The organism is Sphingobium sp. RS1 (assembly GCF_056156825.1).
Genome location: NZ_JBLZXE010000002.1, coordinates 2,455,001 through 2,511,218, shown reverse-complemented (window position 1 = coordinate 2,511,218; position 56,218 = coordinate 2,455,001). Strand labels below are relative to the sequence as shown.

Annotated in this window: 52 protein-coding genes (2 of these 52 cut by a window edge); 22 read left to right on the top strand and 30 right to left on the bottom strand. The window is 64.8% G+C overall.

Annotated features, from left to right (window positions below; all coding sequences use genetic code 11):
* Positions 1–1,594, top strand: partial view of a TonB-dependent receptor gene (locus ACNHGR_RS13925; protein WP_475286843.1) — the 3' portion only. The gene continues 1,208 nt to the left of window position 1, outside the view; 1,594 of the gene's 2,802 nt are visible here — the last part of the coding sequence; its start codon lies off the left edge, out of view; the stop codon is at positions 1,592–1,594.
* A 139-nt stretch (positions 1,595–1,733) separates the two neighbouring features.
* Here the strand turns inward: ACNHGR_RS13925 and ACNHGR_RS13920 are convergent, their stop codons facing one another.
* Positions 1,734–2,468 carry a YggS family pyridoxal phosphate-dependent enzyme gene (locus ACNHGR_RS13920; protein ID WP_184268499.1) on the bottom strand — a complete coding sequence of 245 codons (735 nt, stop codon included), beginning with the start codon at positions 2,466–2,468 and terminating at the stop codon, positions 1,734–1,736.
* A 22-nt stretch (positions 2,469–2,490) separates the two neighbouring features.
* Between ACNHGR_RS13920 and ACNHGR_RS13915 the strand changes: the two genes are divergently transcribed.
* Positions 2,491–3,036: a thiamine phosphate synthase gene (locus tag ACNHGR_RS13915; protein ID WP_475286842.1), complete on the top strand. Its 546-nt coding sequence runs from the start codon at positions 2,491–2,493 to the stop codon at positions 3,034–3,036.
* A gap of 79 nt (positions 3,037–3,115) precedes the next feature.
* On the opposite strand, the gene ACNHGR_RS13910 is transcribed toward ACNHGR_RS13915, so the two are convergent.
* Entirely contained in the window at positions 3,116–3,793 is a 678-nt protein-coding gene (locus ACNHGR_RS13910) for an HAD family hydrolase (RefSeq protein WP_475286840.1), read from the bottom strand.
* 98 nt (positions 3,794–3,891) lie between these two features.
* On the opposite strand from ACNHGR_RS13910, the gene ACNHGR_RS13905 reads away from it, so the two are divergent.
* The 4 genes from ACNHGR_RS13905 to ACNHGR_RS13890 are packed head-to-tail and all read left to right on the top strand — an operon-like array spanning position 3,892 to position 7,480.
* A complete protein-coding gene (locus tag ACNHGR_RS13905; RefSeq protein ID WP_475286838.1) occupies positions 3,892–5,001 on the top strand; it encodes an ABC transporter permease in 1,110 nt (369 codons plus the stop codon).
* On the top strand, positions 5,001–5,888 hold the full coding sequence (locus ACNHGR_RS13900; protein ID WP_184268493.1) for an ABC transporter ATP-binding protein: 888 nt from the start codon (positions 5,001–5,003) through the stop codon (positions 5,886–5,888). Before ACNHGR_RS13905 ends, ACNHGR_RS13900 begins: the two co-directional genes overlap by 1 nt.
* A 3-nt stretch (positions 5,889–5,891) precedes the next feature.
* Complete coding sequence (locus ACNHGR_RS13895) at positions 5,892–6,854, top strand: MlaD family protein (RefSeq protein WP_184268491.1); 963 nt, start codon at positions 5,892–5,894, stop codon at positions 6,852–6,854.
* A 14-nt stretch (positions 6,855–6,868) separates the two neighbouring features.
* A complete protein-coding gene (locus tag ACNHGR_RS13890) occupies positions 6,869–7,480 on the top strand; it encodes an ABC-type transport auxiliary lipoprotein family protein (protein ID WP_475286835.1) in 612 nt (203 codons plus the stop codon).
* Positions 7,481–7,583: 103 nt separating this feature from the next.
* On the opposite strand, the gene pepN is transcribed toward ACNHGR_RS13890, so the two are convergent.
* The 7 genes from pepN to ACNHGR_RS13855 form a co-directional block, all read right to left on the bottom strand.
* Positions 7,584–10,184 (bottom strand): aminopeptidase N, encoded by a 2,601-nt coding sequence (gene pepN, locus ACNHGR_RS13885; RefSeq protein ID WP_475286833.1) that lies wholly within the window; start codon positions 10,182–10,184, stop codon positions 7,584–7,586.
* Between the two features lie 214 nt (positions 10,185–10,398).
* Positions 10,399–11,334: a ParB/RepB/Spo0J family partition protein gene (locus ACNHGR_RS13880; RefSeq protein WP_184268485.1), complete on the bottom strand. Its 936-nt coding sequence runs from the start codon at positions 11,332–11,334 to the stop codon at positions 10,399–10,401.
* On the bottom strand, positions 11,331–12,113 hold the full coding sequence (locus tag ACNHGR_RS13875) for a ParA family protein (RefSeq protein ID WP_184268483.1): 783 nt from the start codon (positions 12,111–12,113) through the stop codon (positions 11,331–11,333). The genes ACNHGR_RS13880 and ACNHGR_RS13875 overlap by 4 nt, the downstream gene beginning before the upstream one ends.
* Positions 12,110–12,754, bottom strand: a complete 645-nt coding sequence (gene rsmG / locus ACNHGR_RS13870) for a 16S rRNA (guanine(527)-N(7))-methyltransferase RsmG (RefSeq protein WP_475286830.1) — start codon at positions 12,752–12,754, stop codon at positions 12,110–12,112. Before rsmG ends, ACNHGR_RS13875 begins: the two co-directional genes overlap by 4 nt.
* Positions 12,751–14,601 carry a tRNA uridine-5-carboxymethylaminomethyl(34) synthesis enzyme MnmG gene (gene mnmG / locus ACNHGR_RS13865; RefSeq protein WP_475286828.1) on the bottom strand — a complete coding sequence of 617 codons (1,851 nt, stop codon included), beginning with the start codon at positions 14,599–14,601 and terminating at the stop codon, positions 12,751–12,753. Before mnmG ends, rsmG begins: the two co-directional genes overlap by 4 nt.
* Positions 14,602–14,669: 68 nt before the next feature.
* The gene (mnmE, locus tag ACNHGR_RS13860; RefSeq protein WP_475286826.1) at positions 14,670–15,962 is read right to left on the bottom strand and encodes a tRNA uridine-5-carboxymethylaminomethyl(34) synthesis GTPase MnmE; all 1,293 of its coding nucleotides are present in this window, start codon (positions 15,960–15,962) and stop codon (positions 14,670–14,672) included.
* Positions 15,963–15,967: 5 nt separating this feature from the next.
* Positions 15,968–16,219, bottom strand: a complete 252-nt coding sequence (locus ACNHGR_RS13855; RefSeq protein WP_184268474.1) for a DUF6489 family protein — start codon at positions 16,217–16,219, stop codon at positions 15,968–15,970.
* Positions 16,220–16,371: 152 nt separating this feature from the next.
* Here ACNHGR_RS13855 and ACNHGR_RS13850 point away from each other — a divergent pair, with 152 nt between their 5' ends.
* Both ACNHGR_RS13850 and ACNHGR_RS13845 read left to right on the top strand, forming a co-directional pair.
* Entirely contained in the window at positions 16,372–17,067 is a 696-nt protein-coding gene (locus tag ACNHGR_RS13850) for a dienelactone hydrolase family protein (protein ID WP_475288426.1), read from the top strand.
* Positions 17,067–18,035, top strand: a complete 969-nt coding sequence (locus ACNHGR_RS13845) for a quinone oxidoreductase family protein (RefSeq protein ID WP_475286824.1) — start codon at positions 17,067–17,069, stop codon at positions 18,033–18,035. Before ACNHGR_RS13850 ends, ACNHGR_RS13845 begins: the two co-directional genes overlap by 1 nt.
* A gap of 70 nt (positions 18,036–18,105) precedes the next feature.
* On the opposite strand, the gene ACNHGR_RS13840 is transcribed toward ACNHGR_RS13845, so the two are convergent.
* Entirely contained in the window at positions 18,106–18,828 is a 723-nt protein-coding gene (locus ACNHGR_RS13840; RefSeq protein WP_184268472.1) for a YjbE family putative metal transport protein, read from the bottom strand.
* 121 nt (positions 18,829–18,949) lie between these two features.
* Positions 18,950–20,206, bottom strand: coding sequence for a transcription termination factor Rho (gene rho, locus ACNHGR_RS13835; protein WP_184268470.1), 1,257 nt, complete (start codon positions 20,204–20,206; stop codon positions 18,950–18,952).
* A 266-nt stretch (positions 20,207–20,472) separates the two neighbouring features.
* Between rho and ACNHGR_RS13830 the strand changes: the two genes are divergently transcribed.
* Together ACNHGR_RS13830 and ACNHGR_RS13825 are read left to right on the top strand one after the other, a co-directional pair.
* On the top strand, positions 20,473–21,477 hold the full coding sequence (locus tag ACNHGR_RS13830) for an aspartyl protease family protein (RefSeq protein ID WP_475286821.1): 1,005 nt from the start codon (positions 20,473–20,475) through the stop codon (positions 21,475–21,477).
* 214 nt (positions 21,478–21,691) lie between these two features.
* Complete coding sequence (locus tag ACNHGR_RS13825) at positions 21,692–21,955, top strand: hypothetical protein (protein WP_475286819.1); 264 nt, start codon at positions 21,692–21,694, stop codon at positions 21,953–21,955.
* Positions 21,956–22,010: 55 nt separating this feature from the next.
* Here ACNHGR_RS13825 and ACNHGR_RS13820 read toward each other — a convergent pair whose 3' ends face one another.
* The 6 genes from ACNHGR_RS13820 to ACNHGR_RS13795 all read right to left on the bottom strand — a co-directional run bounded on the left by ACNHGR_RS13820 (position 22,011) and on the right by ACNHGR_RS13795 (position 29,467).
* Positions 22,011–24,128, bottom strand: a complete 2,118-nt coding sequence (locus ACNHGR_RS13820; RefSeq protein WP_475286817.1) for a transglycosylase domain-containing protein — start codon at positions 24,126–24,128, stop codon at positions 22,011–22,013.
* Between the two features lie 185 nt (positions 24,129–24,313).
* Positions 24,314–24,715 (bottom strand): peptide-methionine (R)-S-oxide reductase MsrB, encoded by a 402-nt coding sequence (msrB, locus tag ACNHGR_RS13815; RefSeq protein WP_475286815.1) that lies wholly within the window; start codon positions 24,713–24,715, stop codon positions 24,314–24,316.
* Between the two features lie 43 nt (positions 24,716–24,758).
* Positions 24,759–25,799 carry a DNA polymerase III subunit delta gene (holA, locus tag ACNHGR_RS13810; protein WP_475286813.1) on the bottom strand — a complete coding sequence of 347 codons (1,041 nt, stop codon included), beginning with the start codon at positions 25,797–25,799 and terminating at the stop codon, positions 24,759–24,761.
* Positions 25,796–26,296, bottom strand: a complete 501-nt coding sequence (gene lptE / locus ACNHGR_RS13805; protein WP_475286811.1) for an LPS assembly lipoprotein LptE — start codon at positions 26,294–26,296, stop codon at positions 25,796–25,798. The genes holA and lptE overlap by 4 nt, the downstream gene beginning before the upstream one ends.
* Positions 26,297–26,391: 95 nt before the next feature.
* Positions 26,392–28,920, bottom strand: coding sequence for a leucine--tRNA ligase (leuS, locus tag ACNHGR_RS13800; protein WP_475286809.1), 2,529 nt, complete (start codon positions 28,918–28,920; stop codon positions 26,392–26,394).
* A gap of 100 nt (positions 28,921–29,020) precedes the next feature.
* A complete protein-coding gene (locus ACNHGR_RS13795) occupies positions 29,021–29,467 on the bottom strand; it encodes a DUF3576 domain-containing protein (RefSeq protein ID WP_184268454.1) in 447 nt (148 codons plus the stop codon).
* A 244-nt stretch (positions 29,468–29,711) separates the two neighbouring features.
* Here ACNHGR_RS13795 and ACNHGR_RS13790 point away from each other — a divergent pair, with 244 nt between their 5' ends.
* A complete protein-coding gene (locus ACNHGR_RS13790; protein WP_184268452.1) occupies positions 29,712–30,437 on the top strand; it encodes a hypothetical protein in 726 nt (241 codons plus the stop codon).
* A gap of 210 nt (positions 30,438–30,647) precedes the next feature.
* Here ACNHGR_RS13790 and ACNHGR_RS13785 read toward each other — a convergent pair whose 3' ends face one another.
* The 3 genes from ACNHGR_RS13785 to ACNHGR_RS13775 all read right to left on the bottom strand — a co-directional run bounded on the left by ACNHGR_RS13785 (position 30,648) and on the right by ACNHGR_RS13775 (position 33,262).
* Positions 30,648–31,583, bottom strand: a complete 936-nt coding sequence (locus ACNHGR_RS13785; RefSeq protein ID WP_475286806.1) for a 2-hydroxyacid dehydrogenase — start codon at positions 31,581–31,583, stop codon at positions 30,648–30,650.
* On the bottom strand, positions 31,580–32,830 hold the full coding sequence (locus ACNHGR_RS13780; protein ID WP_475286804.1) for a cystathionine gamma-synthase family protein: 1,251 nt from the start codon (positions 32,828–32,830) through the stop codon (positions 31,580–31,582). Before ACNHGR_RS13780 ends, ACNHGR_RS13785 begins: the two co-directional genes overlap by 4 nt.
* A 234-nt stretch (positions 32,831–33,064) precedes the next feature.
* Complete coding sequence (locus tag ACNHGR_RS13775) at positions 33,065–33,262, bottom strand: hypothetical protein (RefSeq protein ID WP_184268446.1); 198 nt, start codon at positions 33,260–33,262, stop codon at positions 33,065–33,067.
* A gap of 157 nt (positions 33,263–33,419) precedes the next feature.
* On the opposite strand from ACNHGR_RS13775, the gene ACNHGR_RS13770 reads away from it, so the two are divergent.
* Together ACNHGR_RS13770 and ACNHGR_RS13765 are read left to right on the top strand one after the other, a co-directional pair.
* On the top strand, positions 33,420–35,831 hold the full coding sequence (locus tag ACNHGR_RS13770; protein WP_475286802.1) for a ligase-associated DNA damage response DEXH box helicase: 2,412 nt from the start codon (positions 33,420–33,422) through the stop codon (positions 35,829–35,831).
* Between the two features lie 43 nt (positions 35,832–35,874).
* Positions 35,875–36,405, top strand: a complete 531-nt coding sequence (locus tag ACNHGR_RS13765; protein ID WP_475286800.1) for a hypothetical protein — start codon at positions 35,875–35,877, stop codon at positions 36,403–36,405.
* 5 nt (positions 36,406–36,410) lie between these two features.
* On the opposite strand, the gene ACNHGR_RS13760 is transcribed toward ACNHGR_RS13765, so the two are convergent.
* From ACNHGR_RS13760 to gyrB, 3 genes are read right to left on the bottom strand one after another with little or no spacing between them, the layout of a single operon-like run.
* Entirely contained in the window at positions 36,411–36,926 is a 516-nt protein-coding gene (locus tag ACNHGR_RS13760) for a COG3650 family protein (protein ID WP_475286798.1), read from the bottom strand.
* Positions 36,923–37,495 (bottom strand): DNA-3-methyladenine glycosylase I, encoded by a 573-nt coding sequence (locus ACNHGR_RS13755; RefSeq protein ID WP_475286796.1) that lies wholly within the window; start codon positions 37,493–37,495, stop codon positions 36,923–36,925. The genes ACNHGR_RS13760 and ACNHGR_RS13755 overlap by 4 nt, the downstream gene beginning before the upstream one ends.
* A 3-nt stretch (positions 37,496–37,498) precedes the next feature.
* Positions 37,499–40,003 carry a DNA topoisomerase (ATP-hydrolyzing) subunit B gene (gene gyrB / locus ACNHGR_RS13750; protein ID WP_475286794.1) on the bottom strand — a complete coding sequence of 835 codons (2,505 nt, stop codon included), beginning with the start codon at positions 40,001–40,003 and terminating at the stop codon, positions 37,499–37,501.
* An 86-nt stretch (positions 40,004–40,089) separates the two neighbouring features.
* Here gyrB and ACNHGR_RS13745 point away from each other — a divergent pair, with 86 nt between their 5' ends.
* Positions 40,090–40,590 (top strand): hypothetical protein, encoded by a 501-nt coding sequence (locus ACNHGR_RS13745; protein ID WP_475286792.1) that lies wholly within the window; start codon positions 40,090–40,092, stop codon positions 40,588–40,590.
* A gap of 80 nt (positions 40,591–40,670) precedes the next feature.
* Here ACNHGR_RS13745 and ACNHGR_RS13740 read toward each other — a convergent pair whose 3' ends face one another.
* Positions 40,671–41,864: an NHL repeat-containing protein gene (locus ACNHGR_RS13740; RefSeq protein ID WP_475286790.1), complete on the bottom strand. Its 1,194-nt coding sequence runs from the start codon at positions 41,862–41,864 to the stop codon at positions 40,671–40,673.
* A gap of 138 nt (positions 41,865–42,002) precedes the next feature.
* The gene (yczE, locus tag ACNHGR_RS13735; RefSeq protein ID WP_475286788.1) at positions 42,003–42,614 is read right to left on the bottom strand and encodes a membrane protein YczE; all 612 of its coding nucleotides are present in this window, start codon (positions 42,612–42,614) and stop codon (positions 42,003–42,005) included.
* A gap of 90 nt (positions 42,615–42,704) precedes the next feature.
* Here yczE and yczR point away from each other — a divergent pair, with 90 nt between their 5' ends.
* Positions 42,705–44,171, top strand: a complete 1,467-nt coding sequence (gene yczR, locus ACNHGR_RS13730; protein WP_184268430.1) for a MocR-like transcription factor YczR — start codon at positions 42,705–42,707, stop codon at positions 44,169–44,171.
* A gap of 165 nt (positions 44,172–44,336) precedes the next feature.
* Here the strand turns inward: yczR and ppa are convergent, their stop codons facing one another.
* Together ppa and ACNHGR_RS13720 are read right to left on the bottom strand one after the other, a co-directional pair.
* Positions 44,337–44,885 (bottom strand): inorganic diphosphatase, encoded by a 549-nt coding sequence (gene ppa / locus ACNHGR_RS13725; protein WP_184268428.1) that lies wholly within the window; start codon positions 44,883–44,885, stop codon positions 44,337–44,339.
* A 37-nt stretch (positions 44,886–44,922) separates the two neighbouring features.
* Positions 44,923–46,842, bottom strand: coding sequence for a M61 family metallopeptidase (locus tag ACNHGR_RS13720; RefSeq protein WP_475286785.1), 1,920 nt, complete (start codon positions 46,840–46,842; stop codon positions 44,923–44,925).
* 143 nt (positions 46,843–46,985) lie between these two features.
* Between ACNHGR_RS13720 and hisS the strand changes: the two genes are divergently transcribed.
* The 6 genes from hisS to ACNHGR_RS13690 all read left to right on the top strand — a co-directional run bounded on the left by hisS (position 46,986) and on the right by ACNHGR_RS13690 (position 54,740).
* Positions 46,986–48,308: a histidine--tRNA ligase gene (gene hisS, locus ACNHGR_RS13715; protein ID WP_475286783.1), complete on the top strand. Its 1,323-nt coding sequence runs from the start codon at positions 46,986–46,988 to the stop codon at positions 48,306–48,308.
* On the top strand, positions 48,308–49,402 hold the full coding sequence (gene prfA / locus ACNHGR_RS13710; RefSeq protein ID WP_475286781.1) for a peptide chain release factor 1: 1,095 nt from the start codon (positions 48,308–48,310) through the stop codon (positions 49,400–49,402). Before hisS ends, prfA begins: the two co-directional genes overlap by 1 nt.
* A 106-nt stretch (positions 49,403–49,508) precedes the next feature.
* Positions 49,509–50,339 (top strand): peptide chain release factor N(5)-glutamine methyltransferase, encoded by an 831-nt coding sequence (prmC, locus tag ACNHGR_RS13705; RefSeq protein WP_475286779.1) that lies wholly within the window; start codon positions 49,509–49,511, stop codon positions 50,337–50,339.
* Between the two features lie 310 nt (positions 50,340–50,649).
* The gene (locus ACNHGR_RS13700; protein WP_184268420.1) at positions 50,650–51,576 is read left to right on the top strand and encodes a DUF4167 domain-containing protein; all 927 of its coding nucleotides are present in this window, start codon (positions 50,650–50,652) and stop codon (positions 51,574–51,576) included.
* A 154-nt stretch (positions 51,577–51,730) separates the two neighbouring features.
* Positions 51,731–53,167 carry a DUF4139 domain-containing protein gene (locus tag ACNHGR_RS13695; RefSeq protein ID WP_475286777.1) on the top strand — a complete coding sequence of 479 codons (1,437 nt, stop codon included), beginning with the start codon at positions 51,731–51,733 and terminating at the stop codon, positions 53,165–53,167.
* Positions 53,168–53,183: 16 nt separating this feature from the next.
* Entirely contained in the window at positions 53,184–54,740 is a 1,557-nt protein-coding gene (locus ACNHGR_RS13690) for a DUF4139 domain-containing protein (protein WP_475286775.1), read from the top strand.
* A 128-nt stretch (positions 54,741–54,868) separates the two neighbouring features.
* On the opposite strand, the gene ACNHGR_RS13685 is transcribed toward ACNHGR_RS13690, so the two are convergent.
* Together ACNHGR_RS13685 and ACNHGR_RS13680 are read right to left on the bottom strand one after the other, a co-directional pair.
* Positions 54,869–55,258, bottom strand: coding sequence for a hotdog domain-containing protein (locus ACNHGR_RS13685; RefSeq protein ID WP_184272206.1), 390 nt, complete (start codon positions 55,256–55,258; stop codon positions 54,869–54,871).
* The gene (locus tag ACNHGR_RS13680; protein ID WP_475286773.1) at positions 55,254–55,553 is read right to left on the bottom strand and encodes a hypothetical protein; all 300 of its coding nucleotides are present in this window, start codon (positions 55,551–55,553) and stop codon (positions 55,254–55,256) included. The genes ACNHGR_RS13685 and ACNHGR_RS13680 overlap by 5 nt, the downstream gene beginning before the upstream one ends.
* Before the next feature lie 72 nt (positions 55,554–55,625).
* Between ACNHGR_RS13680 and ACNHGR_RS13675 the strand changes: the two genes are divergently transcribed.
* Positions 55,626–56,051, top strand: coding sequence for a CBS domain-containing protein (locus tag ACNHGR_RS13675; protein ID WP_184268411.1), 426 nt, complete (start codon positions 55,626–55,628; stop codon positions 56,049–56,051).
* A gap of 123 nt (positions 56,052–56,174) precedes the next feature.
* On the opposite strand, the gene ACNHGR_RS13670 is transcribed toward ACNHGR_RS13675, so the two are convergent.
* Positions 56,175–56,218 carry the end of a lipopolysaccharide biosynthesis protein gene (locus ACNHGR_RS13670; protein WP_475286771.1) on the bottom strand. The gene runs 1,444 nt beyond the window's last position, so the window shows 44 of its 1,488 coding nt (coding positions 1,445–1,488); its start codon lies beyond the right edge, outside the window; its stop codon occupies positions 56,175–56,177.

Genomic DNA, 56,218 nt, shown 5'->3' with positions numbered 1-56,218 from the left:
CAATGAACGGCTGACCTTGCAGGATAATATCCGCTTTGGCGCGGATTATGGCCGGTTCGCGGCCTGCCGCCTGATGGCGGGCGCGGGCGTCAACAGCAACCTGACGGCCGGGCAACTGGCCGCCTGCGGCAGCGGCCTTGCCACCCAGCCGCTCATCACGGGCACGCAGGCGAACCTCAATGCCGGCCTGACCGCCGCGCTGATCGCGCGCGGCGTGCCGGCGCCGATCGCGGCAGCGCAGGCCGGGGCGATCTCCACCGGCCTCGGCAATGGCCTGCGCGCGCTGGCGGCGATTCCGGAAGGGACCGGCGACGTCGCCTCCCTCTATCGGCAGAAGAGCGAGAATTGGGCGCTGTTCACCCATAATATCGTCCACATCACCAACCGGCTCGATCTGACTCTGGGCCTGCGCTACACCCATGAAAGCAAGCGCTTCTCCGCCGATTTCAACAATAATAACGCGACCTGCGCAGCGTTGCAGGCGTCCGGCCTACCGGGCATCGCCACCAATCCGGCGCTGGGCAGCGCGGCGACGCTGGCCGGCGGTATCCTGACGCTGGGGTGCCTGGGCAATGGATCGACCGGCCTCAACGCGCTCGACCTGAATGACAGGATCAGCGATGGCGAATTTTCCGGCACGGCGGTGCTGTCCTGGAAACCGATCGACGAACTGCTGCTCTATGGCAGCTATTCGAAAGGCTATAAGGCGGGCGGCTATAATCTGGATCGCTTCCAGCTGGGATCGACCGGCCTCAACGCCATTCCCGCCGTCTTCTCGCCCCGCACCAATGCGGACGTGACCAGCCTGCGCTTTGCTGCGGAAAAGGTCGACAGCTTTGAAATCGGCCTGAAATATGTGCAGCCGAAATGGAGCGTGAACGTCGCCGCCTTCCGGCAGGAGTTCAAGAATTTCCAGCTGAACACCTTCAACGGCACCAGCTTCGTCGTGCAGAATATCAATGGCTGCGACAGCGAACTGAGCGCGGCGCGGACCTGTGACAGCGGCGATGTCGGGCCGGGCCTCATCAGCCAGGGCGTAGAACTGGAATGGTCGGTCAGCCCGGCGCGCAATTTCCGCGTGGCGGGCGGCGCAACCTATGCCCGGGCCAAGTTTGCCAACCGGCTGGTGGGCAGTGGCGACGGCAGCGTGCCGCTCGACCCCGCCCTGTTCCTGCTGCCCGGATCGATCAACAGCAATGCGCCCAAGATGGTGACGACCGCCAGCATGGCCTGGACGCCCGACATCGGGTCATCGGGTCTGTCGGCGCTCTTCTATGTCGACGGGCGCATGACCAGCGACTTCAACACCGGCTCCGACCTGTTCCCCGAAAAGCGGCAGGACGGATTTGCGGTGGTGAACGCCCGTGTCGGCATTCGCGGGCCGGAGCAGCGTTGGTCGGTGGAATTCTGGGGCCAGAATATCTTCAACCAGAATTATACCCAGGTCGCCTTCTCCAGCCCGCTCCAGTCGAGCAGCCCCGGCACGTCGACCACCGGCCAGTTCGCGGCCGGCGCGCCGATGGCGAACCAGCTCATCTCCGCCTATCTGGCGGAGCCGCGCACCTACGGCATCACTTTGCGCGGGAGTTTCTAGGACGGTCGCCATTTAGTTCTGGCGGCCTGCAACTGGCGACTTGCCGCGCTTCCGGTGCTCACGACCTTAAAGGTCGCTGTGCTCCGGGTCGCGACAAGTCACCATTTTCGTCACGCCATCTCCTGAATGGCAATCCGTCCTAGTGCGACGAATTGCGGACCATGCCTCTCCCGCTCGTCGGTACGGGGCGAGCGGGAGATGGCCTTTCTCCAAACAGGGCGGTGCCGACGCGGATGTCGGTCGCGCCCAGCATGATGGCGGTTTCATAATCGCCCGACATGCCCATCGACAGGCGCGGGAGGCCTTCTTCCCGCGCCATTTTTGCGAGCAGGGCGAAGAAGGGCGCGGCCTCGATATCGGCCGGGGGCACGCACATCAGGCCCAGGATCGGAATGTCGGCATCGCGCGCGGCGGCGATCAGGGCTGGCGTGTCGGCGATGGCACAGCCGCCCTTCTGCTCCTCCGCGCCGATATTGACCTGAATGAAGCAGGGGACGCGCTTGCCGGCCGCGTCCATTGCCCTGGCGAGCGCAGCCAGCAGCGACGGACGATCGAGGCTGTGGATCACATCGAACAGTGCCACGGCATCGGCCGCCTTGTTGGATTGCAACTGGCCGACCAGATGCAGCGCCACGCCGGTAAACTCCTCGCGCAGCGCCGGCCATTTTTCCTGCGCTTCCTGCACCCGATTTTCGCCGAAGACGCGCTGCCCGGCATGAAGCAGCGGGCGAATGGCGTCAGCATCATGGGTCTTCGACACGGCGATCAGGTTGATGGCGTCGCCGCTGCGGTCGGTCAGGCGGGCGGCGCGGTCGATCTGTTCGCGCATGGTGGCCAGGCGTTCCGCGGCTTCGATGAGGCTGTCTGTGGTCATGCGGGCTGCTATAGGCAGGGCCATGCAGCGCCGCCACCGCAAAAAGCCGCCAACCCTCTGGCTGATGACCGACGAGCGGGTCGATGATGCGGCATTGCTGGCGGCGGCGACCCGCCTGCCAAGAGGGCGAGCCGGCATCGTGTTTCGCCATTATCGCACGGCGCCGGTGGCGCGGCGCGCGCTGTTCGAGGCGCTGCGGGCGATCGCACGGCGGCGGCGCTTGCTGCTGCTGCTGGCGGGCGATGCGCGGCTGGCGGCGGCGTGGCGGGCGGATGGCGTGCATGACGATGGGCGACGGATGGCGTGGCCGCTCTTGTGGAGCAGAGCCGTGCATGATCGTCAGCAAGCCGTCGCTGCAAGAGGGGCCGACCTCTGCTTCGTCTCCCCCCTCTTCGCGACCCGCTCGCATCCGGGCGCAGGTGCGCTGGGGCGGGTGCGCTTCGCGGCGCTGGCGCGGCAGGTGGAAGCGCCGGTCATGGCATTGGGCGGTGTGACGGGTGAGGATCGGCGCATGCTGCGCAGCCTGGGCGCGGCCGGTTGGGCGGCGATCGACGGGCTGATCTGCTAAACTGAGCTCGTTCGGTTCGAGCCTGTCGAGAACTTGGTCCATGGTTCTCGACAGGCTCGAACAGAACGGACGTGGGAGGTCAGTTCCAGTCTACCCGCGTCCATCCCCGCGCGGTCGCCATTTTCGCCAGTGGCTTGTGCGGGTTGCTGGCGAAGGGGATGTCGGCAAATTCCAGCATCGGCGCGTCCGACACATGGTCGGAATAGGCGCGGATATGGGCCTGGCTGCGGTCGATCGCCTCGGCCGCCATCCAGGCCTTGATCATGCGCAGCTTGCCGGTGTCGTAGCAATTTTCGCCGGCGATCTTCGCGCGGACATAGCGCAGGTCCTGGCTCAGATGGTCGGTGGCGATCACCGCGTCGAAGCCCAGCCGCCGCGCGATCGGCTCGACATAGAGGCGGTAGGAGGCGGTGGCGAGCACCAGCCGATAGCCGTCCGCCCGGTCCTTCGCGATCTGCGTGACCGCGTCGGCGCGCAGATTGGTCGCGACCACCTTGTCGGCGTAGCTTTCGATATGCGGCATCAATTTTTCGCGCTCGACATTATAGCCGATCATCAGCGCCTGATTGAGTTCCTTGAGCCGCTGGCGGCTGATGAGTTTCAGCACATAGGCCAGCATAGCCAAGATGACGCAGGGGAAAAGCACCAGCCGCCATGGCGCCATGTGCCGCGCGACATGGATCAGGAAGCCGGTATAGGTGCCGCTGAACGTCACCGTGCGGTCCATGTCGTAAATGGCCAGCCTGTATGTTGTCATGCCGTTTCCGAAACTTTTCTGTCCGCCCTTCGTTCTGGCTTGCGGATGGGCCGTTTCGGCTTGCCGTGCAACCGATAATGGACCAGTAATCCCATCGCATGAACAAAGCCGCCGATCTTGCAGAGGAAAATCGCGACGGCAGCACGGTGATCCAGCTTTCGGGATCGCTTGCCATCGCTTGCCTGGGTGACCTGCCCGACCGGCTGGATGCCGTGCAGGGGCCGGTATCCGCCATCGACCTGTCCGGGGTCGATCATATGGACACGATCGGCGCCTGGACCATCCATCGCGCCGTCAAACGCCTGAACTGCCAGATCAGCGGGGCCAGCGAGGACGCCGGTCGGCTGATCCATGCCGTTGGCGAACTGGACGAGCCGGTGCCGATCCGGCCCGACCATGTCCACCCGATGCGCCGTGTCGTCGGCCAGATTGGCGAGGCGGTCTGCGCGTCGGGTACGACGCTGATGGGCCTGCTCGGTTTCTTTGGCGCGACCCTGGTCGCGACATGGAGCGTCATTCGCCATCCCCATCGCTTCCGCCTCAATGCCGTGGTGCAGCGGTTCGAGGTGGTCGGCGTGTCGGCGCTGGGCATTATCGGCCTGATGAGTTTCCTGATTGGCATCGTCATCGCGCAGCAGGGGTCGGTGCAGTTGCGCCAGTTCGGCATGGAGATGCTGACGATCAATCTGGTCGGTCGCCTCACCTTTCGCGAACTGGGCGTGCTGATGACCGCGATCATGGTCGCGGGCCGATCCGGCTCCGCCTTCGCCGCGCAATTGGGCACGATGAAGCTGACCGAGGAGGTCGATGCCATGCGCACCATCGGCGTGTCGCCGATGGAGGCGCTGGTGTTGCCGCGCACGCTGGCGGTCGTGGTGATGATGCCGCTGTTGGGCTTCTATTCCTCGGTCGTGGCGGTCGTCGGCGGCGGCTTCCTCTGCGCGGTCGCGCTGGAAATCCCGCCCATCACCTTCATCCAGCGGCTGCGCGAAGTGGTGCCGATCACCGACCTGTGGGTGGGCCTTATCAAGGCGCCGGTCTTCGGCATCATCATCGCCCTGTCGGGCTGTTTCCAGGGTATGCAGGTCAAGGGCAATGCCGAGGAAGTCGGCCTGCGCACCACGGCCGCCGTGGTGCAGGCGATCTTCCTGGTCATCGTCATCGACGCCTTCTTCGCGGTCTTCTTCACCTGGGTGGGCTGGAACTGATGAGCGAGGAAGAGATCATCCGGGCCGAGGAACGGCGCGTCGACGAAGCCGTCGAAAGCAGCGACATCGCCATTTCGGTGCGCGGGCTGCGCAACAGTTTCGGCGATCAGGTCATCCATGACGGGCTCGACCTCGACGTGCGCAAGGGCGAGATATTGGGCGTGGTCGGCGGGTCCGGTACCGGCAAGTCGGTACTGATGCGCACGATCATCGGCCTGCAGACCCCCGATGAAGGCGAGATTCAGGTCTTCGGCGAATCCATGGTCGGCCGGTCGGATGACGAGGCGCTGGCGATCCGCAAGCGGTGGGGCGTGCTGTTCCAGGGCGGCGCGCTCTTCTCGACCCTGACGGTGGCCGAAAATGTCGAGGTGCCGATCCGGGAATATTATCCCAATATCGGGCCGCAGCTGCGTGATGAGATCGCCGCCTACAAGATCCGCATGACCGGGCTGCCGACCGAGGCCGGCCCCAAATATCCGTCCGAACTGTCGGGCGGCATGAAGAAGCGCGCCGGTCTGGCCCGGGCGCTGGCGCTGGACCCGGACCTGCTGTTTCTGGACGAGCCGACCGCGGGCCTCGACCCGATCGGTGCGGCGGCGTTCGACGACCAGACCCGCAAGTTGCAGCAGACGCTGGGGCTCACCGTCTTCCTCATCACCCATGATCTCGATACGCTTTATTCCATCTGTGACCGGGTGGCGGTGCTGGCGGACCGGAAGGTGACGGCAGTGGGGACGATCGACGAGTTGCTGGCGACCGATCACCCCTGGATTCAGGAATATTTCAACGGTCCGCGCGGCCGGGCCGCCACGGCGGCGGTATCGCGCGAAAAGGACCGGGACCAGATAAAGCAGGCGGCAGACGGTCCGCCGGACGGAAGGCGATAGGATATGGAAACCCGCTCCAATCATGTGCTGGTGGGCGCAGTCACGCTATTGCTGCTGGCCGCGATCATGGCCGCTGCCTTCTGGTTCTCGCGCCTGTCGGACGGCGAGAACAAGGAATATGACATCTTCTTCAAACAGTCGGTCAACGGGCTGGCGAAGGGATCGAGCGTCAATTATTCGGGCGTCCCGTCCGGCAAGGTCGAGAAGATCGAGCTATGGGAGCGTGATCCCAGCTTCGTGAAGGTTCGTATTTCGGTGAAGGACGGTACGCCGGTGTTGCAGGGCACGACCGCGACCATTGCCGGCGTGGGCTTTACCGGGGTCAGCGAGATCGTGCTGGACGGCGCGGTCAAGGGCGCCCCGCCGATCGCCTGCCCGGCTGACAATGTGCTGGCCGCCTGCCCCGATGGCGTGCCGGTGATCCCGACCAAGCCGGGTGCGCTGGGCGAACTGCTCAACAATGCGCCGCAGCTGCTGGAGCGCCTGTCGACCCTTACCGAGCGGCTGACCGAGTTGCTGAACGACAAGAATCAGCAGTCGATCGCCGGCATCCTGGCCAATGTCGAACGCGTTTCGGGCGCCCTGGCCGATCGCAGCCCCGAAATCGCTGCTACACTGGCCGAGGCGCGGATTGCGGTGCAGCGTACTGGTGTCGCCGTCGAGCAGATCGGCAAGCTGGCCGCGACCACCGACACGATGCTGAACGAGGAAGGCCGGCCGCTGATGGGCGATCTGCGCAAGAGCGTGCAGGCGGCCACCCGCAGCATCGAGACGCTCGACAAGACCATCGGTGAGGCGCAGCCGGGCGTGAAGGCGTTCAGCACCCAGACCATGCCGGAGGTCAACCAGCTGGTGCATGACCTGCGCGAAATGTCGCGCTCCTTCCGCGGCGTTGCGGAAAAGCTGGACCAGCAGGGCGCCGGATCGCTGGTCGGATCGCCCAAGCTGCCCGATTACAAGAATTGAGAGAGGTGCGGACGATGTTCCATGTGAAACATAAGGGTGCGCTGGCCGCACTGACAGCCGGCCTGCTGTTGTCGGGTTGCGTCTCCTTTGGTGCCAAGCCGCCGGCGCAACTGCTCACGCTGGATGCCGCGCAGAAGGTGCCGGCGGGCGCCGGGCGCGTGGCCGGTGGTGGGCGGACGCTGATCGTGTCCGACCCGGACGCGCCCAAAATGCTGGATACGGTCCGTATCCCGGTGCAGATGGGGCCGACATCGGTGGCCTATGTGACCGATGTGCAATGGGCGGATACCCCGCGCCACCTGTTCCGTCGCCTGCTGGCGGAAACCATTTCCGCGACCACCGATCGGGTGGTGCTGGATGCCGGGCAGTTTTCCGGTGATGGCGGGCAGCGGCTGAGCGGCGAACTGGTTGCCTTCACGGTGGACGAGGCAAGCCATAGTGCGATCGTCACTTATGATGCGGTGCTGACCACCCCCAATGGCGTGGCGCTGGCCCGTCAGCGCTTCACCGCCAGCGCGCCGGTGGGCGGCAAGATCGGGGCGACCACGGTTGGCGCTCCACTCAATGCCGCAGCGAACAAGGTAGCGGCGGACGTTGCTACCTGGGCCGCTGCGGTCAAGGATTGAGCTAATCATTTTCCGTTCGGGCTGAGCCTGTCGCCCCCCTCTTCTGTCATCGACGGAAAAAGGGAGGCCCTTCGACAGGCTCAGGGCGAACGGCTGTCTGTCATCATTCCAGGCTCTTGCCCGCCTGCTCCATCACATCCTTGGACAGGCCGGGCTGGGCGAGGATGCGTTGCAGTTCCGCGCGCATCAGGGCGGCGCGGCCTTCCTCGAAGCGTTTCCAGCGGCCAAGCGGCGGCACCAGCCGCGCGGCTGTCTGTGGATTGAGTTTGTCCAGCGCGATGATGCAGTCGGCCAGCAGGCGATAGCCCTTGCCCGACACATGGTGGAACGCCCATTGGTTTGCCGCAAAGGCGCCGAACAGCGACCGCACCCGGTTGGGATTGGCCAGGGTGAAATCCTTGTGCTCGCCCAGCTGCGCGACCAGTTCCACCGTGTCGGGATGGAAGGCGAAGGCCTGAGTCTGGAACCATTTGTCCAGCGTCAGGGCGTCGTCGCGATAGCGATTATAGAAGATGTCGAGCGCGGCTTCCCGTTCCGCGCTGGTGCCGTTGGCGAGAGTGCCGAGCGCGGCCTGCCGTTCGGTCATGTTGTCGGCGCTGTCGAACTGGGCGAAGGCGATGGCGGGTCCGTCGCTCGCCCCGGACGCCGCGAGATAATGGAGGGCGACATTGCGCAGCTTGCGCGCGCCCTTGGCCGATGGCGACAGGGCAAAGGCATTGGCCTTCGTCCTGGCGTGGATATCGCGCCAGAGCGGTTCCAGCTCCGCGCCGATCTTCTGTTGCAGGGCATCGCGCGCAGCATGGATCGCATCGGGATCGACGACGCGCATCTGATCGCCCAGATAGGCTTCGCTCGGCAGGCGGATGGCCTCGGCGATAAAGGCGGGGTCGAGCGCGGCATCGGTGATGGTGTTGCGGACGGCCTCGATGACCGGCCCGTCGTCCACCCCCTGCCCGGCGATGCGGCCGACCAGCACATTGACCATCAATTGCTGCATCGCCTCATAGCGAGCGAAGGGATCGTCATCATGCGCCGACAGGAAGGCGAGATCGGCCTGGCTGCGGTTGGTTTCCACGATCACCGGGGCAGAGAAGCCGCGGTTGATCGACAGGATCGGCGCGCTGGGGAAGCCGGTAAAGGTGAAGCTCTGCTTCGCCTGCGTCAGCATCAGCAGTTCGTCGCCGCCATGCATACCCGTAATGGGGTCGAACAGCGCGGTGCGCAGCGGGATCGCCATGACCCGCTTGTCGCTCTGGCCCGGTGTCGGCGGGATGCTCTGCTCCAGCGTCAGTTCGACGCTCTGGCTGATCGGATCATGGCTGAGGAGCGCGCGGACATGGGGCGTGCCGGCCTGTTCATACCAGCGGCGGAACTGGCCGAGGTCGATTGCCCCGCCCTCCTCCATCGCCAGTACGAAATCCTCGCAGGTGGCGGCTTGCCCGTCATGGCGGTCGAAATAGAGGTCGGTGCCGGCGCGGAACCGCTCCGGTCCCATCATCAGCGCCATCATGCGGATCAGTTCGGCACCCTTATTATATATGGTGGCCGTGTAGAAGTTGCTGATTTCCATATAGGATTCGGGGCGCACCGGATGAGCGAGCGGGCCTGAATCCTCCTGGAACTGACCAGCACGCAGGATACGGACATCCTCGATCCGCTTGACCGCATGGCTGCCCATGTCGGCCGAGAAATTCTGGTCGCGGAAGACGGTGAAGCCTTCCTTCAGGCTGAGCTGAAACCAGTCGCGGCAGGTGACACGGTTGCCCGACCAGTTGTGGAAATATTCATGCGCGACCACGCCCTCCACGCCATCATAGTCGATGTCGGTCGCGGTTTCGGGATCGGCCAATATGTAGCGCGAATTGAAGATGTTGAGGCCCTTATTCTCCATCGCGCCGAAGTTGAAATCGGCCACGGCGACGATGTTGAATACGTCCAGATCATATTCGCGGCCGTAGATGCGCTCGTCCCAGGCCATGCTGTTCTTGAGCGCCTGCATCGCATGGTCGGTGCGCGGCAGGTCGGCGTCCTTGACCCAGATGCCGAGCGCCACCTCGCGCTCGCTCATCGTCACGAAGCTGTCGGCGTTGCAGGACAGGTCGCCGGCGACCAGCGCGAAGAGATAGCAGGGCTTGGGGAAAGGATCGTTCCAGCGCGCCCAGTGGCGGCCATCGGCCAGTTCGCCCTGCTCGATCGGGTCGCCATTGGCGAGCAGTACCGGGAAGCGCGCCTTGTCCGCCTCCATGTGAACGCTGTAGCGGGACAGTATATCGGGCCGGTCGGGGAAGAAGGTGATGCGGCGGAAACCCTCCGCTTCGCACTGGGTGCAGAGCAGGCCGCCGCTGGCATAGAGGCCCATCAGCTTGCTATTGCCCTCCGGCGCCAGCTCTACCAGCGTTTCGACCTTGTGGGCGGCGTCAGGCAGCGGGACGATGAGCGCACCGGCCTCCAGATGCCATTCCTCCTGCGTCAGCTGGCGCCCGTCGACGCAGACCGCGAGCGGCACGATGCCGTCGCCGTCCAACCGCAGCGGCCGATCATGATCGCCATTGCGCGTGACCGACAGGGCCGTGCGAACGATCGTACGAGCGGGATCGAGATCGAAGTCGAGCGCGATGTCGGGGACCAGCCAGTCGGGCGGACGATAGTCCTGACGGCGGATGACGGTGGGCGCTGCGGCGGTGGTGGAAAGCATGTCGGCCATGCCCCCAAGCTAGGGAGCAAGGGGGCAAAAGACCAGTGGTAGTTATGGCCAGCGGGTTCCTAAAAACCCGCCTGCATTCGATCATGTCAGGTCGGATCACCGTCTCCGTTCGTTTCGAGCGTAGTCGAGAAACGCGGGAGAAGCGGCGTTCACCGAAGCCAAAGGCCGGCACGTTGCTAGCCGCTTCTCGCCCAGGCTCGACGCAAACGGATCTTTAGATACGCTCGCCCGACAGGCGCTGGCACAGCATGTCCAACTGGTCGAGGTTGGAATAACGCAGCGACAGATGGCCGCCGGCCGATCCGCCTTCATGCGCGATGTCCACCTTCAGGCCCAATATATCGGCCAGATGCTGTTCCAGTGCTGCGATGTCCGGGTCCTTGTCCCCCACGACGCCGGTGCTGCCGCTGCGCTTCGCCGCCGGGGCATCCGCGCCGGTCTTGACGCGGCGGACCATCTGTTCGGTGTCTCGGACCGACAGGCCCTTTTCCTCGACCTGGCGGGCCAGCTTCTCGCAATCGGGCAGGCCGATCAGGGCGCGGGCATGGCCCATGCTGATCCGGCTTTCCATCACCTGCTGCTGCACCGTCTTGGGGAGTTCCAGCAGGCGCATCAGATTGGCGACATGGCTGCGCGACTTGCCGACGATCCGCCCCAGCGCTTCCTGGCTATGATGAAATTCTGCGATCAGCTTGCGATAGGCTTCTGCCTCTTCGATCGGGTTCAAATCCTCGCGCTGGATATTCTCGATCAGCGCGATTTCGAGCGTTTCCTGCTCGTCAAAGTCACGGACGATCGCAGGGATACGGTGCAGTTGCGCGCGCTGCGACGCGCGCCAGCGGCGTTCGCCGGCGATGATCTGGAACCCGCCACCATGGGGACGGACGATGATCGGCTGGATCACGCCGCGCTTGGCGATGCTGTCGGCCAGTTCCTGCAACGCGCCTTCATCGAAATGGCGACGCGGCTGTTCGGGGTGCGGCTGGATCAGCGCAACCTCTATGCTTTGCACGGCCTTGCCATTGGCGGGCGGATTAGTGGGGGCAACCGGTTCTTCGCGTGTCGCATCGCCCAGCAGGGCGGAAAGGCCACGGCCGAGGCCATGGGGACGCTTGGCAATCTTGGGCTTGTCGGTCGTTTCGTCGCTCAAGCGGCAACCTCCTGTCGGGGCAGGCGCGCGATCAGTTCACGCGCCAGACGCATATAGGCTTCCGATCCCGAACAGCGGAAGTCATAGATAAGGGCGGGCACGCCATGGCTGGGTGCTTCGGACAGGCGCACATTGCGCGGAATGACGGTAGAGAAGACGAGGTCGCCGAGGCAGGCGCGCACGTCGTCCGCCACCTGGTCGGTCAGGCGGTTTCGGCGATCATACATGGTGAGCGCCACGCCCATGATCGACAGGCCGGGGTTGAAACGGCCGCGGATGCGCTCGACCGTTTGGAGCAATTGGGACAACCCCTCCAAGGCGAAAAATTCGCATTGCAGCGGGACGAGCAGCGACTGCGCGGCGACCATGGCATTGATCGTCAGCAGGCCGAGCGAGGGCGGGCAGTCGATCAGGCAGATGTCCCAGCGACCCGGCTGCGCCTCATCCAGTACGCGGGCGAGCCGATGGGTGCGCTCTTCATATTCGATCAGTTCGATCTCCGCGCCGGACAAGTCCTGGGTTGCAGGGACGAGGTCGAGCTTTGGCACGCGGGTGGTGACGATCGTGTCATCCAGCGCGCAATTGCCGACCAGCAGGTCATAGCTGGACTGGGCGCGTTCGGCCTGCCCGATGCCCAGACCTGTCGATGCATTGCCCTGTGGATCGAGATCGACCAGCAGCACCCGAAGCCCGGTGGCGGCCAGACCCGTCGCGAGGTTGATCGCGGTCGTGGTCTTGCCCACCCCACCCTTCTGGTTGGCGATGGCGATACGGATCATGGGCGACCTTTCTTCTTGCCAGCGGGTGTCAGGCCCCGAGCAATGATGAGGGCGCTATCGGCGTCCGTTACGCTCGGTTCCACGTGAAACACACCTTGCCATGCCGGACGCGCCGCCTCCAGTTCATTTTGCGCATTTCGTCCTTTTGGCAGCACCCAGACGGTCTTTTTATCGGACAGGTGCAGCGCGGAGGCGAGCAGCTTGGGCAAAGGCGCATAAGCGCGGGCACTGATGACGGCGGCCTTGGTCGCGGGCACGCTTTCCACCCGACCGCCAAAGACACGGGCGTTGCCGAGGCCGAGATCGGCGATGACGTCGTTGAGGAAGTCGATCCGCTTGCGGCGGGATTCGACCATCATCAACGGTCGGTCCACCAGACAGGCGATGACGATACCGGGCAGGCCAGCGCCCGAACCCAGGTCGATCCAGTCGCGCCCATCATCGTCACCAGCATGGTTCAGCAGTTGGGCCGAGTCCACGATATGCCGCGCCCAGATATGGGCCTTGGTCGATTCCGCGATCAGATTCTGCTCGTCGGCTGCCGCCAGCAGAATCGCCACATAGCGCTCCAGCAGATTCCATGTTTCACGTGAAACATCGAATTGCGCCTGCAACCAGCCTCGCGCTTCGTCTTCGGTCACGCGGCCACCCGGCGGACATGGACGAGGATCGCGGCAAGGGCAGCGGGCGTGATGCCACGGATGCGGCCGGCGGCGGCCAGCGTGTCCGGACGGGCGGCGTCGAGGCGTTCGATCATTTCGGTGGAAAGACCCCCAATGGTCTGAAAATTAAAATCGGCAGGAATGGCGACCCGCTCGTTGCGGCGCAGTTCAGCGATCTCCGCGTCCTGCCTCTGGAGATAAGGCGCATAATGCGCGTCCTCCAATATTTCATCGCGCAGGTCGGCGGGCGCGTCCTGCAGAGCCGGCGCGAGCGCGCAGATCAAGGTGCGATCGACTTCTGGGAAGCGCGCCCATTCGAACAGACTCCGGCGTGCGCCATCCTGTCGCACGGCGGCACCGGCACGCGCCATTTCGCTGGCGGTCATGGCCTTGGCCAGTTCAGCTTCGATCAGGCTGCGCAGGGCCTGTCGCTCTGCCAGTCGCGCGGCGCGACCCGTGCCGATGACGCCATGCGCCAAGCCAATCGGGCCGAGCCGCGTTTCGGCATTGTCGGCGCGCAGGCGCAGGCGATATTCGGCGCGGGCGGTGAGCATGCGATAGGGTTCGGTCACACCCTGAAGGACGAGGTCGTCGATCATCACGCCGATATAGGAGCTGGCCCGGTCGAGGATCAGCGGCGCTTCGCAGCGAGCGCTGGCGGCGGCGTTGATGCCGGCGATCAGGCCCTGTGCGGCCGCTTCCTCATAACCGGTGGTGCCGTTGATCTGGCCAGCGCAGAACAGGCCGGGCAGTTGCCGCACCTCCAGCGTGGAATCAAGCGCGCGCGGATCGACATGGTCATATTCGACGGCATAGCCGGGCACGGCAATTTCGACCTGCGCCAGTCCGGGCATGGAGCGCACCATGGCGATCTGTACATCAGTGGGCAGCGATGTGCTGATGCCGTTGGGATAGACGAGCGGATCGTCCAGCCCTTCGGGCTCCAGAAAAATCTGATGCCCGTCGCGATCGCCGAAGCGCAGCACCTTATCCTCGATCGACGGGCAATATCGCGGCCCCCTTCCCTCGATCGCCCCACTGAACAAGGGCGAGCGGCCAAGCCCGTCGCGGATGATCGCATGGGTCGCGTCATTGGTCCGGGTGATGGCGCAATCGAGCTGCGGCAGGATGCGCCCGTCGGAGAGCGGGGACATGGTCCATAGCTCGCCATCGGACGGCTGGGTTTCAAGCGCCGCCCAGTCGATCGTGCGGCCATCAAGGCGCGGGGGCGTGCCGGTCTTGAGCCGGGCGATCGGCAGGCCGAGGTCACGCAACTGGATACCCAGCGCGCTGGCGGCGCGTTCACCGATGCGACCGCCCGTCTCGCGCTCGTCGCCGCGGAAGAGCTTGCCGCCGAGGAAGGTGCCGGTCGCCAGCACAACGGCCGGCGCTTGCAGCGTGCGGCCATCGGCCAACCCGATGCCGGCCACCCTGCCCTGCTCGACCAGCAGATGATCCGCTTCGCCCTCGACAATCGCCAACCCGACCTGCGCATCGAGCATCTGGTGGATGGCGGCGCGATAGCGCTTGCGATCGGCCTGCACGCGCGGCCCCTGCACGGCGGCGCCCTTGCTGCTGTTGAGCATGCGATAATGGATCGCGGCAGCATCGGCGGCGCGGGCGATCAGGCCGTCCAGCGCATCGACCTCGCGCACCAGATGGCCCTTGCCCAGCCCGCCGATGGCGGGGTTGCAGGACATGGCGCCGACCGTATCGCGCGCGAAGGTGAGCAGTGCGACCGCCGCGCCCTTGCGCGCCGCCGCTGCAGCGGCCTCACAGCCGGCATGGCCGCCACCGACCACGATCACATCATAGCTTGTTCGCATGCGCCGCCCTTATCAGATTAGGGGCGGCAGGTTAAGGGGGCAGGGTCACGTTCCACGTGGAACAATGTCTATTTGCCGATGCAGAAGCCCGAGAAGAGACGGTCCAGCATATCCTCCGTGCTGGCCTGCCCGGTCAGCGCGTCGATGCTGTTGCGCGCGAGACGCAAATCCTCGGCAATGATGAGCAGGTCATGGGTCGCGCCGGCGGCGTGAAGATGTGCGATCAACTGTCCAACTCGCTGTCTCTGCCGCGCATGCAGGGCATAGTCGCCCTCCCCCGGCAGCAGCGTTGCAGCGCGCGTGCGCAGCAGTGCGACCAGCGCTTCCACGCCTTCCCCGGTGCGCGCGGACAGGGCGAGGCCGGAGCGCTGCGTTTCGACGCGGTCGCTCTGGGCCGCGATCAGAATGGCATCGTGACGCGGCAGATCGGCGGGATCGCCTAGCCACAAGATGATGTCGGCCGCATCGAGCGCAGCGCGGGCGCGATCAATGCCGATTGCCTCAATCGCGTCGCCCGTCTCCTCCCGCAGCCCGGCCGTATCGGTGAAGAGGAAGGCAGTGCCACCGATCGCGGCGGGCACTTCGATCCGGTCGCGGGTGGTGCCGGCGATATCGGACACGATCGCCGCCTCGCGCCCGACCAGCGCGTTGAGCAGGGTGGACTTGCCGGCATTGGGCGGCCCGGCCAGCACGACGCGGACACCATCGCGCAGCCGCTCCGCCGATGGTGCTGTCAGGATGGTGGCGACGTCGTCGGCCAGTTCAGCAATCCCCTCACCGATCCGCTGCTCGATCGCGGCATCGGGCACATCATCCTCATCGGAGAAATCGAGCGCGGCTTCGGCCATGGCAGAAAGGTCGAGCAGGCTGCGGCGCCAGCCGTCGATCCGGCGGGAGAAATGTCCTTCCGCCATCAACAACGCGGCCCGACGCTGCCCCTGCGTTTCGGCGGCGAGCAGGTCGGACAGGCCCTCCACCGCGTTCAGGTCCATGCGGCCATGGGCGAAGGCGCGGCGGGTGAACTCGCCCGCTTCGGCGCGGCGCAGGCCGGACATGGCACCCAGGGCATCCTCGACGGCGGCGACGACGGCGCGGCCGCCATGGCAATGGAGTTCGGCCATATCCTCGCCCGTAACCGTGGCGGGGCCGGGGAGCCAGAGCAGCAGCGCGCGATCGAGCGGGGCGTCGTCGCGCGGATCTTTCAGCAGGGCAAGGCTGGCGGTGCGCGGCGCAGGCAGGCGGCGCGCCAGCGCCTGCAAGGCGGCGCCGGCCTGCGAACCGCTTATTCGGATGACCGCAATCCCCGCCGGCGGCGCGCCGCTCGACAGGGCGAAGATGGTGTCGCCGTCGCGCGCAGACATGGGGCTTATTTCTTGTCGCTGCTACCCGACATGCCTGCCAGGCCCATATTCATCATCTGCTGGAACAGGCGCATGCCCGCGTCGCCCATCGGGGAGAAGCTCTTGAACAGGGTTTCCATCTGCTCGGCACTGCCGATGCCGTCAAAGCCATCCAGCATCGTCCTGATATATTTGTCATGAATCGGCGTCACATCGGGCAGGCCCAGAAAGGCGCGCGCTTCAGCCGGGGTGCAGTCCACATCGACGGTTACCTTCATGTCCCTGCCCTTCCCTGTTGGCATGATGATCGCACTCGCGCCGTCATGCCGCAAATGGCCGCAACAAGGCAAATTTTTAAACGCGACAGGCGGTTGCGCCCGGCCTTGGAACGGCCAATATGCGGCGCATCTTCAACGAAAAGGATAGTGGCATGGGCGATTTCACCCCGATCAGCACATTGGCCGGCGACGGTTCGTTCGACGCCTATGTGGCGCAGCCAGAAGGCGAGGCGAAGGCGGCGATCATCGTCATCCAGGAAATTTTCGGCGTGAACGAAGGCATTCGTCGCAAATGCGATAGCTGGGCCAAGGCCGGCTATGTCGCCTATGCGCCCGACCTGTTCTGGCGGCTGGAATCGCGCGTCGATCTCGATCCGGATGTGTCGGAGGAATTTCAGACCGCGCTTGGCCTGATGCAGAAGTTCAACCAGGATCAGGGCATTCGCGATATCGAAGCGACCATCAAGGCGGCGCGTGCCGCCGGCGCGGAGAAGGTCGGCCTTGTCGGCTATTGCCTGGGCGGGCGGCTGGCCTTCATGGCGGCTTGCCGCACCGATGGCGATGCCTTTGTCGGCTATTATGGGGTCGGTATCGACGGGCTGTTGGGCGAGCAGCATGCGATCGGCAAGCCGGTGCTGCTGCATGTGCCGACCGCCGACCATTTCGTCCTGCCCGACGCGCAGAAGGCAATGCATGAAGGGCTGGCCGACAATCGCCATGTCACGCTGTTCGACTATGACGGGCTGGACCATGGCTTTGCCGCCGAGATGGGCAATCGCCGTGACGAGGCCGGGGCGGAACTGGCGGACAAGCGCACCGCCGATTTCTTTGCCGAAGCGCTCGCCTGATGAGCGGCGCATGGCGGATGGTCGCCCGCAGCCATGGCGGGCCCGAAGTGATCGCGCGCGAGGATTTCGATCCGGGCGAACCGGGTGAAGGCGAAGTGCTGATCGCGCAGGACGCGGTCGGACTCAACTTCATCGATACCTATTATCGCACCGGTCTTTACCCCGCCCCCCTGCCCACGGCGCTCGGCTCCGAAGGCGCGGGTGTGATCGTCGCCGTCGGACCGGGCGTCTCCGGTCTGGCGGTGGGCGACAAGGTGGGCTGCGCCAGCGGGCTTGGCGCTTATGCCACTCATCGGATCGTGCCGGCCGATCGGGTGGTGCGCATCCCCGATGGCGTGTCGACGCAGGATGCCGCCGCGATGATGCTCAAGGGCATGACCGCCTGCTATCTGGCCGAAGACAGCATCGCCCTCGCACCGGGACAGGTCGCGCTTGTCCATGCGGCGGCCGGTGGTGTCGGATCAGTGCTGGTGCCCTGGCTGCGCGACAAGGGCGTGGTCGTGATCGCCCATTGCGGTTCGGCGGAAAAGGCGGCCACGGTGGTCGCAGACCATAGCCTGCATGGGCCGTTCGACGGTCTGGCCGCGCACGTTCGCGATCTGACCGGCGGCAAGGGCGTCGATGTGGTCTATGATGGCGTCGGCAAGGATAGCTGGGGGGCGTCGCTCGCCAGCCTCAAGCGGCGCGGGCTGATGGTCAGCTATGGCAATGCGTCGGGCGCCGTCCCGCCGGTCAGCCTGCTCGATCTCAGCCGGGGCGGATCGCTCTATGTCACCCGACCGACCCTGTTTGACTATATCGCGACGGCACAGGAACTGTCCCATACGGCCGATCGCCTGTTCGACCGGATGCAGCGCGGCGTGGTGGAGGCGGTGATCGGCCAGCGCTTTGCCCTGGCCGACGCGGCCGAGGCCCATAAGGCGCTGGAGGCGCGCCGGACGACCGGATCGACGGTGCTCCTGCCCTGAAGAGCCCATCCGGACACAAAAAAGGGGGCGGAACCATCAGGTTCCGCCCCCTTTTTGCGCCCTGAGGCGATCAGCTGAACAGCGTCAATATGCCGACCTGATGATCGACAAAGCCGTCATAGATCATCTTGACCGCGACATAGAGGATGACGGCGAGGCCCAGATAGGCGATCCAGCGGAACCGTTCGATATAATGGGCGATGACATTGGCGGCGATGCCCATCAGCGCGACCGACAGGACCAGCCCGATCATCAGGATGCCAGGATGGTCGCGGGCGGCGCCGGCCACCGCCAGCACATTGTCCAGGCTCATCGATACGTCGGCGACGGCGACGGCCCAGGCGGCGGCGGCGAAGCTCTTTGCGGGGCGCAGGCCCGACACGTCATCGTCGCTCGGATCGTCGGGCGTGTCGGCGCCGCGCGGCGGATGCAGTTCGCGCCACATCTTCCAGCTGACCCATAGCAGCAACAGGCCGCCGGCCAGGATCAGGCCGACAATCTGCATCAGCTGGCTGACGACCAGCGCAAAGGCGATGCGCAGCACCAGCGCGGCGAGGATGCCGATCAGGATCACCTTCTTGCGCTGGTCGGTCGGCAGGCCCGCCGCCAGCGCGCCGACGACGATGGCATTGTCGCCCGCCAGCAGCACGTCGATCATCAGCACCTGGACAAAGGCCGACAGCGCGGAAGGCGATGTTATATTACTGAAATCATTGATGATATGCTGCCAGATATCGGCGGGTGAGCCGAGTCCCTGGGCAGTTGAAGCGGCGGTGGCGAGAAGGTCGAACATGGCGGCCTGCTAACGTCCCTGTCTGAAAGGCTAAGAAGAAAGCCGGACCATATACATGGCCCGGCTCTGACGGCAAAATATCCGATGGGCTGGGGGCAATCGGTGCGACCGCCCCACCCGCTTACTGGTTCATGGAATCGAAGAAGTCCTCGTTGGTCTTGCTGTCCTTCATCTTGTCCAGCAGGAATTCCATGGCGTCGATCGTGCCCATCTGCATCAGGATGCGGCGCAGCACCCACATCTTGCTGAGCTTGGGCTTGTCGACCAGCAGCTCTTCCTTGCGGGTGCCGGACTTGCCGACGTCCAGCGCCGGGAAGATGCGCTTGTCCGCAACCTTGCGGTCCAGCACGATTTCCGAGTTGCCGGTGCCCTTGAACTCTTCGAAGATGACTTCGTCCATGCGGCTGCCCGTGTCGATCAGCGCCGTGGCGATGATGGAGAGCGAACCGCCCTCCTCGATGTTACGCGCGGCGCCGAAGAAGCGCTTGGGGCGCTGGAGCGCGTTGGCGTCCACGCCGCCGGTCAGTACCTTGCCCGACGACGGGACAACGGTGTTGTAGGCGCGGCCGAGGCGGGTGATCGAGTCGAGCAGGATGACGACATCCTTCTTGTGCTCGACCAGGCGCTTGGCCTTTTCGATCACCATCTCGGCGACTTGGACGTGGCGGGTGGCGGGCTCGTCGAAGGTGGAGGACACGACCTCGCCCTTCACGCTGCGCTGCATGTCGGTGACTTCTTCGGGGCGCTCGTCGATCAGCAGGACGATCAGGAAGACTTCGGGATGATTGTCGGTGATCGCCTTGGCGATGTTCTGGAGCATCACCGTCTTGCCGACGCGGGGCGGCGCGACGATCAGCGTGCGCTGGCCCTTGCCCTGCGGGCTGACGATGTCGATGACGCGGGCCGACTTGTCCTTCTGGGTCGGGTCGCCCGGATCAAGCGTCAGCTTCTGTTCGGGATAGAGCGGCGTCAGATTGTCGAAATTGACGCGGTGGCGGACGACATCGGGATCGTCGAAATTGACCGAGAGCAGTTTGGTCAGCGCGAAATAGCGCTCGCCATCCTTGGGCGCGCGGATTTCGCCTTCCACCGTGTCGCCGGTGCGCAGGCCAAATTTGCGGACCTGGTTGGGCGATACATAAATGTCGTCGGGACCGGCCAGGAAATTGGCTTCGGGGCTGCGCAGGAAGCCGAAGCCGTCGGGTAGCACCTCGATCGTGCCCTCGCCCATGATCTGCTCGCCATTCTCCGCCTCGGCCTTGAGGATCGCGAACATCAGGTCCTGCTTGCGCAGCGTCGATGCGCTTTCGACGCCCAGTTCCTCCGCCATGGTGACGAGGTCGGCAGGAACGGTCTTCTTGAGGTCCTTGAGATGCATTGCGAATCGGTCCGATGGAGAGAGTGGGAATTCAGGGCCGGAAAAGGAAGGAAGGAGCCGGACAGGATGCCGGTCGAGTCCCGCTCCGGACGGACGGGATGAGTTGTCTGGCGTTTAACGATTGCAGGGGCATCAAGTCAAGCGAGGACCGACGCGGACAGCAGCGGAAAATCGCCTTTTTGGCCCCGATGCGGGTCGGGTGGTGGCGCTGGCGCGACAATGGGCTTCCATGATATAAGAACGGCATAAAATGGAAGGATGAGGATATGGGACGGCGCCCGGTCATGCTGGCGGTCCTGCTCGGAATCGGGCTGGCGATCGGCGGTCCCTTGGTGGCGGCGCAGGATCAGGCCGGACCGGTGTCGGCTGCGGCCCTGCCGTCCCTCGATCCGGATGTGCCGCCGACCATCGTGCAGACTGGTCCGCCGATAGACGATCGCGTCACCATTCCCATTTCGATCGACGGCAAGGGGCCGTGGAACTTCATTATCGATACTGGATCGCAGCGAACGGTGATCGCTCGCGATCTGGCACAGAAGCTGGCGTTGCCGCCCCGCGCCAATGTCACGATCCTCAGCATGACCGGCCGGTCGGAGGCGCAGACGGTCGCCGTTCCGCGGCTGGGCTTTGGCGCGGGCACGATCGACGATATCGAGGCGCCGGTGCTGGAGGGCGAAAATCTGGGTGCGGCGGGCCTGCTGGGGCTGGACAGCCTGCATGCCAAGCGGGTGACGCTCAACTTTCGCACGGGCCGCATGGAGATTGCCGGCAGCGGTGCCAACCGACGCCTGGCGGTCGATCCCGATACGATCGTGGTGGAGGCGCGGCGCAAGCGCGGGCAGTTGATCCTGCTCGATTCCGATGTGAACGGCATGCGGGTCAGCATCATGCTGGATACCGGCAGCGTATTCAGTATCGGCAATCTGGCGTTGCGCGACAAGCTGCTGGCGAAGAAGCACGCCCCGGCGATGCTGGAGGCGACGCTGACCAGCGTGACCGGCGGGACGCTGACGGGCCAGGTCGGGCGGATCAAGGCAGTGCGGATGGGGCGCGTCAATCTGGTGGAGGTGCCGGTATTGTTCGCGGACGCCAGCCCCTTTGCCGAACTGGGCTTGCAGGACAAGCCTGCCTTGCTGCTGGGGATCAGTGCGCTCAAGGTGTTCGACCGGGTGGCGATCGATTTCGGCCGGGGCAAGGTGGACTTCCTGCTGCCCGATGCCAGCGCGGCGCCGCCGAGCCGCTGGGCCACCAACGACAAGGTCGAAGGATAGCGATTTTTATCGTCACCCAACCCCATAATGTGAACTGATCCTTACTAATCAGGATTTATCACCAATTAGTTGGAAATATTCCGCACATGAAATGAAGCATATAGGGGAGAATCCACGATTTTCGTGGCTTTCTTCAAATTGGCACGCCCCCTGCAATGTCGTTGGCATGATCCACGACGGATCATCGCAGACATATCAGGGAAGGAATATCATCATGAAGACCATCGCTTTCGCCGCCGCTGTCGTCGTCGCCACCGTCGCCGTTTCGGCCGCCGCCACGCCCGCCTTTGCCCAGTCGCAGCCTGCTTCGAGCAGCGTCAAGGTCCGCTACGAAGCCAAGACCGACCGCTATTGCATCCGTGAAACCCAGTCCGGCACGATCGTCCCGCTGACCCAGTGCCGTTCGAAGGCCGACTGGGCGCAGAATGGCCTGACCATCAGCCACGCCAAGCCTGCCGTCCAGCTGGCCCGCCGCTGATGCGCTGCGCAGGCCCGGCTTTCCATCCCCTTCCCTATCGGTCCAGCCGGGCCGATCAGGGATTGGCGGACGGTCGGGTCGAAGGCTGTTGCTGCTGGCGCTGACGATCGCGCCCCAGCACATTGTCGATCCACTGCTGGTCGATACGCGGCGCCTGCGGTCTGTCCTGCGCAGGACGATCATCGGGATCGACCTCCATCTGCTGCTCATCGTCCGACGCGCCGCCGGAATCGGGCCGGGACCGCTCGATCGGCAGGCCATTTTCGTCGACCATCATCCCGCCGGGCGTGGCCCCATTGTCGGGGCTGCCATAATAGGCTTCCTCGTCCGGCTCCAACTGCCATTCGGGCAGCGTGACCTGCGTCTCGAATTGCTCCACCGGGCGCTTCGACACCGCCACCTTCATATAATCGGCAAAGGCACGGGCGGGCGCACGGCCGCCCTGCAGGCCGCCAACCGTCCTGGCATCGTCGCGACCCATCCACACACCGGTGGTGATGCCGCTGGAAAAGCCCAGGAAATAGCCGTCCTTGTTGCTGGTCGTGGTGCCGGTCTTGCCCGCCACCGGGCGGCCGATTTGCGCTGCCTTGCCGGTGCCGGTCGACACCGCCGTCTGCATAAGGTCGGTCATCCCCGCCGCGACCCAGGGGGCGACCAGCACGCGGCTGGTATCATCCTGATGCTGGTAGAGCATGCGGCCATCCGCCGTCGTCACCTTGGTGATGCCATAGGGCGTCACCGCAATGCCCTTGCGCGCGATCGAGGCCGCAGCGCGGGTCATGTCGATCAGGCGCACATCCGACGTGCCCAGCACCATGGAGGGATGGGTGTTGACCGGCGTCGTGACGCCGAAACGGCGGGCCATGTCCGCAACGGTCGGGAAGCCGACCTCCACGCCCAGCTTGGCTGCGACCGTATTGATCGAATAGGCAAAGGCGGTGCGAATATCGATGTCGCCGGCAAAGCGGCCATTGGCGTTGCGCGGGCTCCAGCCGTTGATCGTCACCGGTTCGTCGGTGATGCCGGTGTCGGGCGTATAGCCGGCCTCCAGTGCCGCCATATAGACGAAGATTTTCCAGGCGGACCCCGGCTGGCGCGTTGCGGTGGTGGCGCGATTATAGTTGGATGTCACATAATCGAGGCCACCGACCATCGCCCGCACCGCGCCGTCGCGGTCCAGGCTGACCAGTGCGCCCTGCGTACCGCCGGGCACATTGGCCTTGATCGCCGCCGTCGCCGCATTCTGCATGCCGAGGTCAATCGTGGTATAGACTTCCAGCGGTTCGTTCGGCTCGTCGATCAGCAGGTCGAGCTGCGGCAGCGCCCAGTCGGTGAAATAACGGACGCTGTTCTGCGGCGGCTCGGGCGCCATCTTCACGCTGCCCAGATCGGCGGCGGCGCGCTCATGCGCGGAAATGGCATCATTTTCCTGCATCAGGTCCAGCACCACGCCCGCGCGGCCGATCGCGGCGTCGGCGTCGGCGGTGGGGGAGTAGCTGGACGGCGCCTTCACCAGGCCGGCGATGATCGCTGATTCAGGCAGGCTGAGGCTGGTAGCGGGATGACCGAAAAACTTCCGGCTGGCCGCGTCGATGCCATAGGCGCCACCGCCGAAATAGACCTTGTTCAGGTAGAGTTCGAGGATCTGCCGTTTGGAGAATTTCCGCTCCAGCGCCAGCGCCAGCACCATTTCGCGGATCTTGCGGCCGAAACTGTAGCTGTTGTTGAGGAAGATGTTGCGCGTCACCTGCTGGGTGATGGTCGATGCGCCCTGCCAGCGGCGGCCGGTGCCGCGCCGTTCCACCGCGACCCAGGCGGCGCGGGCCATGCCGATCGGATCGACGCCGGGATGCAGGTAGAAGCGGCGATCTTCGGTCGACACCATGGCGTCGACCATGACCTGCGGAATCTGGTCGTAGCTCAGCCATTGGCCGAAACTCGGCCCGAGCGAGACGATGACACTGCCGTCAGCCGCATGGACGCGGATCATCTGGCCATTGGGAGAGGATTTCAGGCTGCTGTAATCGGGCAGGGACTGCATCGCGATGACCACCGCGATCACCACCGCCAAAAGTCCTGCGACCGCCGCGGCAAGGCCGATCTTCAGCCCGCGCAACGCCCATGTCTTCGCGCGGCCACGCGGCGCGCTCTTCTTCTTGCCTGATCCTGCCATCTGTGCCGCCCCGGATACGCGCTAATCCCGGCCCCGGCCAGCGCAAATCATGCAACCGGCGCGGAAAAAGACCGTCGCGCCGTCCATGGCGAATGGCGCTTTACCGAGGATGAACGGCCCCTGTGCAGGCATGATGCAGCCATGATGCAGGCGGTGGGGAAAGCGTGCGCAGGCCCGGTCCGGTGTTACGCCTCGTCGCGCGGTTTGAAGGCGAGGCTGGCGCTGTTCATGCAATAGCGCAGGCCGTTGACGCCGGGACCGTCGGGGAAGACATGGCCCAGATGGCCTTCGCAGGTGGCGCAGCGGACCTCGGTACGGATCATGCCATGGCTGGCGTCGCGAATTTCCTCCACCGCGTCTATATCGACCGGCGCGGTGAAGCTGGGCCAGCCCGACCCGCTGTCATATTTTTCCTCGGCATCGAACAGTTCGGCCCCGCAGCCGGCGCAATAATAGACGCCGTCGGCCTTGTTGCCGTTATACTTGCCGGTGAAGGCCCGTTCGGTGCCGGCTTCGCGCAGCACATGATATTGTTCGGGGGAAAGGCGGTCGCGCCATTCGGCTTCGCTCAGGGTCAGCTTGTCCATGGCGGCAATATGGCCCTGTATGACAGGTCGTTCAAGTCCGGGGTTAAGCCCGTTCCCGTGCCGCCTGCCGCGCGATCGCCAGCAGTTCGTGGCGGACCAGCAGGTCGCCGGTGCCCCGGCCCGAGCGGGTGGCGCGCTCGGCGTCCAGCAGGCGCTGGATAACGCGGGCGATGCCCGGCGCATCCCATGTCCGGACCTGGCGCGTGACCAGCCCCTTTTCCTTCCAGAAGACCGCCTTGCCGGCTGCCTCCACCGCCCCCTCCAGCCGGCCGCTGGCATCGAAATCTGTGCGGATATTGGCGATCAACATGGCGCGGCCCAGCAGCGGGCGGATGACTGCCGCCATCGCCGTGCCGGTTTCGCTGAGGCTGGTCAGTTCGCGGTGCATGGCGCGCAGGTCGCCGCCCAGCACGGCGTTGACGAGCGGCGCGACCTCCGTATCGGGATTGTCGGCGGACAGGGCGTCTAGCGCTTCGGCAGTGGCCTCGCGCGGCCGGTCGGGCGCGGCGTCGAGATAGAGGATCAGCTTCTCGATCTCGCCGGTCATCAGCGCCCGGTCGCCATTGGCGAGCGACACGATCCGCCGGGCGAGATCGGTCGACAGGCGCAGCCCGCCATCGCGGGCGATGCCGATGGCAATCTGTTCGGATTCGCGCGCGTCAGGCTGGTAGGAGATGCAGGCCATCGCGCCTTTATGCTCCAGCGCCAGCTTGACCAGCTTGGACGTCGCCTTGAGCGCGCCGGCGACGGCGATTACCGGATTGCCGGCGGCCTCCGCCTCCAGCAGGGCAGTCAGCGCCGGGACCGATTCCTCGCCCATGCCGCTGACGCGAATCCAGCGCTTGTCGCCGAACATGGAGAAGGAGGCGGCTTCGTCCGCCAGCCGGGCAGGATCATCCTTCAGCGTCGCGCCGTCCAGGTCGACTCGCTCTGCCTGCGGCCCCATGGCGCGCTCCAGCCGCTTGGCAAGCGACTGGCTGCCCGCTTCGTCGGGGCCGTAGAGCAGGAAGAAGCGGATATCCGCTGAAGCGCCCTGACCCGGCGCGTCCAGCGCCCGTTCGATCTGGCCGCGATTGGCCTTCAAGGGCGCGTCGCCTTGCGGGAATAGATGGCCAGACGGGTGATGATCTGGTCCGCCACCGTCTGCGACAGCCGCTCCAGCGCGGTATCTTCAGCCGCGATCGTGGCATATTCGCTGGAGGTGACGTCGATGCCGGCGTCCGATCCGGCGGTGTCGTCCAGCAATTGCGCGCCGGTGGTTTCATCCACCAGTTGATAGCGCGCGCGCAAGGTGCGCCGCTCACGGGTGATGGCGGCGTCGGCGCGCAGGCCGAAACCGCTGATATTGTCGTCCAGCTTCACCACCAGCTTGTAGCGCGGGCCGGACCCGCCCTGCATTGCCGACAGCCGGTCGTTCAGCGCATTGCGCATCAGCCAGCCGGCTTTGCCCTCGATCGGTTCGACGGTGACATTGCCCAGCGCCTGCGCCACCGGTCCCTGACTGCCCCCGCCATAGACGGGCCGCAGCCCGCAGGCCGTGAGCAGCAAGGGAAGGGCGATAAGGGGCAGGATGCGCTTCATGCCAACCTCCATAAACGTTCGCTCCGAACCTGTCGAAGGGCTTTCCTTACTCAGGAAAAGTGGCCTTCGACAGGCTCAGGCAGAACGGGACATTATCAGACGACGATGTTCACCAGACGGCCGGGGACCACGATGATCTTCTTGGGGCTAGCCCCATCCAGCGTGCGGACGACGTTCGGTGCCGCCAGAGCCAGCTTTTCCAGCTCGTCCCTGGGCGTATCCTTCGCCACGGTGATGGTATCGCGCAGCTTGCCCATCACCTGACAGGCGATGGTGACTTCATCATCCACCAGCAGCGCCGGATCGACCGCCGGCCATGCCGCGTTGGCGATCAGGCCTTCGCCGTTCATCTCCGCCCAGCCCTCTTCGGCCAGATGCGGCGTCATCGGCGCGACCAGCAGGGCAAGGCCACGGATCGCGGCGGTGCGGCTGGCGGAAGGCTTGGCCTTTTCGATCGCGTTCACCAGTTCGTAGATCTTGGCGACGGCCTTGTTGAAGCCCAGCGCCTCGATATCCCTGGCCACGCCATCGACGGTCTGGTGCAGCTTGCGGTCAAGCGCCTTGTCCTCGCCTTCTGCGGCGGCATCGGCCTCGCCGAACAGGCGCCAGACGCGGTTGACGAAGCGCCACGATCCTTCGATCCCGGCTTCGGTCCAGGGCAGGTCGCGTTCCGGCGGGCTGTCCGACAGCATGAACCAGCGCACCGCGTCCGCGCCGTACTGGGCGATGATGTCGTCGGGATCGACGACATTCTTCTTGGACTTGGACATTTTGATGACCCGGCCGACCTCGACCGGCGCACTGTCCGCGATCAGCGTGGCGCCATCGGCCGTGCGGCTGATTTCACCGGGCGCGAAATAGACGGGGGGCAGCCCCTCGCCCTGTTCGCGGCTGTAGGTTTCATGCGTCACCATGCCTTGCGTGAACAGGCCGGTGAAGGGTTCGGCAAAGCCCAGCTGCCCCATATGTTGCAGCGCGCGGGTCCAGAAGCGGGCGTAGAGCAGATGCAGGATCGCATGTTCCACGCCGCCAATATATTGCCCGACCGGCAGCCATTGCTCGACCGTGGCGCGATCGAACGGCTTGTCCTTGGGCTGGCTGGCGAAGCGGATGAAATACCAGCTGGAATCGGCGAACGTATCCAGTGTGTCGGTTTCACGCACCGCCGGCTTGCCGCAGGACGGGCAGTCGACATGCTTCCAGGTCGGATGGCGATCCAGCGGGTTGCCGGGAATGTCGAAGCTGACATCCTCGGGCAGCACGACCGGCAACTGGTCCTTGGGCACCGGCACCGGGCCGCAAGCGTCGCAATGGATGACCGGGATCGGAGTGCCCCAGTAACGCTGGCGCGACACGCCCCAGTCGCGCAGGCGGAACACGGTCTTGCCCGCGCCCCAGCCTTCGCCCTCGGCGCGGGCGATGACGGCGGCCTTGGCATCCTCGACGCTCATGCCGTCCAGGAAGCGGCTGTTCACCAGATTGCCGGGGCCGGTATAGGCTTCATTGTGGATCGGCGTGTCGGCCTCGCCTTCCAGCGCGACGACGCGCTCGACGGGGAGCATGTACTTGCGTGCAAAGTCGAGGTCGCGCTGGTCATGGGCGGGCACGCCCATGACGGCGCCGGTGCCATAGTCCATCAGCACGAAATTGGCGATGAAGACGGGCAGGTGCCAGTCGGGATCGAAGGGATGCGCAACCGTCAGGCCGGTGTCGAAGCCCAGCTTTTCCGCCGTTTCCAGTTCAGCGGCGGTGGTGCCGCCTTCCTTGCACTTCTCGATGAAGGCGACCGCGTCGGGATTGTTCGCGGCCACGGCTTGCGCGACCGGATGGTCGGCCGCGATCGCGACGAAGCTGGCGCCGAAGATGGTGTCGGGCCGGGTCGAATAGACGTCGATCTGCGAGTCGAACGGCGCGACCGGCTTGAAGTGGAATTGCAGGCCGACGGACTTGCCGATCCAGTTCTCCTGCATCGTCCGCACCTTGTCGGGCCACTGGTCCAGCCCTTTCAGGCCCTCCAGCAGGTCGTCGGCGAACTGGGTAATCTTCAGGAACCACTGGCTGAGCTTGCGCTTCTCGACCAGCGCGCCCGAACGCCAGCCGCGCCCGTCGATCACCTGCTCGTTCGCCAGCACGGTCATGTCGACCGGGTCCCAGTTGACCGCGCTTTCCTTGCGATAGACCAGGCCCGCTTCCAGCATGTCCAGGAACAGCGCCTGTTCCTGACCATAATAGTCCGGCTCACAGGTGGCGAGTTCGCGGCTCCAGTCGATCGCAAAGCCCAGCTTCTTCAACTGCGCGCGCATGTTGGCGATATTGTCGCGGGTCCAGCTGCCGGGATGGACCTTCTTTTCCATCGCCGCATTTTCCGCAGGCATGCCGAAGGCGTCCCAACCCATCGGGTGCAGCACTTCATGGCCGGTCATCCGGCGGAAGCGGGCCAGCACGTCGCCCATGGAGTAATTGCGGACATGACCGATATGGATGCGCCCCGATGGATAGGGGAACATCTCCAGCACATAGGAGCGCGGCTTGGGCGAGGCGTCGTCCGCCTTGAAGCTCTGCTGCTCGTCCCAGGTCGCCTGCCAGCGCGCGTCTGCGTCCAGCGGGTTGAAGCGCCTCTGCATGTCATGTCCTTACAAATGCGGGCGGGCTGGGCCTTTTGCGAAGCCCAGCCCGAAGGGTTTGAAAATCAAGGCGTTGGTTACGCCCCGGAAAGGGAATGGATCAGCCGATCGCCGTGCGGCGCAGGTCGCGCGCCTTGGTGAGGATGATCTCCTCCAGCTTCTGCACGGTGGCGGCGGCGACCGGGGCGTCGACCCACTGGCCGCCCTGATTGACCTGGCGGCTGGCCGCGACGCGCAGCGCGTCGGCGCGCAGATCCTGGTCCAGGATCGACACGGTCAGCTTCATCCGCTCATTGGGCGTGTTGGGGTTCGCATACCAGTCGGTCACGATCACGCCGCCGTTCGAATCGGTCTGCACCATCGGCATGAAGGACAGGGTGTCGAGCGACGCGCGCCACAGATAGGCGTTCACGCCGATCGTCGTCACCTTCGACGCGGCGAGGTCGGCCTTTGGCCGTTCCTTGGACCCGCCACCGCAAGCGGCGAGCGGCAGGATCGCGGCCAGCAGCAGGCCGGCGGTTGCAGGGGCGGAAAGGCGGCGGACCATCAGGCATGTCCTAGCTAGAAAAGACGAAAAACTGCCCGCTTCTATAGTGGTCGTGCGCCACGGGGCAAGGGGGCTGCTGCCAGCCGCACGACGAGGCGCTGTGGTAACGTTCACTTCGCCCCGTTCGGAGTCTGTGTATTCCGTGCAACAGCTCAGACAAAAAGCCTTTCCGCCCCTAGCCAATGGCGGCTTTTCGGGTGTAAAGCGTTGTCAAACATATACGGGCGGGAACAAGAGTCGGGTCATGCGTGGAACAAGGGGATATTTGGCGGGAACGGGCGCGGCACTGGCCGTGGCTGGCTTCCTGTTGTCTCCCGCAATCGGTGCGGTCACCGATCTTGCACGCCTGCGATCCGACGCGCCTGCGTCCTTCGGCAGCATCGGCTCCTTCACCCCGACGATCAAGGACCCGCGCCTCGCGGCTGCCTATGCTAAGATCGTCGCCTCGGCGAATCAGCGCGGCTTCCGTTTCACCCCGACCAGCGGTTCGCTGAGCGGCCAGCGCTCGGTCACCGTGATGGTGCGCGCGGCGGGTGACGATCGCGTCGCCGTGAATCGTCCGCTCGACCCGATCGACATCAAGCCGGTGGCCTTCAGCCTGAACGGTGCGCATAACTGGCGCAAGTTCGCCCTGCCCGACGCCGTTGGCCGCAAGGCGCTGGACCCTGTGCCGGTTCAGACCATGGTCGATGCAAAGAATTTCTCGCTGGATGACGGCAAGAAGGATCGCTTCAGCACTAAGGTGATGCTGGAAACCCGCCGTGAGCCGGGCACGGCCGCGACGGTCCGCAATCCGTCTGCGGACAAGGATTATTCGCTGGATCTGGCCAGCTCCTATTCGCTGACGCGCAACCTGAACGTCACTGCCGGCGTACGCTACAATAATAGCGTGGCGGGCCGCCTGACCCCGATGACCGACGATCGTCAGGACAGCCAGGCCGTCTATCTGGGTACCGTCTTCAAATTCTGATTCGGCCGGCGGGCTGACCGCCGCCGCTTCTGCGCCATGTGAAAAGCTGGATTGCGGCTTGATGGCCTGCTCGCATGCGTTGGGAAAGCGGGCGTTTCCGTACATCCGTTGGCCCTGAGCCTGTCGAAGGGCGGCTCCTGCTCGCAACGGTCGAATGCCAATGGGGCTTCGACGGGCTCAGACTGAAAGGGGGAACGGCAATCCCAGGCCTTATCTCTTTACCGGCGACGGCAGCGCTTCGCCCGCAAAATAAGCGCTGAGATTTGCGCGCAGCATGACCAGCATCTGCGCCACGGCGGCGTCGGTCGCGCCGGCGGTGTGGGGCGTCAGCACGATATGGGGAACGTCGGCCCAAAGTGCAGGGTTGGTCGGTTCCTGCGCGAACACATCCAGCGCCGCGCCGCCCAGCCGGCCGTCCCTCAGCGCCGCGATCAGCGCATCTTCGTCCACCAATTGCCCGCGCGCGACATTCACCAGCAGGCCGGAAGGCCCCAGCGCCGCGATGATTCCGGCGTCGATCATGCCGCGATTCGTTTCGTCCGCCTTCGCCGCCACGACCATGATGTCGCTCGCCTGCGCCAGCGCCGCCAGGCTGTCGGCGCGGGGCCATCCCAGCGTGGGCTTGGGCCTTGGTCCCCACCATTGTACCTGCATCCGCATCGCCTGCGCCCGGCGGGCGATGGCCAGGCCGATCGCGCCCATGCCGACGATACCCAGCCGGGCATCGCCCAGCGACCGGGTGATGGTCTTGGCGCCCGCCACCCAGCCCCCGGCCCGCAATTGCCGATCGCCCGAGACGATCTGCCGCCTATGGGCGAGGATGAGGCCGATCGCATGGTCGGCCACATCCTCCGCATTGGCATCGCCCGCATGCGTGACGGCGATGCCGCGCGCCCGTGCCCAGTCGAGATCGACGCCGTCATAGCCTACGGTGAAGCAAGCGATGAGGCCAAGCCGCGGCATCGCCGCCAGAAGGGCCGGGTCGAGCCGGAACTCGCCCGCCGTCACCAGCGCCTGCGCATCGGTCAGCCGCGCCCGGCCGGCCTCCTCCCACAGTGGCAGGACATCATAGTCCGCTGCCAATGCCGCCAGCAGCGGCGCCAGATGCGGCTGGGCGACCAGAATGACCGGGCGTATGTCGCTCATCCTATCTGCCGCAGGGCCTGCGCGAAGTCGGCGATCAGATCGTCCGCATCCTCGCAGCCGATCGAGATGCGCACCATATTGTCGCCGATCGCCAGCGCCTTCTTGCGCTCCGCCGGCACCGAGAGGTGCGTCATCGCGGCCGGATGGCTGGCCAGCGTCTCGGTCCCGCCCAGACTCACAGCCAGCTTGGCGATCTTGAGCGCGTCGAGGAAGGCGAAGGCTTCCGCCTCCCCGCCCTTGAGGTAAAGTGAGAAGGTCGATCCGGCCCCGGTGCAATGGCGACGATAGATATCGGCCTGCCGCTCCGTTTCCGGGAAGCCGAGATAGACGATTTTTTCCACCTGCGGCTGGTCGCGCAGCCAGGCGCAGACCCTCGCCGCATTCTCGCCCGCCCGGCTCATCCGCAATTCCAGCGTCTCCAGACTACGCAGCAGCATCCAGGCGCTATGCGGGTCGAGGATGGTGCCGATGGTGTTGCGCATCAGGCGAATGGCGTTGATGAGCGCATTGGACCCCAGCACCCCGCCCGCGACCAGATCGCTATGCCCGCCGGCATATTTGGTGAGGCTGTAGATGACCAGATCCGCGCCATGGGCGATCGGCTTGTGCCACAGCGGGCCGAGGAAGGTGTTGTCGATCGCGATCGGCGGGACATGGTCTTCGCCCGCGAACAGCGAGTCGCGCCGCGCGACAACCGCCTCCAGATCGACCAGCACATTGGTCGGATTGGCCGGGCTTTCCAGATAGAGCAGGGCGACGCGGCCCAGCCCCTTTGCTTTTTCGATGACCGCGCCAATCTCCTCTTCGGTCGCGCCGGCCGGGAAATCGAGCCATTGCACCCCGAACTTGCCAAGGATGCGCCCGATCAGCGACTCGGTCGCGGCATAGAGCGGGGCGCTGTGCACGATCACGTCGCCGGGCTGCACCAGTGCCAGCAAGGTGGTGGCGATCGCCGACATGCCGCTGGAAAAGAGCAGCGCATCCTCCGCTTCCTCCCACACCGACAGGCGATCCTCGCAAATCTCCTGATTGGGGCCGTTGAAGCGGGAATAGACCAGCCCTTCGGCGCCGCCCGGCCGGATACCGGTCACGCCCTCAAAATGGCGCTTGCCCGCCGCTGCACTCTCGAAGGCGAAGGTAGAGGTGAGGAAGATGGGCGGCTTCAATGAGCCTTCCGACAGGGTCGGATCATAGCCATGGCCCATCATCAGCGTGGCGGGTTTCAGCTTGCGCCCGTCAATCTCCATGATCGGGGCCTTGGGGCGGCGTCGGTTGCGCGGCGCATCCACGTCGGTCAGGTCGGCTTCGGTGAAATCGGGGGGGAATCTGGCGTTTCGCCGGTCATGTTCTATCTCCTGCTGGCGGCGTCTGTTGCGCCGCTGTCATGGGCGGGAGTGTATGCAGCGCCGCGGCAAAGGGCCAGAGGATCGCGTAAGAATATTTCTCTACGCTATATGATTATTCCGCGCTCGGCTGGCGCGTCAGGCGACCAGCCCTTCTTCCACCTCGACATTGACGTGCGCGCCGTCCGGGCCGATCAGAGCGTGCGAACTGCCATATCGCCCGACATTGAGCGTCTCGGCATAAAAGCCCCACCATTCGATCCAGAAGGCGGCTGGCATGAACCAGATGTCGAAGAGGACGTCCGGCATCGCCTGCGTGCTGCTTTTCTCAGTCATAGTCTCTCCATAAGGCGTGCGGCGCGACACCCCTATACGCATGATCCCCTGTGGAGTTGCGCGCGTTTGAAGGAAGATGCGCAAGTCTAACATGGCTGCAACGCGCTGGCAAAGCAGGGGCGATGACAGAAGCGGCAAGCCACCCTACATCCGGGTCATGCCGCTTACCCTTCCCACCATCGTCGAAAGCTGGTTCGCGGCGCGCGGCTGGCGCCCGCGACGACACCAGATGGACATGCTGGCGGCGGCGGAACGCGGCGAGCATGCACTGTTGGTCGCCCCCACTGGGGCTGGCAAGACGCTGGCGGGCTTCCTGCCCAGCCTGACCGACCTGATCGCCAACCCGACCGATCGGTTGCACACCCTCTATGTCTCGCCGCTCAAGGCGCTGGCGGTCGACGTACGGCGTAACCTGCTGACGCCGATCGAGGAAATGGGCCTGCCGATCAGCGTGGAGACACGCACGGGCGACACCCCGTCGGACCGCAAGGCGCGGCAGCGGGTGCGTCCGCCGCAGATATTGCTGACCACGCCCGAATCGCTGTCGCTGCTGCTCAGCTATCCCGATGCCGCCCTGCTCTTTTCGGACCTGAAGACGGTCATCGTGGACGAAGTCCATGCCTTCGCCACCCAGAAGCGCGGCGACCTGCTCAATCTTTCGATGGCACGGTTGCAGGCGATCAATCCGGACCTGCGCAGGGTGGCACTGTCCGCGACTGTCGCCGATGTCGATGCCTATCGCGCCTGGCTGGCCCCCGATGGCGACATCGACGCCGTGACGCCAGTGATGGGCGAGGCCGGAGCGGAGCCGAATGTCGCCATCCTGATTCCCGAAGGCCGCGTGCCATGGTCGGGCCATTCGGGCAAATATGCCGCAAAGCAGGTAATGGCGGAGATCGAGGCGCGGCAGACCACTTTGGTCTTCTGCAACACGCGCGGCCTCGCCGAACTCATCTTTCAGGAACTCTGGTCGGTCAATGACGCCAATCTGCCGATCGCCATCCATCATGGCAGCCTGTCGATCGAGGCGCGGCGCAAGGTCGAATCGGCGATGGCGGCGGGCAAGCTGCGCGCGCTGGTCGCAACCGCATCGCTCGACCTCGGCGTCGACTGGGGCAACGTCGATTGCGTGATCCAGATGGGCGCGCCCAAGGGAAGCTCGCGCCTGCTCCAGCGGATCGGCCGCGCCAATCACCGGCTCGACATGGCGTCGGAAGCGATCCTGATTCCCGGCAACCGCTTCGAATATCTGGAGGCGCGCGCGGCGCTGGACGCAGTGGAGGCGGGTGAACGCGACGCTGACGATTTTCGCCCCGGCAGTCTGGACGTGCTGGCCCAGCATGTGATGGGCCTCGCCTGCGCCGGGCCGTTTCGCGCGGAAGAGTTGCTGGCGGAGGTTCAATCCGCCACGCCATATAGCGCGCTGACCGCTGAAGCGTTCGACCATGTGCTGCATTTCATCGAGGGTGGCGGCTATGCGCTGCGCGCCTATGACCGGTTCAAGCGGCTGACGCAGGAGCCGGACGGGACTTGGCGTGTCTCCCATCCCCGCTTTGTTCAGCAGCATCGGCTGAACGCCGGCATCATTGTCGATCAGCCGGCGCTCGCCGTTCGCTTCGCCAATGGGCGCAAGCTCGGCACGGTGGAGGAAGGCTTCGCTGCCACGCTGACGCCAGGGGACAGTTTCTTCTTCTCCGGCATGGCGCTGGAGGTGGTACGGATGGACACCAGCGATCTGGTCGTGCGCGCGACGTCGAAGCAGGCGCGCATCCCCAGTTGGGGCGGCACCCGCATGGCCATGTCGACGCGGCTGGCCGACCGCGTCCGGCATTTCCTCGCTGAACCGCAGGAATGGCATCGCTTCCCGCCCGATGTGCGCGAATGGCTGGAGATGCAGAAGCTGCGGTCCACCCTGCCCCAGCCCGGCCAGCTGTTGATCGAAACCTTCCCGCATGAGGGGCGGCATTACCTCATCTGCTACAGTTTCGAAGGCTGGAATGCGCACCAGTCGCTCGGCATGTTGCTGACCCGGCGGATGGAGAGTCAGGGGCTGATGCCGCTCGGCTTCGTGTCCAACGATTATGCGCTGGCGGTTTATGGCATGAAGCCGGTCACCGATCCGGCCAGCCTCTTTTCCGCCGATATCCTCGACCATGAATTTGTCGACTGGGTCGAACAGTCGAGCCTGCTCAAGCGCGCCTTTCGCGATGTGGCGGTGATTTCCGGCCTGATCGAGCGGCAGCATCCGGGCAAGCGCAAGACCGGGCGGCAGGTCACCTTTTCCACCGACCTCATCTATGACGTGCTGCGCAAATATCAGCCCGATCATCTGTTGCTGAAGGCCGCATGGGCGGATGCCCGGGCGCGCATGACCGATGTGGGGCGGCTGGGCGACCTGATCGACCGGGCGAGCCAGACCATGCTGCATGTGACGCTCGATCGGGTCAGCCCGCTGGCGGTGCCGGTGCTGATCCTGATCGGGCGGGAGCATGTTGCCCAGACCGCAGCCGAGGATGCGCTGCTGATGGAGGCGGAGGCACTGGTGGCGGAAGCGATGCGGGCCGACTGAAGCTTGCGTTGATCGGGATCAGGGAACGGTCCATGATCCTGTAATGACGATCTTTTCCCTGCGGAGCCTGGTGCTCCTGCTCGCTCTTGCGCCCATCCCCGCACTGGCCGCCGAACCGGATTTCTTCGGCGCGGCCCTGTGTCAGCCGCCCTATTCGCTGGGCAGCGCCACCGCGCTTTACGAAGCGGCAGAGAAGATCGCCAAGCCCGACACATCGGGGCTGGGCGCAGCCATTTATCATTTGCGCAAGCCGATCGAGCGTGACGGATTCGTCACCCAGGACGTGATGTTCGGCGGCATGGCCGTGGGCGTCCTCATTCAGGGCGAAGTCGCGGCGCAACTGGCCGAGCGTTACGATCTCAAACCCGAATCGAGCCGGATTCTGGGCAGTTCCAGCCTTGGCTTCGCCCGACAACTGCCCGATGCCGATCAGGGGATGAAGGATATGGGCCTGATCTCCGTCGTCGCGCGGCAGGGACCGGCGCTCAAGGGGCGGACCCTGCTCGCCTGCGAATTCGTGTCGGATGAAGATCGCGCGACGATGGAAGAACTGGAGGGCGCAACGCCGGACTGATCGGCTTATTCGCGCCTCGGCCCATCTTCCTCCCTGATCCCGCCGCAGCCCTTGAGCGTGCCCTCGCCAAAGGCGATCTGCACCCGATCGGACCAGATGGCGTCGCTCATGCCGTCGCTGCATGGCCCTTCAGTGGCGGTCAGGCTGAAGCCCTCGCCGATATAACGGATCGCCCGATCATCCCCGTCTCGCACCACGCTATAGCGTAGCGGGCGATGATCCGGCCGTTCCAGCCGGGCGGTCGATCCGCGAATCGTAACCGCCCAAAAGGGTTCGGTGCCGATCGCACGATAATCGGCCGGCGTCGGTCTGTTGGGCGGTGTTTCACGTGAAACCAAGGGCTTGGCTTCATCGGCCGGTGGCGGTGCCGGTGCGGGCGGTGGCGCCACGCTCTCGTTCGCGACGCTGTTGTTGATGGGCGCTGCCACTTCCTGCGTGGCCTCCGTTCGATTCGCGGCCGGCTCCTCGCGCCCGCATCCGCCAATCAGCAGCAGCGGGAGCAGCAGCCAGCCCGTCTTCATGCGCAGACGGCGTCGCGGCGGAAGCAGTCGGCCGCATGGTCGTTCACCATGCCGATCGCCTGCATCCAGGCATAGACGATGGTTGGCCCGACGAATTTGAAGCCACGCGTCTTCAAATCCTTCGATATGGTTTCGGACTGGTCGGTCTTCGCCGGGAAATGCACGCCGTCGTTACGGATCGGCTGCCCGTCCACGAACGCCCAGACATAGGTCGCAAAATCCTCGCCCGAATCGCGCATGGCGCAGAAAATCTGCGCGCCGCGAATCGTCGCCTCGATCTTCGCACGGGCGCGCACGATGCCGGGATCACCCATCAGCCGTTCAATATCCGCCTCGTCAAAGGCGGCGACCTTGTCCGGATCGAATCCGGCAAAGGCCGCGCGGAACGTCTCGCGCTTGCGCAGGATGGTGATCCAGGACAGGCCGGCCTGGAACCCCTCCAGCATCAGCATTTCCCAGAGCATGCGCGAATCGCGCTCCGGTACGCCCCATTCTTCGTCATGATAGGCGCAATAGAGCGGATCGGCCGCGCTGACCCAGCTACAGCGAGGCAGCGCGGCGTCGCTCATGGCTCAGACGTCCAGATTGGCGACGTTGAGCGCATTGTCCTGAATGAATTCGCGGCGCGGTTCGACCACATCGCCCATCAGGCGGGTGAAGATTTCGTCCGCGACGTCCGCCTGCTCCACCTCGACGCGCAGCATCGAACGATTGTCCGGGTCCAGAGTGGTTTCCCACAGCTGTTCCGCGTTCATTTCGCCCAGCCCCTTGTAGCGCTGAATCGCCAGCCCCTTGCGCCCTGCGGTCAGGATCGCGTCGAGCAATTCGCTCGGCCGGGTGACGGTCGCGCCCTTGGCGGTGGCGGCGGGCAGGTCGTCGCCCGCATCCTCGGCCGCCTGCGCGGCCTTGACGGTGATGAGGCGGCTGGACGTGCGATAGCTGTCCGCATCCTCGGCAGCGATGCTGTGCAGCTTGCGCGCCTCGGCCGACCCGATGAAGCCGCCCTCGATCACATGATGGTCGGTGACGCCGCGCCACAGCCGCTGGAAATGGAAGCCGCCCTCTTCGGCGACGATGCCGGTCCAGCGGCCTTCAACGTCCTGCGCGTCCATCCACGCCACGGTCGCGGCCAGCCGCTCGGCCTGTGCGTTTGCCGACAGTTCCGGGTCCAGTGCGCCATTGAGGCTCAGCGCCTCGATGATCGCGGGATTATAGCGTCGCGGCACATAGCGCATGACGGCCCGCATGCGCCGGGCATGTTCGATCAGGCTGCGCAGGTCGTCGCCCGTGCGGGCGCCACCGGTCGTCTCCAGCGCCATCGAATCGACGCCATTGTCGACCAGATATTGCTCCAGCGCCGCTTCGTTCTTCAGATAGACTTCGGACCGGCCGCGCGTCGCCTTGTAGAGCGGCGGCTGGGCGATGTAGAGATGCCCCGCCTCGATGATCTGCGGCATCTGGCGGTAGAAGAAGGTCAGCAGCAGCGTGCGGATATGCGCGCCGTCGACGTCGGCGTCGGTCATGATGACGATCTTGTGGTAGCGCAGCTTGTCCAGATTGAAATCGTCACGAATGCCCGTGCCCATCGCCTGAATGAGCGTGCCGACTTCCTTGGACGACAGCATCCGGTCGAACCGTGCGCGCTCGACGTTCAGGATCTTGCCCTTCAGCGGCAGGATCGCCTGATTATGGCGGTTGCGCCCCTGCTTGGCAGACCCGCCGGCCGAATCACCCTCGACCAGGAAGAGTTCGGACTTGGCGGGGTCGCGTTCCTGACAGTCGGCCAGCTTGCCGGGCAGTGACGCGATATCCATCGCGCCCTTGCGCCGGGTCAGTTCGCGCGCCTTCTTCGCGGCCTCGCGGGCGGCGGCGGCGTCGATCACCTTCTGCACGATCATCTTGCCGTGCGCCGGGTTCTCTTCCAGCCATTCGGCCATCTTGTCGGCCATCAGGCTTTCGAGCGGCTGGCGCACTTCCGACGACACCAGCTTGTCCTTGGTCTGGGACGAGAATTTGGGATCGGGCAGCTTGACCGAGACGATGGCGGTCAGCCCTTCGCGCATATCTTCGCCGGTCAGGCTCACCTTCTCCTTCTTCAGCGCGCCGGACTTCTCGGCATAGCTGTTGAGGGTGCGGGTCAGCGCCGCGCGGAAAGCGGCCAGATGTGTCCCGCCATCGCGCTGCGGGATGTTGTTGGTGAAGCAGAGGACGTTCTCATAATAAGAGTCGTTCCACTCCAGCGCGACGTCGATGGTCACGTCGTCGCGGGTGCCGGCGATCGCGATCGGATCGGGCATCAGCGCATTCTTGTTGCGGTCGAGATATTTGACGAAGGCCGCGATGCCGCCCTCATAATATAGCTCGACTTCCTTCTTCTCCTCATGCCGCGCATCGACCAGGAACAGGCGCACGCCGCTGTTGAGGAAAGCCAGTTCGCGATAGCGATGCTCCAGCTTTTCGAAGTCGTACTCGATCTGGTTCTTGAAGGTGCCGCCGTCGCCGGGCGCTTTCTCGGTCGAAGCGAGGAAGGTGACGCGCGTCCCCTTCTTGCCTTCAGGCGCCTTGCCGATCACCTTCAAGGGCGCGGTGGCATCGCCATAGGCGAAGCGCATCCAATGCTCCTCGCCTTCGCGCCAGATATTGAGGTCCAGCCACTCGGACAGGGCGTTCACCACGGACACACCCACGCCATGCAGGCCGCCCGACACCTTATAGGCATTGTCGTCGCTGGTATTTTCGAACTTACCGCCGGCGTGCAGCTGGGTCATGATGACCTCGGCCGCCGACACGCCCTCTTCCTTGTGGATGCCGGTCGGGATGCCGCGGCCATTATCCTCGACGCTGACCGACCCGTCGGGGTTCAACGTGATGGTGATGAGGTCGCAATGCCCCGCCAGCGCTTCGTCGATCGCATTGTCGCTGACCTCGAACACCATGTGGTGCAGGCCGCTGCCATCGTCGGTATCGCCGATATACATGCCGGGCCGCTTGCGCACGGCATCCAGCCCTTTCAGCACCTTGATGCTGTCGGCGCCATATTCATTGCTGTTGGGGGAATTGACGGGTTCTTCGCTCATGCCGAGCATATAGGGAAAGCGGGCATGAAACTAAAGCGAAACATGGCGGCTTTCGCTGGCATCCGGCGCGGTCTATCACGGCTTTCATGCGCGCCGTCCCCACCCTGCTGATCCTGTCGCTGCTGGCCCTTGCCGGCTGCTCGAAAAGCAATGACGTCTATGAGGAATTGCCCAACAGCTCGCTGGCCGGCGCGCCGCGCGACGATGTGCCCGAAAGCCGCATGGATGCGCCGATCGCGCGGCCGGTCACGATCGGGGAGGATGGCTCAGCTTTTGCAGCCTGTGGAACGATGGGTGCGATCGTTGCCGTTGGCGACGATGAAGCGCCAGCCGAATTGAGGGCGGCACCCTTTGCAGATTCAAGAAGCGCAGGCCGGCTGGCGCCCGGCAGCCGGGTATATGTATGTTCACGCACGCTCGATCAAAAGTGGTTGGGGGTTGTACTGGACGTTTCCAGCGTCCCTGTAAGCATGGCTTCGGTGACAGAATGCGGCCTAAAGCGCCGAGCGGAACGAAAGCAAGCGTATGCTGGCCCCTGCCCCAGCGGCTGGATCGCCAGCGCCTATGTCCGGCTGATCGCAGGGTAGCGTAAAAGGTTCGCGCAGAGGCGCGGAGAACGCAGAGAGATGAATGCTTTGCGCTCTCTGCGCCTCTGCGCGAAAAATTCTTACTCGATCCCGGTAAAGACCAGCTTCTGTACGCGTCGCCCCGTATTCACCTCCGTCGCGTAGATATTGCCGTCGCTGTCGGTGTCGATGCTGTGCAACCAGGTGAATTGCCCCGCCTGCCGCCCGACCCGGCCGATCGCGCCCAGCACTTCATGCGTCTTGCGCTCCAATATCCAGATGCGCCCGTTCATCATGTCGGCGACATACATATAGGTCTGCGCCGGATCGGGGGAAAAGGCGATGTCGGTCACCGTATGGGTGCCGCCCGTCTCCGCTGCGATCGCCAGATCGCGCACGAAGGTCAGGCCGCCATCCTTCTCCCGCCTGAACAGTTGCGCGCGGTTGTTGTTGCGGTCGCAGACATAGAGGTGGCCATCGTTGGTCGGGACGACGCAATGGACGATGCTCCCGAAAATGGCCGCTTTGGGGTCCGCGACCTGGCTGGGATCGACGGCATGGCTCTGGTCGAACGCGCCTTTCAGCACCGGCCCGCTGGGCGGCTTGCCATAGGCGCCCCAGCGGCCCTTATAGCGTCCCGTCTTCGCGTCGAAGCCGATGACGCGCCGGTTGGTATAGCCGTCCGACATCAGCACCATGCCGCCCGAATGATTGACGTCGGATGGGTTGCCGAGCTGCTCGGTCGCATCATTGCCGCCGGTCTTCTCACGCTGGCCGAAGCTGCGGATATAGCGGCCTTCCGGGCTGTAGTTCAGGACGACATGGTCGCCCTTGCCATTGCCGCCGAACCAGACGCTACCCGCCTTGTCCACGAAGATGCCGTGCAGGCTGCTTGGCCACTGGCTGACGCCGTCGATGCTCGGCGCACTGCTCGCTCCGCCCCAGCCGCCGATATAGCGGCCGTCCTTACCGAAGCGCACCACCGGCGGCGCGGGCTTGCAGCAGGTGGCAATCGGTGGCGACTGCGCAAGGCCGGTGTCGGTGGCGGTCAGGCTGTGCGGCCGATGTACGACCCAGACCGAATCGTCCGGCCCCACCGCCACGCCGCTTACCTGCCCCAGCAGCAGGTCGTCGGGCATCGCCGGCCAGGCGGCATCGACCTTGAAGCGCGGCATCTTCGTCCCGGCCGGGGCCATTTGCTCGAAGGCAAGCGGGGCGAGCGAGGGCGTAAGGGCTTGCGGAACGGATGCAGCGGTCAGCGGCAGGATCAGCGCGGCGGCGAGGAAGGGGCGCATGGGACGAAAGGCTCCTTGATCGGGTGGGCGCGCCGGATCATGCCCGTCTGCCTGCCCCGGTCAATCGCCAAATGCCGCATTTCAAAAGGAAAAGGACCGGCCGACGATAAAGGCGTCGGCCGGTCAGGGGGCATATCGTCAGGCTTGAGCCGGACGCTCTGCCGGGGCAATGCGGAAGAAGGGCAAGGCGTGATGGACGATCCAGCCGATCGTCGCGGCATAGAGGATGGTGCCCACCCCCACCGTGCCGCCCAGCATCCAGCCGATCGCCAGCACGCCGATTTCGATCCCGCTGCGCACCCATTTGACCGGCCAGCCGGTGCGCCGGCACAGGCCCGTCATCAGCCCGTCGCGCGGCCCCGGCCCCATGCCCGCGCCGATATAGGCGCCGCCGGCAATGCCGTTGAGGATGATGCCCGCCACCAGCCACAGGCTGCGCATCGCATAGCCTTCCGGTGTCGGCAGGATCGCCAGCGACAGGTCCACCACCGTGCCGATCACCACGATATTGGCGACCGTGCCGAAACCGGGCCGCTGGCGCAGCGGCCACCACAGCAGCAGTACGAGTCCGCCGATCAGATTGACCGTCATGCCGAAGCTGAGGCCAAGGCGCGGGGCAAGGCCCTGATTGAGCACATCCCATGGCGACAGCCCCAGATTGGCGCGCAGCATCAGCGCCATGGAAAAACCGTAGAGGGCGAGGCCCCAGAAAAGCTGGAACAGGCGTCGAAGGAGGATGGGCTGCATCATGAAGAGGCTTGTTGCGTAGAATTGGCCTTTTCCAAAAGGACCAATCCGGCATAAATGGCCTTGATCGATCGGCCAACTGGAACGCCTGCCATGTCCACTTCCCTGCTTCGTCCGCCCTCTCTTCTTCGCCTGCTTGGCGCCTGGCGCGCGCAGGACAGCGCGGAGCCGGCTTATCGCCAGCTGGCGCAGGCGCTGCGGATGCTGGTGCTGGACGGGCGCGTCGGCCTCAACGTCCGTCTGCCGGGCGAGCGGGAACTGGCCGCCGCGCTCGGTCTGTCGCGCACCACGGTCGCAGCGGCGTTCGACCGGCTGCGCGACGAAGGCTATCTGGAAAGCCGGCAGGGATCGGGCAGCGTTACGCGCCTGCCCGCCGGCAGCGCAGACATGTCGCCGGACGAACGCGATGTCAGCGCGGGCAGCGGCAACCTGCTCAACTGGACCCACGCTGCCCTGCCCGCCGCGCCCGGCGTCGCCCGCGCCTATGCCCATGCGGTCGAAGCGCTGCCCGCCTATCTCGGCGACCTCGGCTATGATCCGCTGGGCCTGACCGTGTTGCGCCGCGCGATCGCCGCTCACTATGAGCGGCGCGGCTGCCCCACCCATCCCGATCAGATCATGGTCACCAATGGTGCGCAGCAGGGCTTTTCGCTCCTGCTCAAATGGCTAGCCGGGCCGGGCGACCGGGTGGTGATCGACCATCCCACCTATCACAACGCGATTCAGGCGTTGCAGCGCGCCCATGTCGTGCCGGTGCCGGTCGGCCTGCCGGCGCAGGGCTGGGACGTGGATGCGATGGAGGCGGCCTTTCGCCAGACATCGCCGCGCTTCGCCTATGTCATCGCCGATTTCCACAATCCGACCGGCCGCAGCATGGACCCGGCCACCCGCCGCGCGCTGGTCGCAGCTGCCATGCGCAGTCACACGCCATTGATCGTCGATGAAACCATGGTCGCCATGGGCCTCGACTTCGCGCCGCCGCCGCCGGTCGCCATGCATGATCCGTCGGGACGGCAGGTCATCACCTTGGGGTCGGCCAGCAAGATATTCTGGGGCGGGCTGCGCGTCGGCTGGATTCGCGCCGATCCGCAGACGGTTGCGGCGCTCGGCCGGCTGCGCACGACGATGGACATGGCCAGCCCGGTGGTGGAGCAGATCGCGGTCGCGCAACTGGTCGATGCGGATGTCGGCCTTGGCGAACGGGCCGGGATGTTGCGGGCACGGCGCGACCATCTGATCGGCCTTATCGAACAGCGCCTGCCCCATTGGCGGGTCGAATCGCCGGCGGGCGGCCTTTCGCTCTGGGCCGAACTGCCCCGTGCGGAAGCGACGGCATTGGCGGCGCTCGCCGAAAGTCTGGGCGTACGCATCGCCGCCGGTCCGCGCTTCGGCGTCAGCGGCGCCTTCGAACGCTTCATGCGCCTGCCCTTCACCCTGCCCGAGGATCAGTTGGAAGCCGGGATCGAACGGCTGGTCGAAGCCGACGCTCGCCTCCACGCGCGCATGCCCAAGGGCCGGGATTCGCTCGCCATGGCGCTGGATGCGGATCGGTTGATTTAGTGTAACCCTCGTCATCCCAGCGAAGGCTGGGATCTCACTTCTTCCGGCGCAACGCCAGAACGAAGAAAGAGAGATGCCAGCCTTCGCTGGCATGACGAGGAAACTTGATAAAAAGGCCGCGTGGATCACTCCACGCGGCCTTTTCAAATTCCGAAATAACCGGCCTTACGCCGCCTTTTCCGCCTTGCTCGCCTTGTAGCGTTCGATCGCTTCCAGGGTGATCTGCTTGGCGTCTTCCGCCCCGCCCCAGGTGCCGATGCGGACCCACTTGGTCTTTTCCAGATCCTTGTAATGGGTGAAGAAATGCTCGATCTGCTCCATCACGATGCCCGGCAGATCGTCCTTCTCGCCCACATTGCTGTAGTAAGGGAAGGTCTTGTCGTCGGGCACGCAGACCAGCTTTTCGTCGCCGCCGGCTTCGTCTTCCAGATTCAGCACCGCGATCGGGCGCGCGCGCACGACGGAGCCGGGGACGAAGGGCGAGCGGGCGATGACCAGCGCGTCGAGCGGATCGCCATCGGGCGACAGCGTGTGCGGCACGAAGCCATAGTTCGCCGGATAGCGCATCGGCGTGTGCAGGATGCGGTCCACGAACAGCGCACCGGACGCCTTGTCGAATTCATATTTCACCGGTTCGCCGCCGACGGGCACTTCGATGATGACGTTCAGGCTGTTGGGCGGATCGTCGCCGACCGAGATGAGTTCGATATTCATGGAAACGCCTTTTGCTTCAAGTTGCGTTGCGGGTGACTCATGTTCTGGCCTTAAGCAGCTTGTCGAGGCTGCCCTCACCCTCTCCTGTCTTTTCGAGGCGCGGATAGCGCAGCCCGCCCGAATAATCGAGTGTCAAAGTGCGATAGTATTTATCCTGCTTTAGGATGATCTGGATCGGCGTCTTGGCCTTGATCGCGGCCTTCCACACATCGCCGGAAAATTCGTCGCCATTGACGGCCAGGATCTTGGCACCGGTGACGAGGCCGGCCTTGAACGCCGCGCTGTCCCAGATCACGCTGCTGATCTCGCCGTCATTCTTCACGATCGCGCCGATGCCGAAGCTCTGGTCGACCATCTTGTTGGCACCCTCGGCCGCCTTGCTGATGGCGCCCGGCTCCTCGCCATAGACCAGCTTGTAGCCGCCCAGGATGAAGCCGCCCTTGGGTGTTTCCCTGGTCGTACTGTCGACATATTTCTGGAAGAAGCCGGCCCAGTCATAGGGCGCGATGTCGTTGAGCGTCTTGATGACGTCGCCGCGATTATAGACGACCTGCCCCCAATCGCCCGGATTGATGCCGAAGAACGCCTTGGCGAAATCGTCGAGGCCCTTCTTGCCGCGCGTGGCCTTCGAAATGATCGCGTCGGCCTCCAGCCAGATCATCAGACCTTCGTTATAATAATCCTCCGACCGCTGCCAGCTGGTCCAGCCCTTTGGCCTGCGGGCGGAGATGATGGGATCATGGGTGGTGTCCTCCATGGCACGCCACTGGCGACCAACCGCCGTGTCCAGCTTCGCCGCGATCTGGGCATAGGCGTCCAGCGTCTCCTGCTTGCTGAACATGCCCGACCGCGCGCCCAGCACATAGCCCCAGAATTGCGTCTGCCCTTCATAGACCCAGAGCAGATTATCCTGCATCGGCACGTTGAAATCGGGCGTCCAGAGCAGGTCGGGGCGGCGGAACTTGCCGTCCCAGCTATGGGTGAATTCATGCGGCAGCAGGTTGCGGTCCAGCAGCGCCTCGCCCGAATCCCACTTTTTGAAATAGCCCGGCTCGACCTGATTCTCGGACGAGCGATGATGTTCCAGGCCAATGCCGCCCATTTCGTCGGTGATGGCGAGCAGGAAGTCATAATGGTTGAAATGATAGGTGCCGAACAGCGCGCCCGCTTCGGCGACCAGCTTCCTGTGCTTGGCCATCTGCTCCGGCTTGAAATCCAGTTCGTCGGCGTCATCTGCAACGATGTTCAGCGTGACGTTGCTGCCAAGATCGACGGGCTTGAAATAGCGTCCGGCGAAGACAGGGGAATCCTGCAACGCTTCATAATCGATCGTCTCATAGGCGACGGCATTGCCGGTCTTGGTTCCGCGCAGCGCGGTCGCAGCCTGCCAGCCCGCCGGATAGGTCACGGTCGGCTGGATCGGGATCTGCCTTGTATAGTATCCGGCCGGGTAGAGCGACACGCTTTCCCACTGGATGTTCAGCATCTTGGGCGTCACGACGACGCGGCCCTGATTGGGCTGGGTCGCGGACAGGAACTGGAACTGCGCCACCACCTCGGTCGCGCCCTGCGGCACATCGATCTGGAAGGCATAGACGTTCAGCGGATCGCGCTTCCATGTGACCGGCTGGCCATTGGCGGTGAAGGTCAGGCCGGTCAGCTTCTCGATCTGCCCGCGCGGCGCATGATTGCCCGGCAGCCAGGCCGGCATCATCAGTGTCAGCGGGCCGGGGGCGGCGACGGGGATCGTCTCCTTCACGCGGAAGATGCGCTGGGTCGTGTCGGTCGCATCGACCTCCAGCCGGATGGTGCCGCCCGGATAGGGTATGTCCTTTGGTGCAGGGGCGGCATTGTCGACGGGCAGCGCGGTCGGCTTGGACCGGATCGCGTCCTGCGCGAAAAGCGGACTGGCGATGGCCGTGCTGAGGCAAAGGGCGGCAGCGATGCTGCGGATCATGGATGTCTCCAGAAAGGGGATGGGGCCGGACGGCCCGATTGCCCCTTAGCATGGCGAGGGAGGACGGCGGCGTCCACCCCCTGATGGACGGCCGTAAAAAGCGCGTTTCCAAGGGGGTGATTTGCCGTTAAAGGCGCTGCCCCATGGCGAAGATAGAAACGCCGCGCCCGGTGCGCGGAACGCAGGACATGCTGGGCGGCACCACGGAAGCGTTTCAGGAACGCTTCGCCCATGTGGTCGCGACCTTCGACCGGGTGCGCAAACTCTATGGCTTCCAGCGGGTCGAAGTGCCGGTGTTCGAATCCACCGCCGTCTTCGCGCGCTCGCTGGGCGAAAGCACCGACGTCGTCTCGAAGGAGATGTACACGTTCGAGGATCGCGGCGGCGACAGCATCACCCTGCGCCCCGAATTCACCGCCGGCATCAGCCGCGCCTATATTACCGAGGGCTGGCAGCAATATGCGCCTTTGAAGGTCGCGACCCACGGCCCGCTGTTCCGCTACGAGAGGCCCCAAAAGGGCCGCTTCCGCCAGTTCCACCAGCTCGATGCCGAAATCCTCGGCGCGGGCGAGCCGGGCGCGGATGTGGAACTGCTGGTGCTGGCCGACCAGTTGCTGAAGGAACTGGGCGTGTCGGACGGCGTGACGCTCAACCTCAACACGCTGGGCGACGGGCCGAGCCGCGACGCATGGCGCGCCGCGCTGATCGCCCATTTCGAGGCGCATCGCGACCAATTGTCGGAAGACAGCGTGGAGCGGCTAGCGAAGAACCCGCTGCGCATCCTCGACAGCAAGGATCCGCGCGACCGCCCGGTCGCCGACAGCGCGCCGGATATTGACGCCTACCTGACCGACGAAGCGCGCAGCTTCTTCGAGAAGGTGACGAGCGGCCTCGATGCGGCGGGCGTGGCATGGGAACGCAATGCCCGGCTGGTGCGCGGCCTCGATTATTATCGCCACACCGCCTTCGAATTCATCACCGACCGGTTGGGTGCGCAGGGCACCGTGTTGGGCGGCGGCCGCTATGACGGCCTGATCGAAAATCTGGGCGGCCCCTCCACCCCGGCGGTCGGCTGGGCAGCGGGGATCGAGCGGCTGGCGATGCTGATCGACCAGCCCGCCATCGACAAGCCTGCCGTGGTTCTCATCCCCATGGGCGAAGCGGCCGAGACGAAGGCGACCGGTATCATCGCCGATCTGCGTCGCGCCGGTATCGCCTGCGACATGGGCTATCGCGGCAATATGAAGAAGCGGATGCAGCGCGCGAACGCATCGGGTGCGCAGACGGCGATCATCATTGGCGACGACGAACTGGCACAAGGCGAAGTAACCGTCCGTAATCTTGTCGATGGATCGCAGGAACGTTGCAAGATCGAAGCGTTGGCTGACTATCCCTTGATTGGCCATGCCAGCTTTGTCGAAGGATTGCTGAAGGGTTTCGATCCGACAAAGGTGACGCCCAACTAATGCACATTTCCGCCGAACGCATCGCGCAGATCGAGGCGCGCCGGGATGAGGTGCAGGCGGCGATGACGCGCGCCGACCTCGCGCCCGAAGCGTTCGTGAAACTGTCGAAGGAATATGCGGAGATCGAGCCGGTCGCCCGCGCCGCGCATGAAGTGCGCCGGCTGCGGCAGGAACTGGCCGCGCTCGACGTGATGGCCGGCGGCAGCGACGATCCCGACGCCGACCCCCTCATGCGCGAAATGGCGCAGGAGGAAATGCAGCTGATCCGCAGCCAGTTGCCCGACGCCGAACGGGCGCTGGCGCTACAACTGCTGCCCCGTGACGCCGCTGACGCCCGCCCCGCCATGCTGGAAATCCGCGCTGGCACCGGCGGCGACGAAGCCGCGCTGTTCGCCGGCGACCTGTTCCGCATGTATCAGCGCTATGCCGATGCGCAGGGCTGGAAGATGGAACTCTTGTCGGCCAACGCCTCCGAACAGGGCGGGTTCAAGGAGGTCGTCGCCAGCGTCAACGGCACCGGCGTCTTCGCCAAGCTGAAATTCGAAAGCGGCGTCCACCGCGTCCAGCGCGTCCCCGCGACCGAAAGCGGCGGGCGCATCCACACCAGCGCAGCGACCGTCGCCATCCTCCCCGAACCGGAGGAAGTCGACGTCCAGATTGCCGACAGCGACCTGAAGATCGACATTTACCGCGCGTCCGGTGCCGGCGGCCAGCATGTGAACACCACCGACTCCGCCGTGCGCATCACCCATCTGCCCAGCGGCATCGTGGTGACGCAGCAGGACGAGCGGTCGCAGCACAAGAACAAGGCGAAGGCGATGCAGGTGCTGCGCGCCCGCATCTACGAAGTGGAGCGCGAGCGGGCCGCCAGCGAACAGGCCGGCGCGCGCAAGGCAATGGTGGGATCGGGCGACCGCTCCGAACGCATCCGCACCTATAATTTCCCGCAGGGTCGCGTCACCGACCACCGCATCAACCTGACCCTGCACCGCCTGCCTGAAATATTGGAAGGGCCGGGCCTGGGCGAGGTTATCAACGCGCTGGTCGCGGAAGATGAGGCCGCTCGGCTGGCGCAGCTGGACGGGGTAAATTGATCCTTTCCCTTTCCCCATTCCCGTCATCCCCGCGGACGCGGGGACCCATCTCCCATAAGGCGTGTCATGGCGCGTCGTTTGGAGCTGGGTTCCCTCTTTCGCGGGAATGACGAACGGAGGCATCCCCGACGCTCTGCGCGCTGCAACTGTCCAACTCGCTGTCGCAAGCGACACCGCGCGGCTCGATGCCGAATTGCTGATGGCCCATGCGCTCGGCCTGTCGCGCGGCGACATGCTGCTGCGCCAGCGTGACCTTACCGTACCGGATAGCTTTGCCACCCTGCTGACCCTGCGGCTGGATGGCGAGCCGATCGCCCATATCACCGGCATGCGCGATTTCTGGACGATCAACCTTGCCGTAACGCCGGACACGCTGATCCCCCGCCCGGACAGCGAGACTTTGATCGAGGCCGCGGTCGATCACTTCACCGGTCGCGCGCCCGCGACCATCCTCGATCTGGGCACAGGCTCGGGCGCGCTGTTGCTCGCCGCGCTGGCGGAATGGCCGCAGGCGCGCGGGCTGGGCATCGACGCCTCTCCCCCTGCCCTTGCCGTGGCACAAGGCAATGCCGACCGGCTCGGCATGAGCGCCCGCGCCGATTTCCGTCTTGGCGACTGGGCGCAGGATGTGGATGGCCCGTTCGACCTGCTGCTCATCAACCCGCCCTATATCGTTGCGGATCTGGCCCTGTCCGGGGACGTGCTGCGCGAACCGGCCAGCGCGCTCTTCGCCGGGGCCGATGGGCTGGACGATTATAAGCGCATCGCGCCCGACCTGCCCCGGCTGATCGCGGCAGGCGGCATGGCCGCGATCGAGATCGGCTATGACCAGAAGGACAGCGTCTCCGCGCTGCTGCACGAACAGGGGCTGGCCGTCGCCGTCCGGCACGACCTGGCGGGCCATGATCGTTGCCTCATCGCCACCTATCCCGCCTGAGCAAGGGTTGATTTACCATCGGACAAGCGAAAATTGCTTGGTTTCTCGATGGAAAGCCATTACATCGGCTTCAGGAACGGCTCTATCTTGTGACATGATCGTTTAGATCGTTGATAGAAAAGGCCGTTTTCCTAGCTCCTTATAGTCATGACGGCGCTCGCTGCGCAGGCGCCGGTGGCAGCTGGGGGAATGATCCGAAGGATCATGCCTGGCGGAGCCGTATACGGCCTGAAGAGCAGGCCGTGCTTGGGGATGGCGACTGAACAGTGTTTTCAGTGAATTTTGTCATAGCGAACGCAAGGATCATGTCTTGATCAACAACCGGCAGGCCGGCCGCCGCAATCGCGGCCGGAACAATAACAACGGACGTCCTAACGGCAACAATCGGGGCGGTGGCGACAACGGTAACCGCATCGACAGCCGCGCCCGTGGCAATGCGACCCAGCTTCTTGAGAAATACAAGAATATGGCGCGTGATGCCCAGATGGCCGGCGACCGGGTCAATGCCGAATATTATCTGCAATTTGCCGATCATTATTTCCGCGTGCTCGCCGACAACCGCGCCCGCCAGGAAGAGCAGCAGCAGCGCTTCCGTCCCCGCGATGAGAGCAATTTCGACGAGGATGGTGACGATTTCGACGGAGGCTTCGACGGCAACGACGATTTCCGCGCCGACGCCCAGCCCCAATATGACCGCACCCCGCGTGAGCAGGGCCATTATGATCGCGCTCCGCGTGACCGGTCGGATCGTCAGGAAGAGGGCCGCGATTCGCGTGGGTATCGCGAAAGCCGCGACCAGCGCGACGACCGTGAAGGTCGTGCCCCGCGCAACAACGACCGCCGCGATCGTCCCCGTCGGGATCGCTTCGTTGCGGACGGTGCTGCGCCCCAGCAGGAACTGGGTGTGGAAGGTCCGGCCGGCAATCCCGCGCTCGACGCGCCGCAGCTGGCACCCAAGCCCAAAGCCTCGCTTCGCCCCCGCGTTGAGGCTCCCCGTGCCGAGTCGAAACCCGAAGCCCAGCCGGTTGCCGCCGCCGCGGAACCGGCCGAGGCCGAAGCGCCCCGCGCCCGTCGTGGTCGTCCACGCAAGACCGCCGTGGCCGAAGGCAATGAGAGCCTTGACCTGGCGGTGCTGCCGCCCTCGATCGCCCGTGCCGACAATGATGCCGAACCGGCCGAGGACGCGCCCAAGAAGCGCACCCGTCGCTCGCGTGCGGCAACCGAAGCTGCCGAATAAGCGATCGGTAGGATGAGGAAAAAAAAGGGGGCGGCGCCATGATGCGCCGGCCCCTTTTTTGTTGGCGCTCATCTTTTCATGGCGGCGCGACAAGGCCGCTTTGCAAGTCGCTCGCAATCCGGCACAACATCTTCACATATCTGGAGAGTTGCCGATGAAAGCCGCGCCCCTGCTGTCCCTGCTGCTGACCGCCCTCCCCGCTTCCGCTTTGGCGCAATCACTCAGTTCAGCCGATCCCACAGGGGCCACCGCGCAGGGCGATGTCGCCGTCACCATCTATAATGGTGGTCAGTCGCTGGTGCAGGATGACCGGCAACTGACGGTCAATGCCGGGCGCACCCGCATCGAATTTCCCGACGTGTCCGCCCGTATCCGCCCCGAAACGGTGAACCTGTCCGGTCCCGGCCTCGCCATCGTCGAACAGAATTTCGACTATGACCTGCTGTCTCCCGACAAGCTGATGGACAAGGCGGTCGGGCAGGAGGTGACGTTGGTGCGCACCAATCCGGCGACCGGCGCGGAAACGCGGGAGCGGGCCAAGATATTGGCGGCCAATGGCGGCATCGTGCTTCAGATCGGCACCCGGATAGAGGTGCTGCGCGACGATGGCCTGCCGGTGCGGGTCGTGTTCGACCGCGTGCCGTCCAATCTGCGTGCCCGCCCGACCCTGTCGGTCACGGTTCAGGCCGATCGTGCCGGCACCGTCCCGGCCCGCCTCTCCTACCTCACCCCCAATCTCGGCTGGACCGCCGATTATGTCGCGCTGTTCGATGCGGCCAAGGGGGCGATGGACATGCAGGGCTGGGTCACGCTCACCAACAATAGCGGCACGACCTTCACCAATGCGAAGACGATATTGGTGGCCGGCAACCCAGCCAATGGCGGCGGCCGCAGCAACTGGTGGCAGGGGTCGAGCGGCGCGATCGATCAGGCCGGCACCGAAAGCGGCCCGCGCGAACGGCTGGGCGATTATTATCTTTATCCGCTGGCTGCTCGCACCACGATCGCCAACGCCCAGCAGAAACAGGTCAGCTTCCTCGACGTGAAGGGCGCGCCGGCCCGCGCCACCTATGAATATGTCAATGGCTGGCTCGGCAGTTCCGCCGAGCCGATGAGCGCCTCCAGCGTCCTCAAATTCTCGACGTCGAAGGATGGCGGCCTTGGCGACCAACTGCCCGCCGGCACGATCCGCGTCTATATGCGCGATGTGCGCGGCAATCCGCAATTTATCGGCGAAAACAGTATCGACCATACGCCGATGGGTTCCTCCATGGCCCTGCGCACCGGCGAAGCCTTCGACGTCAAGGTCCGCCCGACCGTGGAGCAGCGCACGAAGAAGGGCGGCAGCCGCTGGGAAACGAAGATGCGCTACACGTTGACCAACGCCCGCGCCCAGCCCGTGACGATCGACCTCGCCCAACAGGGCCTGTGGGGCGACACCCGCGTCATCACCCAAAGTCTGGGGGGCCAAAGTCTGGAGGGCCAGAGTCAGGAAGGAAAGCGCGTATCGGCCGACCGGATGGAATGGAGCGTGCCGGTGCCCGCCAACGGCACGGTCGATCTCAGCGTCACCTTCGATTCGCGCTACTGACCGGAGCGGCGCCCGCGTGTCGCGTCTCCTGCTCCTCTTCCTCCTGTGGGCGATCGCACTGCCGGTTCAGGCCGGCACGGTCGTGTCGCCGCGCGCCGATTCGGTGTCCGTCACCATCTATCGCGCACCGGGCCGGGCAAAGGGCGCGATCGACCGCAACTGGCCGCGTGGCTATGCGCTCGTCACCGAAATCCGCGAGGTCGATCTGCCGCAGGGCGAATCGGTGATCCGGTTCGAAGGCGTGGCGGAAGGGCTGATGCCCGAGACCGCGATTCTCGCCGGCATGCCGCGCGGCGTGCGCGAGAAAAATCGCGATGCCCGCCTCCTCTCCCCTGCTGGCCTCGTCGACGCCTATCTCAAGCGCAGCGTCACCCTGCGCCGCACCGACCGCAAGACCGGCAGGGTGACGGAACAGGAGGCTATCATCTCTGCCGGGCCGATGGGCGGCGTCATCGTACAGACGGCGCAGGGCTATGAGGCACTGGGGTGCAGCGGCCTGCCCGAACGCATGCTCTATCCCCGCGCGCCTGCCGATCTGTCGCCGCGCCCGACCCTGTCGGTGATCGCGACCAGCGATCGGCCGACCCGTGCCCGGCTTGAACTCACCTATCTGGCCGAGGGATTCGACTGGGCCGCCAATTATGTCGCCGACATGAAGGAGGATGGCAAAACTCTGGACCTGATGGCCTGGCTGACTGTTGCCAATGGCGGTGTTACCGGCTTTGCCGATGCGCAACTGAACGTCATCGCCGGCCAGCCCAACAAGCAGCACCGTGGCGTACAGCCCCGCCCGACCGGCGGCCCGCTGCGCCTGCAATGCTGGCCGACGGATATCACCAGCACCCATCCGGTATGGGAATTATTCCCGGTCCAGTTGACCGAACCGATGATGATGGAGGGGGCATATGACATTGTGGTTTCGGCCCAACGCCGCACAAGCCGCCTGTTCGCGCCGGCTCCGGTCATGGCCCCTCCGCCCCCGCCGCCTCCCCCACCACCCCCTCCGCCCGAGGATGTCGGCGATCTCAAACTCTATCGCGTGCCCGTCACCGTCGATGTGGCGGCCAAGGCGCAAAAGCAGGTCGCGCTGCTTCGCCAATCAGATGTGAAAGTGGAGCGGCTCTACATCGCCAGCATTTTTGCCCCGACCAACGGGCCGATTCCGATGACGCTGCGGCTGCGCGTGCAGAATCGCAAGGACGACGGACTTGGCCTTGCCATGCCTTCGGGCCAGGTCGCGATTTTCGAGCAAGTGGATGGCTTGCGCCTGCTCGCGGGTGAGGCGGACATTGGCGACAAGGCGGAGGGCGAGCGCGTCGACTACGACCTGGCGGCCAGCCCAGATGTCCGCATCCTCGTCCGGCAGACGGCGCAATCGCGCAAGAGCCGCGACTGGACCCTGAGCTTGAGCAACGCCCGCCCCTTTCCGGTCGTGGCGGAAGTGACCATTCCCCATGATATCAGCCCGCGCCCGACCGACATGGAACGGCGCGGCAACAGCTGGATCTGGCGCATCACTATCCCCGCTAATGACAAGCGCGTCTGGTCCTACCGCGAAGCGCTGAAACGATAAGGAAAGCAAACCAAGATCCGTTCGCTTCGAGCGAAGTCGAGAAGCTGCTAGGGCAAGGCTTCCCGTTTCTCGACACGCTCAAAACGAACGGCGATAGCGGAAGATCTGATGTCGATCTCTCCGGACAGTCAGATCACCGGCAACGGACGCGGCCGGTGCTGATTGTCCAGAGCGACGAAAGTATAGACACCGCTGGTCAGCACCACCTCGTCCATGGCGATGCCGCGCGTTGCCACGACATCGATGCGGATCGCCACCGATGTGCGGCCGCGTCGTTCCTCCTTCGCATAGACCGACACGACATCGCCCAGCAGGATCGGCGTGATGAAGGTCATGCTTTCGATCGCCACGGTCGCCACCGCGCCTTGGGCGATGCGCGACGCGACAATGCCGCCGGCAATGTCCATCTGGCTGAGCACCCAGCCGCCGAAAATATGACCATTGGCGTTGATGTCGGTCAGATGGGGCACCAGCCGCAACACCACCTCGCCCCGATCCGCGCCCGTTTCCGTCTCAATCGTCAAGCGGCACCTCGTCCTTCAGTCGGTCCATCACCTGTTCGTCATGCCCGGTCCCGCTCGACAGGAAGGCCAGCGCCATCAGTCCGGTGCCCAGCATGAAGGTCAGCCATACGCCCAAAATCGTGGCGATCACCATGTGAATCGGCATGTCGCCCGACCGCCTGTGCAGGAAGAACAGGGCGATCCCGACGCAGACTGCGCCGCCTAAGGCCATCCATGCCATGATGCGCCGGAAACGCGCCCAGGCGGTCGCCGCGATTTCCGGATCATCCAGGGCCTGTTTACGCGTCATCCCTTTATTTTGCGCGACGAAAGTGGGATCATCAAGCGCCCATGGGAAATGTCTCGGACAAGGAGAGTGGTCATGACCATTGCAGCGATTTTGCAGGGCAAGAGCGACGTCATCAGCGTGCATCCAGACGATAGCGTGCAATCCGTCGTGCAATTGCTGTCGGAACGGCGAATCGGCTGTGTCCCGGTGGTCGATGATGGTCAGGTGGTCGGCATCTTCTCCGAACGCGATCTGGTCTATCGGGTGGCGAAGGACGGTCCGGCGGCACTGGATCACAGCGTCGGCGAAGTGATGACCGCGCCTGCCATCACGATCGATGACGATACGCCGGTGATTCATGGCCTGTCGCTGATGACGAAGCGGCGCATCCGCCATCTGCCGGTGGTGGTCGATGGCGCGCTGGTCGGCATGATTTCGATCGGCGATCTCGTCAAATATCGCATCGACAGCATAGAGGCCGAAGCGGCCTCGCTGCGCGACTATATCCAGACGGCGTAAAAGGGCAGGGCGCTCGCTCTTAGAGCAGTTCTCGATCCGATTATATCGGTTCGGCTGCTCTAAGTTATTGGTTTACCGCATTTTCCGAGTCAGCAGGTGATTCCACCTGCTTAGAAAATGCTGTTAAGCGGGCGCCTGCACCGGTGGCGCGCGGCGAATCATCAGCG

Bases quoted from the DNA above. Each gene is read 5' to 3' on its own strand.
- ACNHGR_RS13675 (WP_184268411.1), top strand. From the start codon at position 55,626: ATGACCATTGCAGCGATTTTGCAGGGCAAGAGCGACGTCATCAGCGTG.
- ACNHGR_RS13910 (WP_475286840.1), bottom strand. From the start codon at position 3,793: ATGACAACATACAGGCTGGCCATTTACGACATGGACCGCACGGTGACG.
- ACNHGR_RS13755 (WP_475286796.1), bottom strand. From the start codon at position 37,495: ATGAGCGACGCCGCGCTGCCTCGCTGTAGCTGGGTCAGCGCGGCCGAT.
- ACNHGR_RS13745 (WP_475286792.1), top strand. From the start codon at position 40,090: ATGCGCGCCGTCCCCACCCTGCTGATCCTGTCGCTGCTGGCCCTTGCC.
- ACNHGR_RS13770 (WP_475286802.1), top strand. From the start codon at position 33,420: ATGCCGCTTACCCTTCCCACCATCGTCGAAAGCTGGTTCGCGGCGCGC.
- ACNHGR_RS13785 (WP_475286806.1), bottom strand. From the start codon at position 31,583: ATGAGCGACATACGCCCGGTCATTCTGGTCGCCCAGCCGCATCTGGCG.
- leuS (WP_475286809.1), bottom strand. From the start codon at position 28,920: ATGCAGAGGCGCTTCAACCCGCTGGACGCAGACGCGCGCTGGCAGGCG.
- ACNHGR_RS13695 (WP_475286777.1), top strand. From the start codon at position 51,731: ATGAAAGCCGCGCCCCTGCTGTCCCTGCTGCTGACCGCCCTCCCCGCT.
- ACNHGR_RS13915 (WP_475286842.1), top strand. From the start codon at position 2,491: ATGCAGCGCCGCCACCGCAAAAAGCCGCCAACCCTCTGGCTGATGACC.
- ACNHGR_RS13845 (WP_475286824.1), top strand. From the start codon at position 17,067: ATGAGCGGCGCATGGCGGATGGTCGCCCGCAGCCATGGCGGGCCCGAA.
- ACNHGR_RS13825 (WP_475286819.1), top strand. From the start codon at position 21,692: ATGAAGACCATCGCTTTCGCCGCCGCTGTCGTCGTCGCCACCGTCGCC.
- gyrB (WP_475286794.1), bottom strand. From the start codon at position 40,003: ATGAGCGAAGAACCCGTCAATTCCCCCAACAGCAATGAATATGGCGCC.
- yczE (WP_475286788.1), bottom strand. From the start codon at position 42,614: ATGATGCAGCCCATCCTCCTTCGACGCCTGTTCCAGCTTTTCTGGGGC.
- rho (WP_184268470.1), bottom strand. From the start codon at position 20,206: ATGCATCTCAAGGACCTCAAGAAGACCGTTCCTGCCGACCTCGTCACC.
- prfA (WP_475286781.1), top strand. From the start codon at position 48,308: ATGCACATTTCCGCCGAACGCATCGCGCAGATCGAGGCGCGCCGGGAT.
- ACNHGR_RS13775 (WP_184268446.1), bottom strand. From the start codon at position 33,262: ATGACTGAGAAAAGCAGCACGCAGGCGATGCCGGACGTCCTCTTCGAC.
- ACNHGR_RS13895 (WP_184268491.1), top strand. From the start codon at position 5,892: ATGGAAACCCGCTCCAATCATGTGCTGGTGGGCGCAGTCACGCTATTG.
- mnmE (WP_475286826.1), bottom strand. From the start codon at position 15,962: ATGTCTGCGCGCGACGGCGACACCATCTTCGCCCTGTCGAGCGGCGCG.
- mnmG (WP_475286828.1), bottom strand. From the start codon at position 14,601: ATGCGAACAAGCTATGATGTGATCGTGGTCGGTGGCGGCCATGCCGGC.
- ACNHGR_RS13765 (WP_475286800.1), top strand. From the start codon at position 35,875: ATGACGATCTTTTCCCTGCGGAGCCTGGTGCTCCTGCTCGCTCTTGCG.
- ACNHGR_RS13740 (WP_475286790.1), bottom strand. From the start codon at position 41,864: ATGCGCCCCTTCCTCGCCGCCGCGCTGATCCTGCCGCTGACCGCTGCA.
- ACNHGR_RS13720 (WP_475286785.1), bottom strand. From the start codon at position 46,842: ATGATCCGCAGCATCGCTGCCGCCCTTTGCCTCAGCACGGCCATCGCC.
- ACNHGR_RS13890 (WP_475286835.1), top strand. From the start codon at position 6,869: ATGTTCCATGTGAAACATAAGGGTGCGCTGGCCGCACTGACAGCCGGC.
- ACNHGR_RS13820 (WP_475286817.1), bottom strand. From the start codon at position 24,128: ATGGCAGGATCAGGCAAGAAGAAGAGCGCGCCGCGTGGCCGCGCGAAG.
- ACNHGR_RS13780 (WP_475286804.1), bottom strand. From the start codon at position 32,830: ATGGAGATTGACGGGCGCAAGCTGAAACCCGCCACGCTGATGATGGGC.
- ACNHGR_RS13830 (WP_475286821.1), top strand. From the start codon at position 20,473: ATGGGACGGCGCCCGGTCATGCTGGCGGTCCTGCTCGGAATCGGGCTG.
- ACNHGR_RS13790 (WP_184268452.1), top strand. From the start codon at position 29,712: ATGCGTGGAACAAGGGGATATTTGGCGGGAACGGGCGCGGCACTGGCC.
- ACNHGR_RS13680 (WP_475286773.1), bottom strand. From the start codon at position 55,553: ATGACGCGTAAACAGGCCCTGGATGATCCGGAAATCGCGGCGACCGCC.
- pepN (WP_475286833.1), bottom strand. From the start codon at position 10,184: ATGGCCGACATGCTTTCCACCACCGCCGCAGCGCCCACCGTCATCCGC.
- hisS (WP_475286783.1), top strand. From the start codon at position 46,986: ATGGCGAAGATAGAAACGCCGCGCCCGGTGCGCGGAACGCAGGACATG.
- ACNHGR_RS13760 (WP_475286798.1), bottom strand. From the start codon at position 36,926: ATGAAGACGGGCTGGCTGCTGCTCCCGCTGCTGCTGATTGGCGGATGC.
- ppa (WP_184268428.1), bottom strand. From the start codon at position 44,885: ATGAATATCGAACTCATCTCGGTCGGCGACGATCCGCCCAACAGCCTG.
- ACNHGR_RS13795 (WP_184268454.1), bottom strand. From the start codon at position 29,467: ATGGTCCGCCGCCTTTCCGCCCCTGCAACCGCCGGCCTGCTGCTGGCC.
- ACNHGR_RS13905 (WP_475286838.1), top strand. From the start codon at position 3,892: ATGAACAAAGCCGCCGATCTTGCAGAGGAAAATCGCGACGGCAGCACG.
- ACNHGR_RS13900 (WP_184268493.1), top strand. From the start codon at position 5,001: ATGAGCGAGGAAGAGATCATCCGGGCCGAGGAACGGCGCGTCGACGAA.
- ACNHGR_RS13840 (WP_184268472.1), bottom strand. From the start codon at position 18,828: ATGTTCGACCTTCTCGCCACCGCCGCTTCAACTGCCCAGGGACTCGGC.
- msrB (WP_475286815.1), bottom strand. From the start codon at position 24,715: ATGGACAAGCTGACCCTGAGCGAAGCCGAATGGCGCGACCGCCTTTCC.
- ACNHGR_RS13875 (WP_184268483.1), bottom strand. From the start codon at position 12,113: ATGATCCGTATCGCCATCGCCAACCAGAAGGGTGGGGTGGGCAAGACC.
- ACNHGR_RS13920 (WP_184268499.1), bottom strand. From the start codon at position 2,468: ATGACCACAGACAGCCTCATCGAAGCCGCGGAACGCCTGGCCACCATG.
- prmC (WP_475286779.1), top strand. From the start codon at position 49,509: ATGACGAACGGAGGCATCCCCGACGCTCTGCGCGCTGCAACTGTCCAA.
- ACNHGR_RS13855 (WP_184268474.1), bottom strand. From the start codon at position 16,219: ATGAAGGTAACCGTCGATGTGGACTGCACCCCGGCTGAAGCGCGCGCC.
- lptE (WP_475286811.1), bottom strand. From the start codon at position 26,296: ATGAAGCGCATCCTGCCCCTTATCGCCCTTCCCTTGCTGCTCACGGCC.
- yczR (WP_184268430.1), top strand. From the start codon at position 42,705: ATGTCCACTTCCCTGCTTCGTCCGCCCTCTCTTCTTCGCCTGCTTGGC.
- ACNHGR_RS13850 (WP_475288426.1), top strand. From the start codon at position 16,372: ATGGGCGATTTCACCCCGATCAGCACATTGGCCGGCGACGGTTCGTTC.